The following is a 57,671-nucleotide window of genomic DNA, read 5'->3' as shown; positions in this document are numbered from 1 at the left end:
CAGTATCCCCTTGTATTTGGGAGTGTCCGAAAGCAATGCCGTGGCAGCCAAAATAGCATCATCATGACCCAGGTAATAGTCATAAAGACCTTCCCTATAGAAATAACGCTTGATAATTTCGTCCTCCAAGTTTTTCTCAAGCTCGTTTTTATAGGTGTCCAATGCTGCAATCTTACTTTTGTTGATCTGTACCAAGAGGTTTTTATACCCTTCTTCTACCTCCACCCCGTAGATAGCCTTTTCTTCTGCCGTCATGGCTTCTTTCAGGGCTTTTTCCGTCTTTGTTTCAAAATTGAACGAACTCTGGTTCACAAAGTTTTTAAAGGCTTCAAAATTGGTGTCGGTGAATGTAAATTCGGCAGGCGAGTTCAATGTATTCTGATAGTAATATTGGGTTGCAAAATCAAAGATCACATTGCTGTCCATTAGGCCCTGAGTCAGGGCATTGGTTCTAAGGGCACTGATCTCTATATCCGGCAGTACGCCTCCCCCATCCTGTACCTTTCGCCCGTTACGGGTTTTAAAGTCGGTAAAATTGGTGTTTTTCACCGCATTGCCGTCTCCATCCCGGTTCCAATAATCCAAGGACTGGATACACCTGCCAGAGGCGGTATAATAACGGGAAATGGTCACTTTTAATTGCGTACCATAGGTCAGCTTCAACGGTCTTTGAACAAGCCCTTTTCCAAAGCTTCTGGCCCCCATGATCACTGCACGATCCAGATCCTGTAGACTTCCAGAAACAATCTCACTGGCAGAGGCGCTCCTGCCGTTGACAAGGACCACCAGTGGAATATTCTCATCTATGGGCTGATTTTTCGTGTAGTATTCCCTGTTGAATTTTTTGACCTTGGATTTTGTGGTTACCACCAGTTCTCCCTTGGGAATAAATAAGTTGGTCACATTGATGGCTTCCGATAGTAGACCGCCAGGATTGCCCCTAAGGTCCAAAATAATCTTTTCGGCCCCTTCGTTTTTCAGATTGATCAGGGCCTCCTTGGTCTGTTCCGATGCCTTTTGATTGAACTTGGCCAAAACGATATAACCTGTTTTGGCATCCACCATTTTATAATAGGGCACCGCATCTACTTCTATGGCCTCCCTGACAATGGTTGTGGTACGGATTTGTCCCTGTCTTTTGTAGGTGACCGCTACCGAGGTATTGTTGGCTCCTTTGAGAAGCTCACTCCCGTCATCCTTAAATTCTGCAATGCCAATATCCCCAATTTTGATGATCTCGTCACCAGCTTTTAATCCTGCCTTGTCTGCCGGATAGTTCTTGTAAGGCTCTATGACCACCAATTTATCCTTATAGGAGCGCACCACGGCACCAATACCCGAATACTCCCCCGCATTATTGATCTTATAAGCTTCAACATCCTGTTCATTTAAAAACTTGGTGTAGGGATCCAGGCCTTCCAACATGTTTTTGATGGCATTATCCATGAGTTCTGCTGGATTTGTCTCATCCACATAGTTCATGTTCAGCTCCTTGAACAGGGTGGTAAATATTTCTATCTGCTTCGCAATTTCAAAGAAATCGCTTTTAAAACTAGACCCTACTACAAGAAATACGAGGGCAAAGATGGGAATAAGAACCTTTTTCTTAATTGAGATTTTCATGACTCTCTTTGGTTAACAGTTTTTTAAAAATTTGCTTGAAGCATATATCCAGATGCTCATAAGTGGGCATATCCTTACCAAGATATAAAAACATAAACGCATAGTCTCCCTCTATGTTGTTAAAAATTAAGGGCTTGTTCAAACGGTAGCATTCGCGCATCAGCCTTTTAATGCGATTGCGTTTTACAGCGCTCTTGAAATTCCTTTTGGATGCGGTGACCCCTATTTTCAATTTGGACCCGTCTTCGTGTACGCATTTGAGATAGACAAGTTTTACCGGATAATTGGAAACACTTTTCCCCTCATTGAACAACTGTTCAATGAGCTTTTTACTCTTTAATTTTTCTTTCTTAGGGAGTGTAAATGACATGGTGGCGTAAAAGTAAAAATAAAAACCACAGTTTCTAATTTATGACATTCATCATAGGTCAAATATTCAAAGGAGGTTAATTTGGAACACCTTATTGTATGAGGTAATGAACCGTAATAAAATATAGAAAAGATGGGAGAATTACATGTAGAGGCCCTATTGAAAAGCCCCAATAATTCCAATTACATAAAACAGTTGTTAACGGATATCGAGGCCCTGGATCATATGTTGAAGAACGACATGTTCGAGAAAAGTCCCATTCGCATTGGGGCCGAACAGGAATTTTGTTTGGTAGACCAAGGGTGGCAACCTTCAAACAAGGCCCTGAAAATTTTGGAAGAGATCAACGATTCCCACTTTACAACGGAGATTGCACTGTACAACTTGGAAATTAATCTAGATCCCCTGCCCTTGACAGGGTTCGGTTTCTCGAAGATGCACAAACAATTGGACGACTTGTTGGAAAAGGCCGGAGATATAGCCACAAAACATGGCGATAAAATTATTCTCACGGGGATACTCCCGACCATCACCCAAAAACATTTGGAACTTCCCTATATGACCCCGATAAAACGTTATATAATATTGAACGAGGCTGTAAAGGAAATGCGCAAGAATGATTTTGAACTCCATATCAAAGGGGTGGATGAACTCAATGTGCACCACGATTCCGTACTTTACGAAGGGTGCAATACCAGTTATCAGGCCCACTTGCAAATAGACCCGGATGATTTTAGGGATACCTACAATTGGTCACAGGCCATAGCAGGACCCTTATTGTCCATATGTACTAATGCCCCTATGCTCATGGGAAGGGAACTATGGCAAGAAACGAGAATTGCGCTGTTTACCCAAAGTGTGGATACAAGGGCCAGTACCTTTTTGTTGAACGAAAGGGAAGCTAGGGTAAATTTTGGCAACGATTGGGCCCATGGTGATATCGTAGATTTTTACAAGGAATCCATTGTGGGCTTTAGAAGTATGCTGACCACAAATTTTGAGACCGATAGCCTAACAGAGCTAAAGGCAGGGACCATTCCCAAGCTCAGGGCACTCAACCTGCACAATGGCACGGTATATAAATGGAACCGACTCTGCTATGGTGCCTCCAAGGGCAAACCACATGTACGGATAGAAAATAGATATATTCCCTCAGGACCTACAACCGCTGATGAAATAGCCAATATGATGTTTTGGGTGGGCATCATGCAGGGAAGGCCCAAAAAGTATAATGAAATCCACACCAAAATGGATTTCAAGGATGTCAAAACAAATTTTTACAACGCGGCAAGATATGGGATGGCCACACAATTCTATTGGGAAGGAAAATTGGTTTCAAGTCAGGATCTACTCCTAGATCTCCTTTTGCCCATGGCATTCCGGGGTCTGTACGCTATGGATGTGGCCCCAGAAGATGTGGAACGATATTTATCCATTATTGAAAATAGGATAAAATCCTACAATGGATCCAGATGGACAGTGGAGGCATACCGAAAATTGACAAAAGAGCATAAGCAGGTGGATGCTTTGGCCATTCTAACGGCATCCATGTACCAGCAAAATAAAAAGGGTTACACCATTGATGCGTGGCAATTGCCAAGGGGAGATGAACATATTATCCAAAAGGAACACGCCAAGGTGAAACAGGCCATGAACACCAAGACCATAACCGCACAGGAAAATGACAGTGCGGAACTGGTATTAAAGATGATGCAGTGGAAAAACATTCACCATGTTCCCATTCTTGATGATGATCTGAACCTGGTAGGGCTTTTGACCTGGACCGATGTGGAGCAATATTTAGGAGAAACCGGAGCCTTGGAGCAGAGCATCCGCGATATTATGAAAACACAACTGGTGACCATTACGGAAGAAGAGAAATTGAGTTCGGCCAAAAGTATAATGCAGTCCAGGGCCATTAACTGTCTTCCAGTGGTCAATGGAAAAAAACTAGTTGGAATCATTACCTCCAAAGATTTATAAGCTCTGGGAATGAACAACAAGGAAGAAAGGATAATTGGGCATTTGGCCGGGAGTGAAATGGGCCCTACAGTAGTCTTCTTTGGTGGTATTCACGGAAATGAGCCTTCGGGATGCACGGCAATCCAAGAGGTATTCCAGCAAATACAATCCGAATCCATACCAATAACCGGCAACGTCTACGGGATAAGAGGCAACATTTCAGCACAACTTCAGGGAATGCGATTTGTGGTCCAAGATCTCAATCGGATGTGGACGGAGGAACAGATCAGTACCATCCTGAAAAAAGAGGAAGGGGATCTAGGTGCGGAGGAAAGGGAATTAAGTGAAATATATAAGCTTCTCGCTCAAATTCTTAAAACAGGTACGCCCCCCTTTTATTTTGTAGATTTCCATACCACCTCCAGTAAGACGCTTCCTTTTATTACCATAAACGATGCCCTCATCAACAGGCGGTTTTCTTCTTTGTTCCCCGTTCCCACCATTTTGGGGATGGAGGAATATTTGCAAGGACCTTTGCTCAGTTATATAAATACCTTGGGGTACCTTTCACTTGGTTTCGAATCAGGACAGCATATAGAGAAAGAAGCAGTATTGAACAGTATTGCGTTTTTGTGGCTGACCTTGGTTTTTAGTGGGGCATTGACCAAAGATGCCGTTCCCAACTTTTCAGATTACTATCGGCAGTTACAGCAATCAGCTGAAAACAACCGGACATTTTACGATATTGTACATCGTCACAACATAGCGCCCAAGGACAAATTTGAAATGCTTCCTGGGTTTGAAAGCTTTGAGAAGATTTCCAAAGGAATGGTGGTGGCCAAAGTAGGTCATCAAGAGATCAGGGCACCGAGGTCTGCCAGAATTTTTATGCCCTTGTACCAAAAGCAGGGAGAGGATGGTTTTTTCCTGATCAAGAGTATCCCTCCAATGGCCTTAAAGCTATCTGCCTTGATGAGAGGTTTCCGGATGGATTCTCTCCTGACCATTTTACCGGGGATAACCTGGGAAAGCAAGAAAGACGGTATGCTTATAGTGAACGTGTCCACCGCCAGGTTTTTGGCAAAACCTATTTTCCACCTTTTGGGCTATAGGAACAGGGTCCTGGACAAACAAAGGATATTAATGACCAATAGAGAGCGTACGGCCAAGACATTTATGTACAAAGATACTCCCTGGTTCAAAAAGCAACCCCATTTAAAATCCCTTGGGTAAGGGTTTAAATGGGGTTGATGAAATTTTCCCGGATCAAGCACTTTATCGTACCTCTACAGGGTTCATGATACTATTCCGCCTCTTTCTGGAAAACATTGTTCTCCCTATTGATATCGGCCATCAATTGCGATGGATCCAAGACAATGGCCCTTACCTCACCAACAGGCTTGTCCAAGGTAAAATCATAGGTAGGATACGCCCATGGCCAATCTGGCAATACCGTCCTGTTCAAAGAAGGATATGGGTTTTCTTTTTCGCCCCTCATCATTCTCAATGGCGTATAGAAAGTTTCCTGGGTTCCATCCTCATAAACCACTAGGATATCCTGTGGCATGGGCATAAGCCCAATTCTTTCCAAGGTTACCTTCGTCTTTCCATCCATCTCAGAAACGGCTTTTACACCATAATCGATGGTATTGGTGGTCTGTGTCCAATCGGTCAGGTACCAATCCAATTCTATGCCCGATACCTTCTCGGCACTTCTTTTGATATCGTTGGGCGTTGGGTGTTTAAATTTAAAATCCTCATAATATTTGCGAAGGGCTTCCATTAATTTCTCCTGTCCAATGACATATCCCAATTGTGCCAAAAAGATTTCCCCCTTGCTATAGGCCGTAACCCCATAGGCAAAATTTAGGGCGTAACGATCAGAATGTGTTGTCTGTGGCTGCTCCTTACCGGAGGTGGCCAATCTGTAATACCCTTTGTAAGCCCCTTCGAACGGATTGTCTTTTTTCTCTCCCATGTACTCGTTCATATAAAGTGCCGAGATGAAAGAGGTAAACCCTTCATCCATCCATTCGTGCTTGGACTCATTGGAGGCCAAGATGTGCTGAAACCATGAATGTGCCATTTCGTGGGCGGTTACACCTACCAAACTACCGAAGGAGCGCTCTCCTGTAATCAGGGTGCTCATGGCATATTCCATACCGCCGTCTCCACCTTGGATTACGGAATACTGATCATAGGGATATTTACCGATATTCTTGCTGAAAAACTCCATCATCTCAGCGGTCTTGGGCTGTAATTTTTTCCAGTTTTCAAGAATGTCCGTATTGTTTTTGTAAAGGAAATGGAGCATGGGCCCATCTTTTACCTGCAAGGTGTCATGCAGATATTCAGGATCGGCCGCCCACATAAAATCGTGGACCATTGGAGCTTTAAAATGCCAGGTCAAGGTCTTCCCTTTTTGCTTTTTTACCTTGGTTCCCGGAGCCTCGTAACCATGACCAATTTCTTGAGGATTTTGTAAGTATCCAGTTCCACCAACCACATAATTTTTATCAATGGTCAAGGATACGTCAAAGTCTCCCCATACGCCGTGGAATTCCCTGGCGATATAAGGATCTGCATGCCAACCTTCAAAGTCGTATTCCGCTAGTTTTGGATACCACTGGCTCATAGAGAGTGCAACCCCCTCCGAGCTGTTTCTCCCAGAACGTCTTATTTGTACAGGCACCTGCCCGTTGAATGCCATTTCAAACGTGGTCTTGGCCCCTGGCTGGATAGGATTGGCCAATTTTACGACAAGTACGGTCCCTTCCTCTACATAAGACGTAGGTGCTCCATCTTGTGTCAAGGAAGTAACCCTTAAATATCCTATTTCTTCCGGTGATAGGGATGCAATCCTACTTTTGCCATCCACGAACATCCTGCCGTCTGGATCTTCTATGTTCTGGAGCCTGATGTCCATTTCACTACCGGGTTGAAAAGCATTGAAGAATAGATGGTAATAGACCCTATCCAAAACATCGGGCGAATTGTTGGTATACACCAGGGTTTGTGTTCCCTTATACTGGTAGTTTTTCACATCCATATCTACCTTCATGGTATAATCTACATGCTGTTGCCAGTAATTGGTATTGTTTTGGGCCCATAAGGTGGTGGACATTGAAATTATGGCCATAAACAGCCCTAATACTAAACCTTTGTTGTTTTTCATCTCTTATAGTTTGATTTTTCCTTTTGATACTTGTTCGGCCAATATCAGGGCATTGTATGCATTGGCCATTTTCCCTGATTTGGATATGGTGTTGAATGGTGCCGCTTTTGAAGGATCTCCGTCCAATACCACTTGGGTATTGGTGGCGATACCGGATTGCATGATTATTTTTTTAACCTGAGGAGCACTTAGGTCGGGGTATTGGGAGCGGATAAGGGCCGCAATTCCCGCTACTCCAGGTGCCGCCATGGAGGTACCTCCCAAAAACTCGTATTCATTGTTTGGAACCGTGGAGTAGATGGCTGCTCCCGGAGCAAACACATCTACATTGATAGCCCCGTAATTGGAAAAAGAGGCAACCATTTCGCCCCCATATTTATTGGTCAGGGCACCAACGGTAATCACATTGTCGGCAATTTCCGGACCGTTGTTCACCTGGTCGTTGGGAAAGTTGGAGTTTTTTAAATCATCCAAATTGAGTCCGTCGTTTCCTGCGGCATGTACAAAAAGCACATCTTTGGAGGCAGCATATTTTATGGCGTTGTACACCCATTCTGCATTTGGCGAAAATGACTTTCCAAAACTACCGTTGATGATCTTGGCCCCGTTATCAACCGCATATCGGATCCCTAGAGCTATATCCTTATCGTATTCATCACCATTGGGAACAGCACGAATGCTCATGATGGCCACGTTATTTGCTACCCCGTTGGCACCTTTGCCGTTATAGCGCTCGGCAGCTATAATTCCAGCTACATGTGTTCCATGGCTTTCGTCTTCGATCATGTTTTTTGGATTGCCATTACCATAATTGGTATCCATAAGGTCATAAGGGTCATCGCCTACTACGGCCCTACCATCAAAACCAACGTTGAGGTTGTAGTTTAGGCTTTCGGTAAAGTGTTTTATTCCGCCTTCCAACTCTTTCATCACTTCCGGAATGCTTTCGCCAAAGTTGTACATTTGAAGCAATATCGCCACATTTTGTTGCATAGTGGTATCATCGGACTTGATGGATGATACATCTTCCTCGGTATATTCCTCTTTGCCCAAAGCTGCTTTTACGGCCATATCGGCATTTTTTACCGCTTGTAGTATCTGCTCATACCGCTCTTTGTTTTGCAAGGCCTCTTCATAGGCAGTATCCAATTTGGTCTTTGCCCTTGCCTGCAAAGTGGCGTCCCCGATTTTCTTTGCTACTATTCGGGTATGCTCCAATTGTTCATTGTAGGACTCCCCCAAGAAGTTGTAACCGTGGATATCATCAACATAACCGTTATTGTCGTCGTCCAACCCGTTGCCTGCAATTTCGTCCGTATTGGACCAAACAACCGCTTTCAGATCTTCATGATCAAGGTCTATTCCGGAGTCTAACACGGCGACTATTACTTTTTCTCCTTTTTTGGAACCGATAATTTCTTTATAGGCTCTATCAACGCTCATACCGGGAATGGTATCCGTCAACAGGTCGGTATGTCCCCAATTCTTTTTTTGCTCCTCGGTAAGTTCGGCAACCTTTAAGGGAACGGCGTCTATGTTTTCGATGGGAGTGGAAATAAGTCCGGTTGAACTACCACAGCCAATCAAAAAAATTGAGGCAGAACACAGCCCCAAAAAAGATCTAGAAAATGTAATTGTCATATGTTAAAGTGATTTGTTAGGATTAGTTGAATATTGAATCAAAGGAATGGATATCTTTTAGGCGCACCCCTTTTTCTGTATGTTGTAGCGTACATATTTCATGGTGTGCATCGTGCTCCAAAAATAGGTATAAATCATCATGGGCCACCTTGTCCAAAAAGAGGGCCTTTTCTCCCATGGTCAATAAAGGCCTTGTGTCGTAGCCCATAACATAAGGCAGGGGAATATGTCCTATCGTAGGCAAAAGATCAGCAGCAAAGACCAAAGTTTTTCCTTTGTAGGCTATATGCGGGATCATTTGTTTTTCGGTATGTCCATCTACAAAGAGTATACCGAAACCAAGCTCTGATTTTTCCATAAATGGGGTATTGTTCCTTGCAATGAATTTGAGCTGTCCACTTTCCTGCATGGGCATCAGGTTCTCCTTAAGAAAGGATGCTTTCTCTCTTGGGTTGGGATTGGTGGCCCATTCCCAATGATTTTCATTGGTCCAAAAAGAGGCGTTTTTAAAAGCGGGCTCATAGCCAGTCCTGTCCTTGTTCCATTGAACACTTCCCCCGCAATGGTCGAAATGTAAATGGGTCATAAACACATCGGTAATGTCGTCCCTATGGAAACCCAATTTTTTAAGGGAGCTGTCCAAAGAGTGGTCTCCCCATTGGTAATAGTAGCTGAAAAATTTGTCGGATTGTTTGTTACCCATCCCAGTATCTATGAGGATCAACCGATTGCCGTCTTCAATCAATAGGCACCTTGCAGCTATATCGATCATGTTATTGGAATCTGCCGGATTGGTGGTGTTCCATATGGTTTTGGGAACAACCCCGAACATGGCTCCCCCGTCCAATTTAAAATTACCGGCTTCAATAGGATATAATTTCATAAGTGATCAAAACAATTGATGCAAATTAAGGAAAGCAAATAGGATATTATTCATATACCACAGATTATTAGTGGTTTTTTAACATTTTTCTACTAATTTTCGACTGGTTTTACAATCACCAGTAACCCTAGTAAAATGGGGGTTTTTATAGAGGCCGGGAAAGATGCTGAGGTCGTTTCTCTCCAAAAATATAGGGTTGCGACCAAGGACAATGTTATAAAGTACCATTTAATTGAACTGTTAAAGGATGGATGAAGTATTAGAGCAGATAATGCACCATTTTAAATTGCCACTCGAAAAACCTGTGCTAATTTTTTCGTTGATTCTTTTTGTCATTTTGATGGTCCCTATTCTCATGAACAAATTGAGGATACCGGGCATCATTGGGCTAATCATTTCTGGTGCGATCATAGGTCCCAATGGATTTAATTTATTGGAAAAAAGTTTGTTTGTGGATCTGTTCTCTACGATAGGGCTACTTTATATCATGTTCATTGCGGGGCTGGATCTGGACCTGAACGATTTTAAGACGAATAGGAACAAAAGTATATGGTTTGGGCTGTTCACTTTTAGCATCCCCTTGGGCATAGGATTTCCGGTCTGTTATTACTTATTGGATTACGATTTTAACGCCAGTCTGTTGACCGCCAGCATGTTCGCAACTCATACCCTGGTCACCTACCCTATTGTTAGCAAGCTAGGGATTACCAAAAACCAGGAAGTGGCCATCACGGTGGGCGGGACCATCCTGACCGATACCGCAGTACTAATTATTTTGGCGGTGCTGGTAGGTTCCCATGAGGGTAACCTTACCTATGTTTTTTGGCTTCGACTTATTATTTCCCTATTTGTTTTTATGGGGATTATGTTTGGCGTGGTGCCCAGGGTATCCAAATGGTTTTTTAAAAAACTGGAAAGTGAAAAACACTCCCATTATATCTTTGTTCTGGCCGTTGTATTTTTTGCGGCGTTCTTGGCCGAATTGGCTGGAGTGGAAGCGATAATAGGGGCTTTTGTGGCCGGTTTGGCCCTGAACAGGCTCATCCCGCACTCTTCTGTTCTGATGAACCGAATAGAATTTATAGGAAATGCCCTGTTCATCCCCTTCTTCTTGATCAGTGTGGGCATGTTGGTAGATTATAGGGTTATTCTTAGTGGGCCCATGGCCCTTATTGTAGCGGCGACGTTAACGGTAGTTGCCATTTTTGGCAAGTGGATGGCGGCTCTTTTTACACAATTGGTATTTAAATACTCCAAACTTCAAAGAAGACTGATTTTTGGACTCAGCAGTTCCCATGCCGCTGCTACACTTGCGGTCATTTTGGTTGGCTACAAGGCCAAAATATTGGATGAGAATATTTTAAATGGTACGGTCATCCTAATCTTGGGGACTTGTATTGTGGCCTCGTTCGTAACGGAACGCGCTGCTAAAAGCTTGGTGGTTGCCATGGAGGACGATAATACGATGCACACCAAAAACCACGTGATAAACGAACATATCCTATTGCCAATAGCCAACAATATAAATTTGGAAAAGGCCCTAGATTTTGCCTTGCTCATCAAGGATAAAAAATCTAGCTACCCCTTGTCCATTCTCACCGTAGTGCCCAATAACAGGGAAGCAGAGCGGAATATTGCCCGGGCAAGATTAAAATTAAAACAATTGATAGACCATGCCACGGCATCGGAAACCAGGGCTGAGGTAATCGCTGCCATTGATTTCAATATTTTTGGTGGGATAGCCAGAACGGCACGAGAAATCATGGCCAATATCATTATTATAGGTTGGCCCCAACGTACGGGTATTATCGATCAGTTTTTTGGCAAGAAATTGGAAGGTTTCCTGGCCAATACAGATAAGACAGTGTTCGTCTGTCATTTTGAACAGCCCCTTTCAAACCACAAAAAGCTTGTGGTGGTTGCCCCCCCATTGGCAGAATTGGAACTGGGGTTCGACAATTGGATGGGCAAACTAACCAGACTTGCCTCAGAGCTTGGAATAGGCGTTCTGTTTTATTGCAATGCCGAGACCGGGAATGCCATCAGGAAACACATGAAAAGGCACAAGATCACCCAGCAAAATAGGTTTCAGAACCTGGAAATAACGGAATCCTTTTTGGAAGGAAAGCAGGTGATAGAGAAGAATGATCTTTTGTTGTTTATTTCCTCAAGAAGGAGCGGTATTTCCCACCAGCCCTTTATGGAAGACCTACCTGCAAAATTGGAGGAAAAATATATGGATGTCAGTAGAACCATTATTTACCCATAGATCCTATGGGCTTGCAGTTGCCAAATGATTTTTAAATATAAGGTTGTATTTAGGGCTGTCCCAAAAACAAAAATCAAATAGAATTTTATTAAAATTTACACCTCTCATTCCTTATTCACCTTTAGACGCTATTATTGCAAATATGAAACTACAGGAATGTCATACTGTCTTACAGCATACTTTTTTAAAATAAAAACATTAAATTTCACAAAAAAAATTGAATGGTTGAATTAGCGGGAATTATTATACTTGGAATTATAGCACAATGGGTGGCGTGGAGATTAAAACTGCCTGCTATTTTACCGCTGATTTTAATAGGTCTAATAGTTGGGCCTGTATCTACCCTATTTACAGATAATGGGGAAAAATGGATAGAACCCATTTGGAATGGGGAAAAAGGACTCTTCCCTGGGGAAGGTCTTTATTATTTTGTTTCTCTGGCCATTAGTATTATTCTATTTGAAGGGGGACTAACCTTGAAGCGTTCCGAAATAGCCAATGTAGGCCCGGTGATTACCAAATTGATTACCCTGGGCTCAGTGGTGACGTTTTTTGGTGCAGGTGTCGCTGCCCATTTCGTATTTGGATTAACCTGGCAAGTTTCTTTCTTAATTTCGGGACTTATTATAGTAACCGGGCCAACGGTGATCACGCCCATTCTAAGGAACATTCCCCTAAAAAAAGATGTCTCCGCGGTATTGAAATGGGAAGGGATACTAATAGATCCCATTGGAGCATTGGTGGCGGTATTGGTATTTGAATTTATCAGCGTTGGTGAAGGAGAGGCCTATACGCAAACAGCCTTGATCGAGTTTGGGAAAATTCTCCTTTTCGGAACTACCTTCGGATTTACCTTTGCCCATGCCCTGGCCTTTGCCATTAAAAAGAATTTTATCCCACACTACCTTCTCAATGTGGTTTCCCTTTCCGTAGTCTTACTGGTCTTTGTAGAATCGGATATATTTGCACATGAATCCGGGCTATTGGCCGTAGTGGTTATGGGTTTGGTGATGGGAAATATCAATCTTCCCAACCTAAAGGAATTATTGTATTTTAAGGAATCCCTGAGCGTACTGTTGATTTCCATATTGTTCATACTATTGGCAGCCAATATCAACATACAAGAATTGGAGCTGATTTTTAATTGGCAAATGGTTGTATTGTTGGCCATTATTGTTTTTTTGATCAGGCCCTTGGGCGTATTTCTCAGTACTGCAGGGTCCGACCTAAAATTTAAGGAAAAATTATTCATCAGTTGGGTGGGACCGCGAGGGATTGTAGCGGCGGGAATTGCCTCGCTCTTTGGGTCCAAGTTACTGGCCAATGGGGAACCGGGAGCCGAATATATAACACCTATCGTATTTATGGTGGTATTGGGGACCGTACTTTTAAATGCCACTACGGCCCGGTTGTTTGCCAAACTGGTCGGGGTGTTTTTGGACAAGTCCGAAGGGATTTTGATCATCGGTGCCTCAAAGGCCCCTAGATTGATTGCAAATTACCTTCAGAAAAACAAACGTCATGTGGTGCTGATAGACAATAACCAGTCCAACATCGACAAGGCCAAGAAAATGGGACTGGACGCCATGACCGCCAATATCTATTCCGATTCCCTTACCGATAATATTGAATTGAACGATATGGGGTATTTGATGGCCCTAACGGGAAATTCCGACATTAATATGTTTGCCATCAAAAAGTTTAAGGATCAGTTTGGGGAGAACGGTTCCTTCCGTTTGGTCACGGGGGATGAAATGAACGACCCCGAAAACAACCCTAAGGAAGGTCTTTTTTCCCATACAGACGATTTTATAAAACTGATGGAGGCTTCCAGACTGTATCCCGCTATCCATGAAATAGAACTCAAGGACAAGGAACACTATGAGGGGTTGATAGAGATTATAAAAGCCGACCACAATATTGTGCCGATATTCTTGAAGGCCAAGGATGGGGATCTAAAGATTATTCCTTCCTTCAGTAAAGAGTTTGAGGATATAGAGTCCGGCTCAAAGTTGGTATATCTGGGAAAAATATTGGAGCAGGACAAGGATAATTTGAGTCCGCAGGAGGACAGGTAACCAAATCAAAAAAAAGCCCCGAGAAACTTCTTGGGGCTTTTTAATTAATCGTTCAGCTTTAATACGGCCATAAACGCCTGCTGTGGTATTTCTACGTTACCTACTTGACGCATACGTTTTTTACCTTTTTTCTGTTTTTCCAAAAGCTTGCGTTTACGGGATATATCACCACCGTAACATTTTGCAGTCACATCCTTACGGAGAGCCTTAATGGTTTCACGGGATATGATCTTCGCCCCAATGGCTGCTTGGATAGGAATATCGAACTGCTGTCTCGGAATCAATTCCTTTAATTTTTCACACATTTTCTTTCCAATATTGGCGGCATTGTCTGCATGTATCAGGGCAGAAAGGGCATCCACCGGCTGAGCATTCAAAAGAATGTCCACACGAACCAATTTTGAGGTCCGCATACCAATCGGGGAATAATCGAAGGAAGCATAGCCTTTGGATACGGTCTTCAATCGATCATAAAAATCAAATACGATTTCCGCCAATGGCATATCAAAAGAAAGTTCCACACGCTCAGGTGTTAAATAGGTCTGGTGTGTAATGACCCCTCTTTTGTCAATACAAAGGGACATGACATTGCCTACGAAGTCCGACTTTGTAATAATCGTAGCTTTGATATACGGTTCTTCCACGTGGTCCAATGTTGAAGGATCGGGAAGGTCTGTTGGGTTGTTCACGATTACTGGTACTGTGGGTTCCTTTCGGGTAAAAGCGTGGTAACTTACGTTGGGTACCGTAGTGATCACCGTCATGTCAAACTCACGCTCCAATCGTTCCTGGATAATTTCCATGTGCAACATCCCCAAGAAGCCACAACGAAATCCAAATCCTAAGGCCGCACTACTTTCTGGGGTAAATACCAGGGAAGCATCGTTCAATTGTAATTTTTCCATGGAAGAACGCAATTCCTCGAAGTCTTCCGTATCCACAGGGTAAATTCCGGCGAATACCATGGGTTTTACATCTTCAAACCCACCGATAGGGTTTTTTGTCGGGTTGGCAGAATCCGTTATGGTATCCCCTACTTTTACCTCTCTTGCATCTTTTATTCCTGTAATCAGGTAGCCAACATCTCCGGCCTTAATGACCTGTTTCGGATGTTGTGTAAGTTTTAACGTACCCACTTCGTCCGCGAAATAACTTTTGCCCGTGGCTACAAATTTTATCTTTTGTCCTTTTTTTATTTCCCCGTTGATCACCCTAAAATAGGTTTCTACACCTCTGAAGGGGTTATATACAGAATCGAAGACCAACGCCTGCAAAGATTCGTCCACCACGCCTTTTGGAGCAGGTATACGTTCTATGATAGCGGTAAGGATCTCCTGTATTCCCAAGCCTGTCTTGGCACTTGCGGGAATAACATCCTCATGTTTACAGCCCAATAGTTCTACAATATCATCGGTCACTTCTTCCGGGTTGGCACTGGGAAGATCTACCTTGTTCAGAACGGGGATAATTTCCAAATCGTTCTCCAAGGCCAAATAAAGATTGGAAATGGTCTGTGCCTGAATACTCTGGGCGGCATCAACGATCAGCAAGGCCCCTTCACAGGCAGCAATGGACCTCGAGACCTCGTAAGAGAAATCTACGTGGCCTGGGGTGTCGATCAGGTTAAGGATATATTGTTCCCCATTGTGCGTATAATCCATTTGTATGGCATGGCTCTTAATGGTAATACCACGTTCCCTTTCCAAGTCCATACTATCCAGTAGCTGGTCCTGTTTCTCCCTATCGGTCACAGAGCCCGTAAAATCCAATAATCTATCTGCCAAGGTACTTTTGCCATGGTCTATATGCGCAATAATGCAGAAGTTTCTAATGTTCTTCATAAATGATGTAACTGTAAGAGCTTATTCAACACGTTCTAAGCAATTGCAAATATACTTTATTTGACCTGCATAAAATATCGGTTCCTAAGAAATTAGCAGGAAACGAACAGAATAGAGTTAATATTCGACTAGATTACATAATTTGTAGTAGGACACTTCAAAATTTTTATTAGTTTTGAAGACCAACCCGAATAACTTGAAGTTTAGATTATTAGTTTTGATCATGCCCCTGATCATGCCATTTTTCCTATCTGCCCAAACCTATGAGGTTTCTGGTGCAGTAAAAGATAGAAATAATGAAGCTGTGGGCTATGCCAATGTACTATTGCTTCAGGTAACTGACTCCGTTGTGGTACACGGGGCCTCTACAGATGACCAAGGGAGGTTTGTTATCTCAAACGTCCAACCCAAGACTTATTTTTTAAAGGCTAGTTACATCGGTTCAACCTCTAATTTAATAGCTGTAGATGTAAAGGAGAATGTGGCCATAGGCACCATTGTCATTGAGGACAGTTCCTTTGATCTGGACGGGGTGGAGGTTACAGCCAAAAACCCTACGGTTGTCCGCAAATCGGATCGTTTGGTCTTTAATGTGGAAAATACGATCGCCTCCTTGGGGAATTCGTGGGATGTGCTGCGAAAAACACCTGGGGTCATCATGGTGAACGACCAGTTGAAGATAAGAAACCAGACCCCGACAATCTATTTGAACAACCGCAAAGTACAGCTCACCAATGCAGAAATCAAGAACTTACTGGAAGGGGTTTCAGGGTCCAATATAAAATCCGTTGAGGTAATCATGAACCCACCGGCAAGTTACGATGCTGAGGGTGGCCCTATTTTAAATATCACAACCAGCAAGAATCTCTCCCCAGGGTACAAGGGAAGTGTCAACGGGGATTATATACAGGCCATTTTTCCAAAATACAGTTTTGGGACCAGTCATTATTTTAAGACCGAGAAAGTAAGTGTTTTTGCCAACTATACCATAAGTCCAAGAAAGGAATACAAGGATAATAACGGCTATATCAATTTTATAGAGAACGATGCGGTATTTTCAAAATGGCAATCTACCTTTAACAGGACCACCAGATCTGCCGCCCAAAATGCAAATCTTATCCTGGATTACGATATTGATGACAGAAATTCTTTGAATATCACCACCAATTTGGCAGTTTCTCCCAACAAGACCTATGATAACATTTCAGAGAACTTGATTAGTAATGCCCAGAATATGCTGGATTCTACCTTTATTTCCAGCGGTAAGCTAAATATTGATCAGGCCAATTTGGGAATAGACCTGAACTATGTCCATCAATTTAAAAAAGATGGGACGTCCTTATCCTTAAACGCACATCATACGGCTTATGAATTGGACCAAAATCAATTTGTATCCTCTGATTACTTTGATAGCTCCAACAATTTTATGAGGAATTTTAGTTTCTTGACGAATTCCAACCAAAATATAAAAATCTATACAGGTCAGGCAGACTATGTGGATGCTTTTGGCGATTTGTCCTTGGAAGGTGGCGGTAAGTTTTCCAACATCAATTCAAGAAGTGGACTGGATTATTTCAATGTGATGGGCAATAGTCAAACCAAAAACCAAGCCTTGTCGGACATCTATGATTATGATGAAACAGTATTTGCCGGATATGTCAGCATGACACAGGATTGGGACAAATTTTCCCTAAAATTGGGTTTAAGGGGAGAACAGACCCATGTGGAAGGCAATTCCTTAAGTGTGGTCGAAATTAATGTACAGGATTATTTTGAGCTATTCCCTTCCTTGTACTTGCTATACTCTCCATCCGATAATCATTCTTACTCCTTGAATTATGGTCGTAAGCTTTCCAGACCCAAATACCAGGACCTGAACCCCTTTTTATACTTCTTAAACGAAAATGTTTTTAATCAGGGAAATCCCAATTTAAGACCCAATTTCAGTCATAACTTCAATTTTAACTACACTTTAAAAGGGACGTATTTTTTGGATCTTTATTACAGGGACAATGGTAACTTAATAAGCACGCTCAATTTTCAGGATAACCAGTCCCAAACTGTTAGGGAGGTACGCCAAAACGTTTTGGGGAGTATCTCTTATGGAATGGACCTGACCTATATTAAATCCATCACCAACAACTGGTTTTTGATGGCCATTACCTCCCTATTTCATGAGGAAGAAACCTTTTTGGCCATTGAGAGTGGAAATATTCCTGTCACCAATGAGGTGGAAGGGGTATTTTTATTGCTGCAGAACAATTTTACCCTATCCAAGGACGGTACTTTTACCGGAGAATTGGGGCTTAATTATCTGTCCAAGTTCCTCTTGGGCTCCTATGTAATTTCGGAAACAACCAATCTCACATTCGGACTTCGTAAAACTCTTTGGAACAACAGGGCAGCTATTTCCCTCTCCTCAGAGGATATTTTAGGCAGGGCCAACGGAACGGTCGCCTCTAAATATTTGAATCAGGACAATGCCTATTTGCCTAGGCCCGAGACCCAATTCATCCGTTTTGGTTTTACGTATAACTTTGGGAATTTTGGGCTCAAAGAAAGGAAAAGAACCATCGATAAAATTGAGCGGGATCGCTTGGAAACCAATTAAACGTCTTATGTAAGAGATATTTACTATTTTTGCATTCTCAAAAAAGAAAAAGTTTTGCCAAAAATAGGAGATATTCAACTGCCAGATTTCCCATTGCTTTTAGCGCCAATGGAAGATGTTAGTGACCCGCCATTCCGTGCCCTTTGCAAGGAACAAGGTGCAGACGTGGTATATACGGAATTCATCTCATCCGAAGGACTGATTCGCGATGCCGCAAAAAGTGTCATGAAATTGGATATTTATGAAAAGGAACGCCCTGTAGGGATTCAGATTTTTGGGGCAGAATTGGATTCCATGTTGCAATCCATTGACATAGTTGAAAAATCGAATCCGGATATCATCGACATCAATTTTGGGTGTCCTGTTAAAAAAGTGGTCTCTAAAAACGCCGGGGCCGGCATCCTCAAGGATATTCCTTTGATGATAAAGCTGACGGAGGAAATGGTGAAACGCACTAACCTGCCCATAACGGTAAAGACCAGATTGGGGTGGGACAGTGATTCCATAAAAATTGTGGAGGTAGCAGAGCGCCTGCAGGACGTTGGTATCAAGGCTATATCCATTCACGGTCGTACAAGGGTGCAAATGTACAAGGGCAGCGCTGATTGGGGGCCTATTGCTGAGGTAAAGAACAATCCTAGAATGCATATCCCTGTTTTTGGGAACGGTGATGTGGATAGCCCCGAAATGGCCATGAAAATGCGTGATGAGTACGGATTGGACGGTGCCATGATAGGGCGTGCCAGTATTGGTTACCCATGGTTCTTCAACGAAGTGAAGCACTATTTTAGGACAGGGACACACAAGGCTCCGCCAACCATGGAGGAAAGGGTGGATGCGGCCCGTAGGCACCTGCAGATGGCCATTGACTGGAAAGGCGAAAAATTAGGTGTCTTTGAAACTAGAAGACATTATACCAATTATTTCAAAGGCATCCCGAATTTTAAGGAGTACCGTATGAAAATGGTGACCAGTGACGATGCCGTTGATGTTTTTGATGCCTTTGATGAGGTCATGGAAAAGTTTGGCGATTACCAGTTTTCGGCTGTTTAAACTAGCCAGGGATCACCATTGATTTAATTCACGATATGGGATACGATCTGCCAGTAAAAAGGTTTAGCGTGTGATCAATTTTTTATTGATCCTACTACTGGCTATCTTGGACGCTATGATTCCCAAAACTACAATGGTGGATAGTACGATCCCTACATTGAGCATTTTGTATTCCACCGGATAGGCCAGGGAAGGGGTTATTTTTAACCAACCAAAAGCAATTTGAGACCAAATCAACAAGGAGGCCAAAAGCACACCGATACATCCACCAACGCTGGTCACCAATACACCCTGAACGAAGTAGATTCGTCTCAGTTCTTTGATGGTGGTTCCCAAACTGTACAGGGTTTTGGAGTTTTGTTGCTTATCCAGGATCATCATAATGATAGCTCCCACTACATTGAACAGGGCTATAATGAGTACCAAGGTAAAAATAAGGTAGGTGGCCAAATTTTCAGTATTCAACATCTTATAAAGGGTACTGTTGAGCTCCCTCCTGTCTTTTAGTTGGATGGAATTGGGAAAAACCTTTGCTATCGCTTCCCTTGTTTGAAGAACATCCACGGTTTCATCGAGCTTGAAATTGATGCCGGAGATTTGGGTACTGTCCTTTTCCAGAAGTGCCTGGACCATAGAAAGTTCTGAAAAGACATACTTCTTGTCCAGATTTTCCTCAATGTAATAGATACCGCTGACCACCAGTTCCAATTGGTTGTATGGTTTGCTTCTAAGAGATTGCTGTGATATGGATCCCTTGCCCGGTTTGGGTGCTAGGACAACTAATGGGTTCCTGTAATTATTGGTGCTTAGCCCCAAAAGATTGGCAATACCGATTCCAATGACCCCATGGTTTTGGTCCAATTCCCAGTTCCCAAAATAGATGGTACTGTCCATGGACGTTACTGTGCCATAGTCACTATCCACGCCCTTGATATAGGCGACATGGCTTTTTTGGCTATGGGTCAGATATACACGTTCCTCCAACTCTTTGGAGTAGGAAGCGATTCCTTTGATGTTTTTCAGTTGGGATTCCTGTTCCGGGGTGATGTCGAAAAATTTCCCAGTGACCGGTTGGGCCTTAAGATCAGGGTCTACCGTATTGCTAAAGGAAAGGCTAAAGGTTTTTAGTCCCGCGAAGCCAGAGAGCACCACGAAAAGCGCTGCAGAACCAATGACGATGACCAAAAAAGTAATAAAATTGATGATATTCACCGCATTTTGGCTGCTTTTGGATCTAACATACCGCTGTGCGATGTAAAAAGGAAAATTCAATCTTATGATTTTTTTCTTTTTTCCAACAAATCTGGATTTTCAATCGGGTTTTCCTCCCCTTTCAAGGATTTTTCTATATTGTCTATGTATTCCAAAGAGTCATCCAAGTAAAACGAAAGTTCTGGGATACGTCTCAATTGGTGTCTTGTGCGCTGTGCCAATTCGTGCCTGATCAGGGCCTGATTGCTTTTCATCCCTTCCAATAGTTCTTTGGCATCTTTGGTTGGGAATATGCTCACATATATTTTTGCCAAGGACAGGTCTGTAGGGACGCTTACTTTTGATACTGAAATCAACGTTCCCCTTAACCCACCATCAATCGCTGCGCGCTGTAGAATATCTACAATATCCTTTTGGATAACGCCTGCTATCTTTTTTTGTCGTTGTGTTTCCATGGGACAAAAATACGCACAATATGTGTATTTTAGCGCTATACTTACCAGATACTGATATAAATTAGTGATAGATGAACAAAATTGAGCATTTGGGAATAGCCGTTAAAGATTTGGAAGCATCCAATCTCCTGTTTGAAAAACTACTGGGCGCCCCTCATTACAAGATAGAGGAGGTGTTTTCTGAAGGGGTAAAAACCTCTTTTTTTAAGGTAGGACCCAATAAGATTGAATTATTGGAAGCCACCCATGAGAACAGTCCCATCGCCAAATATTTAGATAAGAAGGGAGAGGGAATACACCATATTGCCTTTGAAGTGGATGATATTGTCTTGGAGATAGAACGACTTAAGGCCGAGGGGTTTACGGTCCTCAACGAGATTCCCAAAAAAGGGGCCGACAATAAGCTGGTTGCTTTTGTGCACCCTAAAACCTCCAATGGTGTTTTGGTGGAGCTTTGCCAAGAAATACGGGAATAAATTCCTTTATGCGTTTAGGGTGCGATTTTGCTTGGAGCGTATCAAAATAAATAGTAATATTGCATCCGCAATTTGCGGGTCCTATAGCTCAGTTGGTTAGAGCACCTGACTCATAATCAGGTGGTCCCTGGTTCGAGCCCAGGTGGGACCACATCAATCAGAAAACCCACACCATCAGGTGTGGGTTTTTTCATTTTCGGAAACATAGCTTGGTATACCCTGGCTTTTGTTCGGAAATGAAAGAAAAGATTCGCGCGTGCGAATCGAAGTTTTCTATTTCCGGGAGTGATCTTTCTCTGGTCCATGAGCATGGCGAACTAACGCAGATGGGACCACAGAAATAGAATCCAATCTAGTCTTCTAGGTCGGACTTTTTTGTTTGGGAAGGTTCAAAAATGGACCTTGGCCATAGTTTATGTTTTTGAAAGAAACTAAATTCCATTTTTAATGTAGCCTCCATCCTTGATCCCATCTTTTTCATCCATACAAAAAGGAGCTCTATCTGTCCATTTCCCATCTTCGTGATAGAAGGTAAAAAATACAAATTTGCCATGGCCCTCGTCCACACAGATGCTAATTTCCAAAAGGTCTCCCTCTTGAGGCTCATACTCAAAATCGAATAAATTTTTACTGTTCAGCTTGTCCAATAAAATCCTGTGGTTCAGGATTTCCTGTTTACTATGTTGAGGTAGTGATGGGTAATATTCCCCAAAAACTATTTGTGGTTTGGTATAGGATTTCAACCTCCACATATTATTGATACTATCCATATGCGTAGCGCAAGAGCACAACTTAATTTCCTCAGATATTTTACACATGACCTCTTCTAGTTTTAGACCATTGAAATTAGTGAAGTTTATGGGCGCTTTGTGTTTTAGAGTAGAAACTTGTCAAAAAGTTTTGAGAATATTCTTCACGCACCGGGATTTTGGGGAGTGTACAATAAATTCGTCATTCAAATTGTTCAGGGACATATTTGGAGTGTGACCTTAATTGGAAGCGAGCCCGTTATTGAAGTTATTAAGGGAATTGGCAAAAGAATGACCCACCTCATGGAAAAAGTCATTGGGAAATACGTTAAAGAAGGAAGTGATAAGGAAAGCAATGGCTAGCAACATTATACCGATACAGATTTTATCTAGTATTATTTTTTTATAGGCATCCATAGAAGTTAATTTAACTCCTGTAAGTTAAGGAAAATCTGAGTTTTTAACAAATTATTAAGAAAAGTGGTCCTTATGTAATTTTTACGGATTTAGGGGCAGTCCGATATTCTTTTAACGGAATAATATGATGACGGCCCCTATGGCTGTGAGTGCCAGGATCATTTTTCGGTAAAAATCGTCCTTAATAATCTTTACCAGGCGTATACCTATAAATAGGCCTATAAGAATACCGGGCAAAAGCTTTAGGTTTACCATCAGTGTATCTGGAGTAATGGTTTCCCATACAAAGTAGTGAAAGGGCAATTTTAAGAGATTGACAATAAAGAACAGCCAGGCCGCAGTGCCAATGAATTCATTTTTGGGAAGACGCATGGCCAAAAAGAAGATATTGGAAAATGCACCCGCCAAATTTCCGATCATCGTGGTAATGCCTGCCAATATGCCAATAAATCCTGCAAATGCCCAATGGGTAGGCACCTTCTTGGATTTCTTTTGATCCCACCAATACATCATAAGAACGCTGCCCAAAATGATAACGGACATTCCAATTTTAAAAGTTTTTGCGGGTAAGTCTTTACCTATATAGACCCCAAAAACAACCCCAAGAACCACCCAAGGCAAAAGTCTTATAATATAGCGCCATTGGGTATGCCTGTGGTAATAGATCACAGCGAAAATATCTCCCACGACCAACAAGGGAACCAGTAGTCCCGTAGATTCCTTTGCGCCAAAAGCGAGTGCCATAAGGGTAACATTGATGATGGCAATCCCTTTAATGCCCGCTTTGGAAATCCCGATCACACAGGCAGCAGTTCCTGCCAATGCCCAAGAAGTAGCTGTAATATCCAAGGATAATGGGAGGATCATGATCGTGGTTGGTTAGGTATGAACAAAAATAGCCGAAAAAAGGCAAACAGATCACCTCCTTGTAAATTCAAGGTTACAATACAAAATGATATGGGTACAGAACGATTGATTAATTGGTGCCAAAAGCCCAATGGGTGAATTTGGGGAATACCTTGGCCCAAGTCTTCAAATTGTGCTTTCCACCGTCCAGTTCAACATAGGTAATATCGCCTGGGAAGGTATAGCCTTTTTCTTGCAGTTCTTTGATCACATCTGTGGTATCATCTATAGAATCTATGATGCCATTGTTGTTCCGGTCTGCAGTTTCGTCCTCAGTGCCACACTGGAACCAAAATTTGAGATGTGGGTTGAAGTTACCTTTTTTGACCACGTCCAGCACGATTCGGCTACGGTCCTCTACATCATTGGCTGCATACGCTTTGTTGCGCCACCAAAAGGAGCCACTAAAAACGCCTACTTTTCCAAAATACTGTGCATTGTTGTACACGATATCAAAAGCCGATAACCCTCCCAAAGACATGCCGCAGTACACCCAGTCTTGGGCATCCGGGGAAACCTTGAACTCCGATCTTAAAAATGGAATAAATTCCTCGATCAGGAATTTGGAGTAGTTTTTGGCCCTGGCGCCGCGACCCTTAAAATCTGGTGAGGAGGCCGTGCCGTATTCTTGGATGCGATTGTTGTTGGCCTCAATGCCCACATAAATAAAAGGCTTTCCCGTTTTGGATGAAAATGCAGTAGGTAGGGTTTTCTCCAATTCCAAATGCACAAAATCCTGCCCATCGTTCATCAATAAAACCGGGAAGGGCGTTTCGGAATCCTTGTAGTGAGGGGGTGCGACCAGTCTAAACGTCACCTTTCGCCCTAAAAACTTGGAATAGAGGTTTCCTTTTAATCCTATAAATTCACTTTCAAACTGCATTTTTTCTTCTAAAGGTCTGCAAGTATAACAATTACCTTAAAAACCATTGCAATACATGCTCAATTGTAAGGGATTTTTAACATTTTTAAAGTATATTTAACTCTATGGCTGAAATTCAACACATTCAATATTATTCTAACACATTGGATAGGAATATCAATGTAGAAATAACAGGGCATTGGGGATATCCTATTTTATTGTTCCCATCATCCGGTGGTCAGTATACCCAAAACAATGATTTTGGGCTCAACCAGTCGGTGATGCACTTCATAGAACAAGGGCGGATCAAGCTCTATAATGTGGAGACCTTGGACATGCTTACGTTTTACGACGATCATTTGCAGTCTGAAATTAAAATTCAACGCTATGAGCTTTATATGAGGTTTCTTCAGACCGAACTGATTCCCTACATCCAAAATCAGTGTAATACGGAGCGTATCGCTGTTGGGGGCTGTAGTTTTGGCGGCTATCATGCCGGAAACACCGCTTTTAGGTTTCCCAGTCTGGTTTCCCACCTGTTCTCCATGTCGGGCGTCTTTAACATTAGAAATTTTACGCCACTTTCAGATGATATGGCCATTTATTTCAATTGTCCGGATGAGTTTATGCGCAATGAGGAACCTTGGAAATACAATCATATGGAGATTGTTCTCAGCACCTCTGATTGGGATAGTTGTAGGCCCAAAAATTTACATATGTCCCATGTTTTGAACGAAAAGGGAATTCACCATTGGTATGATGAAAAGAAATGGATAGAGCACGATTGGCCCCTTTGGAAAATGGCATTTCCGGAATATGTAGGGCGTTATTTTTAAACTAAATACAAACTTAAATACAAAATATTATGGTTAAGAAAGTAGGAATACTGTTTGGGATGGAAGATACCTTTCCCTGGGCATTTATCAATAAGGTGAACGAATTGGGAAATGGCAAGGTGGTTGCCGAACCCGTGAAGATAGATAAGGTGCAACAGGGTATCGATTATGGTTATCATGTCATTTTTGATAGGATCTCCCAAGAAGTTCCTTTTTACAGGGCATATCTGAAAAATGCCTCCCTTATGGGCACTACCATCGTCAACAATCCCTTCTGGTGGAGTGCGGACGAGAAATTTTTCAATAATTGCCTGTCCATCCAATTGGGGGTACCCGTGCCAAAGACCATTCTGTTGCCCTCAAAGGAAAGACCGGACGATACTACCGAAACGTCGTTCCGAAACCTGGAAGCACCATTGGATTGGGATTATATTTTCAATTATATCGGTTTTCCCGCCTACATGAAGCCACATGCCGGGGGAGGATGGAAGAATGTGTACAGGGTGGACAATCCGGATGATTTTTTCAACAAATATGGAGAGACAGGACAGTTGGTGATGATGCTTCAGGAAGAAATTGTCTTCGAAGATTATTACAGGGTGTATTGCTTGGGTCAAAAATATGTACATATTATGCCCTACGAGCCAAGGAATGAGCCCCATTTGCGCTATGACACCACTCCTAAAACAACGGGAGAAGAGCACAAAAAGCTCATGAAAACTATTCACGATTATACGTTGAAGCTCAACAAGGCTTTGGGGTACGACTTCAACACGGTTGAATTTGCCGTACGCAATGGAGTGCCCATAGCCATAGATTTTTGTAATCCTGCCCCAGATGCAGATATCAACTCTGTGGGCCATGCCAATTTTGAGTGGATCGTGGAACACGCCGCCAAATTGGCCGTAGAAATGGCCGCTGCCCACAAGCCACAGCAAAATAACAGCAGTTGGGGATCCTTTGTCAGGAATTCTGTGGCACCACCCAAGAAAACTGCTGCTAAGAGTCCGCTTAAGACCGCTGCGGAAGCTAAAAAGACAGTGGTAAAAAAGGCACCGGCAAAAGCCAAGGGAGCCTTGGAGAAACCGGTAAAAGCAGCAGCCAAAAAGGCGGCACCAAAAAAGACAACTAAAAAATAAGTTGGGGTCCATATCCGCAAAACAGATTGGGCGCTAAAATCTAATCATAAGGCAACGTTCTATGAAAAAGTTCACATTGGGAATTGAAGAGGAATTTCAAATTTTGGATAGCGATACCCTTACGCTAAGGTCGCACATGTCCAAAATATACGAAGGGGGAAAGGTGCTCCTGAAGGAACGAATCAAGGAAGAAATGCACCAGGCTGTTGTGGAAATGGGCACCAATATTTGTGAGAACATTCAACAGGCACGGGATGAGGTTTCTTATCTAAGGCAGCAGGTCATAGAATTGGCCGGAGCGGAAGGACTAAAGGTTGCCGCTGCAGGAACCCATCCTTTTTCCCATTGGTGTGACCAATTGATCACACCCGATCCCAGGTATGATGCCCTAATTGAAGAGATGAAGGATGTGGCCAGGTCCAACCTTATTTTTGGATTACATGTCCATGTTGGGATTCCTAGCAGGGAGGAAGGTCTGCAGATCATGAATGTGGCACGCTATTTCTTGCCGCATCTCTATGCCCTATCTACCAATTCACCCTTTTGGGAGGCACGGGAAACCGGATTTAAGTCGTACCGATCCAAAATTTTTGACAAGTTTCCACGTACCGGGATACCTCCATATTTTGCGAGTGTTGCCGAGTATGACAAGTTTGTTGAGATCCTTGTTAAGACAAATTGTATTGATAACGGCAAGAAAATCTGGTGGGATATACGTTTACACCCTTTCTACCCAACTGTGGAATTCAGGATCTGTGATATGGTCCAGACCGTAGATGAGGTAATCTGTATTGCCGCCATTATGCAATGTATTATTGCCAAATTGCACAGGCTGCACCAAAAGAACCAGAGTTTTAGATCGTACCGCAGGGTATTGATCAACGAGAACAAATGGCGAGCAGCCCGTTGGGGCATGGAGGCCAAATTGATCGATTTCGGCAAGGAGGAAGAGGTGCCATTTGAGGTGTTGATACGGGAGTTATTGGAGTTTATAGATGATGTTGTGGATGAACTCGGGTGCCGCAAAGAGGTGAATTTTGTCTATCAGATGTTGGAGCAAGGTTCTGGAGCGGATAGGCAGTTGAAAGTTTTTAAAGAGACCAATGATTTAAAGGAGGTTATCAAATATGTGGTCGGTCAAACATCCCTAGGTCTATAATTTAACCTGGTTTTCAGAAAGATAAGAAGTAAAATGAGTAATTTTGCCCTCTTGAAAAAGAATGATCTTATGAAGATGAGCTATAATATCGCCGTCCTGGACATGAATGCAGGCCGTGTGAACGAGGGTATGCGCTGCATAAAAAAATTGGTGGAACAATTTTTGTCCCAGGATGATGTTGTTGGACAGTATACTGTTTTTGAGGTGCGCAATTCCAACGAGATACCGGATACTGCCGATTATGATATTTTTATATCCTCAGGGGGTCCAGGAGCACCATTTATTGCCAATGAAAATTGGGAGGAACCCTATTTTGCGTTTTTGGACTCTATCTTGAACCATAATAAGGATCACCAGAACAAAAAGCATCTGTTCTTGATATGCCACTCATTTCAATTGGCCTGCCTGCATTGGGATTTGGCGAAAGTGAACAAACGCAAGTCAACGTCCTTTGGGGTTATGCCGGTACACAAGACAAAAGCCGGACTGACAGAGCCTTTGTTTGAAGGCTTGATGAATCCATTTTTTGCGGTAGATTCTAGGGATTACCAAGTAGTTAAGCCCAAAGACAGGAAAATGGAGCAGTTTGGTGCAGAAATTTTATGTAAAGAAAAGATAAGGCCGCATATTCCCTTGGAGAGGGCGGTAATGGGCATACGTTTTTCCAAAGAGATCTTTGGGGTGCAATTTCATCCTGAGGCCGATTCTGAAGGGATGTTGAAATACTTCAACCGGGATGATAAAAGGGCTTTGGTCATCAAACATCACGGAAAGAAGAAGTACCTTAATATGTTGGAGCACCTGGAGGATGAGGACAAAATTGTAAGGACACACAATACCATGATCCCTGGTTTTCTAAATCAGGCCGCTTTGTCCATAAAAGAATCAAAATTACTTCCCATATGATAGAAAAGGTTCGCGAGGCGTTTAATGAGCATTTTAAACAGGAGAATTATGAAAATCTTAAAAATGATCTTGCGCAGATTGTGGGCGAACCTTGTGCATTCCGAATATCGGAGACTCCCTTTTTTATCAGTAAAAAATTAAAAAAAGAAGTTTTTGATGCATGTGATGCCATTGTAGAGCAATTGTGGGAAATTGACTTTAATGAGATCCGGGAAAGGTTTATTCCCAAAAAGCTACAATCGCCATTGGCCTTGGGGAATCCGCATTTTTTAGCCATAGACTTTGGCATTTGTGAGGACGGGAATGGCGGTATAGCCCCGAAACTGATTGAGCTACAATCATTTCCCTCACTCTTTTTGTACCAGGCCTTACTGGGGAAGACTTTTTTGAAAAATTATCCTCAAATTCCACAAGAAGGGTTCCATTATTTCTTTAATGGTTTGGACGAAGCTGGCTATCTTGAGGAACTAAGAAGGGTCATCGTGGGCGATGAAAATCCGGAGCAGGTGGTGCTTTTGGAAATTTTCCCGGAGAAACAGAAAACAAGAATAGATTTTTGGGTCACAAAGCAGGCTCTGGGTATTGAGGTCCTTTGTTTGACCAAGGTAATCAAGGAGGGCAAAAACCTATTCTATGAAAAGGAGGGAAGAAAAATCAAGATCAAGCGCATTTACAATCGGGTTATTTTGGATGAGCTTTTGCAGATGCCGGACCTTAAAACAGATTTCAACCTTACGGATGATGTGGAAGTGGATTGGGTAACGCACCCCGATTGGTTTTTTATGATCTCCAAATGCATTATGCCCATGCTAAAGCACAAAAACATCCCGCAATCCTACTACCTGAATGATTTTCCAAAAGAATTGGATTTGAGCACTTATGTGTTAAAGCCCTTGTTTTCTTTCGCAGGGAAAGGCATCAATCTAAATCCAACACTAGAATTTATTGAGGGTATAGTGGACAAGCACAATTACATTCTTCAATCCAAGGTAAGGTACGTCCCTATCGTAAAGACCCCAAGTGGTGCAAATTCCAAGGTGGAACTGCGCATCCTGTATACGTGGAGTGAAAAGGAAGGCCGACTCATGCCGGTGATCAACCTTACCCGTATGAACAAGGGGGATTTGATCAATGTGTCCTACCTGTCCAACGATGATTGGGTAGGTTCGTCCATTTCCTTTTTTGAAAAGTAGTCCTTGCTCCAGCCAACATTCCAACGACCTTGGCTTCCGTCTTAAGAAGTAATGGACAGGAAAAATCTATTCCTGCAGTCCCATCAACCTGGAAACATATTTTCCGATGACGTCAAACTCCAAGTTCACCACTGTGCCTACGGTATAGTTTTTAAACCTGGTATGTTCAAAGGTGTAGGGAATAATAGCTACACTAAAAAGATTCTTTTTGGAAGCTACTACGGTTAAACTGGTGCCGTCAATAGTAATGGATCCTTTTTCGATGGTGACATTGTTTGTGGAGGGTTCGTATTCAAAGGTAAACATCCAACTCCCATCTTTTTGGTCAATGGCAATACAGGTGCCGGTTTGGTCCACATGCCCTTGGACAAGGTGTCCGTCCAAACGCGAACCCAGGATCATGGCGCGTTCCAGATTTATGAGCTCCCCCTCCTTTAGAAGGTCCAAATTTGTTTTTTCTAAGGTTTCTTCAATTGCTGTTACGGTGTAATTGTCGCCGTTTAGTGCAACCACCGTTAGACAAACACCGTTATGGGCAACACTTTGGTCTATTTTAAGCTCATGGGTGATGGATGAGTTTACGGTAATATGCAAATTTCCCCCATCTTTTTTCAATTGTTTTACTTCCCCTAAAGTTTCAATAATCCCTGTAAACATGTGTCGTTTTAATTAAGTAGTTTTGTAGTGTAAAATTAGACATAAAGGTAACGATACCATGCAGGAAAGCGAAAAAATAAAACTGGGCATATCCATTGGGGATTTAAATGGCATCGGATGCGAGGTTGTGCTCAAAACTTTTGAGGATGCTAGAATGCTAGATTTTTGTACCCCTATCATTTTTGCCTCCAATAAGGTTATTTCTTTTCAAAAGACCGAGCTGGGCATAGAGATCAACTACAATGGCATACAGGAAGTTTCCAAGGCCCTGGATGGCAAGATCAACGTCATGAATGTTTGGAAGGACACGCCCGAGATCACCTTCGGCGAGGCCACGCCCCAGGGAGGGGAATTTGCCCTGAAGTCGCTCGTAGCTGCCGTAGATGCCCTTAAAAAGGATGAGATAGATGTGTTGGTCACAGCTCCGATCAATAAGAACAATATACAGTCCAAGGACTTCAATTTTCCAGGACATACCGATTATTTGGCCAAGGAACTACAGGGAGAAAGCCTGATGTTTATGGTGACTGACGATCTAAAAGTAGGGTTGTTGACGGATCACGTGGCGGTCAAGGACGCCCCTGCAGCCATCAATTCCAAATTGGTGAAGAGCAAGATAAAGACCATTGAAAATTCATTGAAAATGGATTTTGGGATCCGAAAGCCGCGTATCGCACTTTTGGGAATCAACCCGCACAGTGGGGACAACGGAGTAATTGGCAAGGAGGATGATGAGGTTTTAAAACCCGTTATCAAGGAACTTATGGATGCCGGACATTTGGTTTACGGCCCCTATTCGGCCGACAGCTTTTTTGGTTCTGACGGGTATAAAAATTTTGACGCTATCCTAGCGGCCTACCACGATCAGGGCCTCATTCCCTTTAAGACCCTATCGTTCGGAAAAGGAGTCAACTATACGGCGGGCCTCAGAAAGGTGAGAACATCCCCCGATCACGGCACAGCTTATGAGATAGCGGGGAAGGGAAAGGCAGACCACAGTTCGTTCAAGGAGGCGGTGTTCACGGCAATCCACATTTTCAGGAACAGGGAAGAGTACCGGGAATTGACCAGTAACCCATTGAAAAAGCAAAAATTGAAACCCACGAGATAAACGTATCTTTGGATTTTAAGGGAACCCTTGGGGATTGCGAAAGAGGTAAAAAGTTGTGCCCTTTGGGATTAGGGTCAAAAAATAGGTATATTTAAGGTTTAAAAAGTTTGGAATTATTAAAATAATAGTATCTTTGCACCCGCCTTTTAGGTGGGCGGATACTCTAAACCAGTGTTAAACATGACGAAGCATAAGGAATTTGCTATTCCTTTTTCAGGATTGAAGCAGGGGAAGCATGAGTTTGAGTATAAAATAAAAAATGAGTTCTTTGAATCTTTTGAGTACGACGATGTCAATGGGGCAAATATAAATTTGCACGTAACATTGAATAAGATGAGTACTATGTTGGAGTTGGAGATGCACGCAAAAGGAACGGTTAACGTGAATTGCGATGTCACCAATGAACCATTCGACCAAAAAATCACTTCCTCTTTGGAGTTGGTGGTAAAATTTGGAGACGAGTACAATGATGAGAATGATGAAATATTAATTATTCCCCATGGGGAGCATCAGATCAACATTGCACAATATGTTTACGAGATGTTGGTCTTGGCCATACCGCAGAAAAGAGTACATCCGGGCGTTCTGGATGGCACCTTGGAATCGGAAGCCATAGCCAAATTGGAAGAATTGCAACCAAAAGAGATAAAGGAAAACAAAGGAAACAACACAGATCCCCGGTGGGATGCTTTAAAAAAGTTATTAAAAGATAAATAAGGTTTACAATGGCACATCCAAAAAGAAAAATTTCAAAAACCAGAAGAGATAAGAGGAGAACTCATTACAAAGCAGTAGCTCCAACAATTGCTAAAGACCCAACAACTGGCGAAATGCATTTGTACCACAGAGCTCACTGGCACGAAGGTAAATTATACTACAGAGGTCAAATTTTGATCGATAAAACTGAGGAAGCTGCAGCTTAATTAGGTTTTCATATAATATTGAACTCCCACTTTAAAAGAGTGGGAGTTTTTTTATGGCACAGGTTCAAATTCAAAAACTGAAACTTTTAACCGTATAAGTCGTAAAAAATCACTAATTTTCACCACTTTTGAAGCATTTTTTAATGTTTTTGATTCAAAAATCACATTTAGGATGAGCAAACTATCAGCAGCCATAACCGCTGTGGGGGCATATGTTCCTGACTTCATTTTGACCAATAAGCTATTGGAAGAGATGGTAGATACCAATGATGAATGGATAACCAGTAGGACTGGAATCAAGGAAAGAAGAATACTGAAAAAGGAAGGTGCAGGAACTTCTTATATGGCCATAAAGGCCGCTGAGCAACTTATTGAAAAGAGAAATCTTGACCCTACCGAAATAGACCTGATCATTGTGGCCACGGCAACTCCGGACTTACAAGTTTCTTGTACCGCTGCCTATGTGGCCTCGGAGATTGGTGCCACCAATGCCTTTGGTTACGACCTTCAGGCAGCCTGTTCCAGTTTTTTATACGGGATGTCCACGGCAGCCAGCTATATTGAATCCGGCCGATACAAAAAAGTATTGCTTATCGGGGCCGATAAAATGTCTTCCATTATAGACTATACGGATAGGACCACCTGTATCATTTTTGGAGATGGTGCCGGAGCCGCTTTGTTCGAACCGAACGAAGAAGGACTCGGACTTCAGGACGAATACCTAAGATCGGATGGTGTGGGAAGAAACTTCTTGAAAATTGATGCCGGGGGATCACAGTTGCCCGCCTCTTTGGAAACGGTTAAAAACCGTCAGCACTATGTGTTCCAGGATGGCAAATCGGTATTTAAATTTGCGGTCTCCAATATGGCAGATGCAGCCGCAAAAATAATGGAACGCAATAACCTGACCGATAGCGATGTGTCCTGGTTGTTGCCCCACCAAGCGAATATGAGGATCATCAATGCCACGGCCAGCCGCATGGGCTTGGATGATGCCAAGGTTTTGGTGAACATTCAAAAATATGGGAATACCACTTCTGCGACCTTACCACTTTTATTGGCCGATTTTGAGCAAAGGTTCAAAAAAGGTGATAATTTGGTATTTGCCGCTTTTGGTGGTGGCTTCACATGGGGGTCCATTTATCTGAAATGGGCGTACAATTCATAATAAACTGACTAACTTATAATAGAATTAAAATTAAATCGAATTCCATGGATATTAAAGAAATTCAAAACTTAATTAAATTTGTGGCTAAATCGGGTGCCAGCGAAGTAAAACTGGAAATGGATGATATCAAGATCACCATCCGAACTGGAGCAGCAGGTTCCGGAATGGAGACCACCTATGTTCAACAGATCCCAATGGCTCAGAACCAAATGGCACCAATGCAAGCTGCACCTGTTGCAGAAGCTCCTGCCAAAGAGGCTGCGCCTGCCAAGGCTGATGAAAATTCAAAATATATCACTATAAAATCCCCTATCATTGGAACTTTTTATAGAAAACCATCCCCTGACAAGCCTGTTTTTGTTGAAGTTGGAAGCACAATCAACAAAGGAGATGTCCTTTGTGTGATTGAAGCCATGAAACTTTTCAATGATATTGAATCTGAAGTTTCAGGAAAGATTGTAAAAGTATTGGTGGATGATTCTTCTCCTGTAGAATTTGATCAACCCCTTTTCTTAGTAGATCCGTCATAAGAATTTTTAAATGCTGAATTTTGAATGACAAATTTTTTTGGTCATTTAAAATCATTTAAAATTTAGAATTCAAAATTTAAAACTTCAAAAGATGTTTAAAAAAATACTTATTGCCAATAGGGGTGAAATAGCACTGCGTATTATCAGGACCTGTAAGGAAATGGGCATAAAAACGGTTGCGGTTTATTCTAAGGCCGATGAGGAGAGCTTACACGTGAGGTTCGCCGATGAAGCAGTTTGTATAGGTCCAGCCCCAAGTAGCGAGTCTTATTTAAAGATACCCAATATCATCGCTGCAGCCGAAATTACCAATGCAGATGCCATCCATCCAGGATATGGTTTTCTTTCCGAAAATTCCAAATTCTCAAGAATCTGTGCCGAGCACGATATAAAATTTATTGGAGCTTCTGGAGATCAGATCGATAAGATGGGAGATAAGGCGACGGCCAAAGAAACCATGAAAAAGGCAGGTGTTCCCATTGTACCAGGATCTGATGGATTACTGAAATCCGTGGAGGATGCCAAAAAAACAGCCAAAGTAGTGGGTTATCCTGTTATGATCAAAGCCACCGCAGGTGGTGGAGGTAAAGGTATGCGTGCAGTTTGGAAAGAGGAGGAAATGGAAAAATTGTACAATAGTGCTGTTCAGGAAGCTTCGGCTGCTTTTGGTAACGGGGCCATGTACATGGAAAAATTGATCGAGGAGCCAAGGCATATCGAAATACAAGTTGTAGGTGACCAGTATGGGAAGGCATGTCACCTTTCCGAAAGGGATTGTTCCATCCAAAGACGTCACCAAAAACTGACAGAGGAAACTCCTTCTCCATTTATGACAGATAAGTTAAGGGAGGACATGGGTAAGGCCGCCGTTAAAGCTGCCGAGTTTATAAAATATGAAGGTGCAGGAACCATCGAATTTTTGGTGGACAAGCACAGGAACTTCTATTTTATGGAAATGAACACCAGAATCCAGGTTGAGCATCCCATAACGGAGCAGGTAATAGATTACGATTTGATCAGAGAGCAAATATTAGTGGCCGCGGGAGTTCCCATTTCAGGAAAGAACTACACGCCTAAATTGCACTCCATAGAATGCCGAATCAATGCAGAGGATCCCTACAACGGGTTTAGACCGTCCCCAGGGAAAATTACAACTTTGCACACTCCTGGAGGACATGGTATCCGTTTGGACACCCATGTGTACAGTGGATATACCATTCCACCAAACTATGATTCCATGATCGCCAAGCTTATTACAACGGCCCAGACAAGAGAGGAAGCCATCAATAAGATGAAGCGTGCCTTGGACGAGTTCGTGATTGAAGGGATAAAGACAACCATACCTTTCCACAGACAGTTAATGGACCATCCGGATTATTTGGCCGGTAACTATACCACCAAATTCATGGAAAGTTGGGCCATGGCTCCGCAAGAAGAAGAATAAAACAAGAACTCCGGTATTTGCCGGAGTTTTTTTTTTGAGTAGTTCGGAGTTGAGAAAATGGAATTGTGAAGGGCTTTTAAGTCAATCGATAGTTCTTGCTAAAAGGATATCCCTTATTTTTATGACCGTTAAAAATAGCTGTACGTGAATTTAAGTTACTGGGAATACAAAACTTGGTTGTCCAATATTGATTATACCATTGTGGGCAGTGGTATTGTTGGATTAAACTGTGCATTACAACTGAGGAAACGCTTTCCATCCGCCAAGATATTGGTGCTGGAAAAAGGAATCCTACCACAGGGTGCCAGCACCAAAAATGCTGGATTTGCCTGCTTTGGGAGTATATCCGAGATATTGGCCGATTTAAAACAGCATTCCGAAGATCAAGTCATGCAACTGGTAAAAAAACGTTGGGACGGGGTAGCGCTCCTGCGCCATAATATTGGGGATGCGAACATGGATTTCCAGAACCATGGCGGGCATGAGGTCTTTATGGAAGCCCATGAGGAACTATATCAGAATTGTTTGGAAAATATAGGTATGGTCAACGAATTGCTGGAACCCGTATTTGGGAACGACGGATTTAAGGCCCATCCGAATAGCTTTGATTTTAAGGGAATACAGCAGCAGTATGTTACCAATACCTTCGAATCCCAAATAGATACTGGCAGGATGATGTCCACCTTATTGCAAAAGGTTCAAAACACCGGGGTGGTGATACTAAATGCCATTCGGGTGGAATCCATCGAAGATGCCCATGGGCATGTATCCGTAAAGACAGATCAATTTGAGTTCTCGTCCCGTAAGTTGCTGGTGGCGACCAATGGGTTTGCCGCCCAATTGATCCAGGAAGATGTGCAGCCTGCTAGGGCACAAGTACTTATTACCAAACCCATACATAATTTAAGGATCAAGGGGACCTTTCATCTGGATGAAGGCTACTATTATTTCAGAAACATAGAGGACAGGATTCTTTTTGGGGGCGGGCGTAACCTCGATTTTAAAGCTGAGGAGACCTATGCCTTTGGACAGACCCCGCTGATACAACATAAGCTGGAAGAAATTTTGAAACACATCATATTACCGGAGACCCCATTTGAAGTGGATCAACGGTGGAGCGGTATCATGGGAATGGGGGCCCAAAAGCGTCCTATCATAAAACCTATCTCGGAAAATGTATTTTGTGGAGTACGTTTAGGGGGAATGGGGATCGCCATCGGTAGCCTTATAGGCAAAGAATTGGCAGAAATGGTCTAAGAAAAGGAATTCCAATGGAAATCGATCCCGTAAAACAACAGCTCTATCACCACTGTGAGGCCTTCATCCAAAAAAGGCTGCAACGTGTGCATAGCAATATACAGGGAATACAAGAGGCCCTGGGTTCCGAGACCAAGAGCAGTGCAGGGGACAAACATGAGACCGGGCGGGCCATGATGCAATTGGAACGGGAAAAGCTTGGGGTGCAGTTATCGGAAATCCAAAAGGTGCAGGAACTTTTCAAGCGGGTGCCTCTTTTGGGGACCTCTAACACGGTTTCTCTGGGCAGTCTGGTGCATACCAACACTCATCGGTACTACGTTGCTATAAGCGCTGGAGAAGTGCGTATTGATGGTGTTATTTACTATGCCATTGCCCCCAACACCCCAATTGGTAAATTATTGTTGGGCAAAACGGAGCATGATCAGGTAATATTCAATGGCAAGGTAATTGTCATCGAAGCTATTGGTTAAGTCGGTTGTTGCGAAATTCATTCCAATTTGGGTTTGCCCCTCAAACTTTTCTTCTGCGCGTTCTTTAATTTCAATTTCAAGCGCTTTTCCACGGCCGATCTCTTGGGTTTGGTGGGTCTTCTTTTTTTGGCTACGGTCAGGGCAGAGCGCATAAGCTCCAAAAACTTCTTGACTACCAACGCTTTGTTTTTGTGTTGGCTTCGGCTCACACCGCCATACAATAGCAACACCTTTTCATTGGTAAGTCGGTTTTTGAGTTTGGTATAAACCCTTTCTTTTTCATTTTCCGAAAGGGCAGAGGATGCCGCCACATCAAAATACAGTTCCACCTTGGTGGAAACCTTGTTCACATGCTGTCCACCGGCACCACTGCTTCGTACCGCCTTAAATTCCAGTTCCTTGATTATAGCGTCTTTATCCAAAATACTTAGGCTATTCTTGCATTGATCGTGTCCAGGCCAACATTTAAATATACTTTGGTTTCCGCTTTTAAGTTGTCCTTGTAAGTAAACAAAAGGGTCTCTCCGTCATCGGTAAGACCTTCATGTAAGTAATGGCTCCCTTTGAAGAAGGATTTTTTTACCCGAACCCTCAACCCAGATTTTTCCGACACCTGAAATTCATGAGGATAGATCAATATGGATTTGTTGATCTTGGCATATTGTTTCAGCAGCTGTATAGGCACCACGTTGACTTCCCCAAAAAGAGATGCGGTATATATATATTTTGGCTGACGGTACAGATTTTTTGGGGTATCATGGGCAAGGATCTCTTGGTCCTTCAATACAATCAATTGATCAGCATAGGGCAATACATCATCCATATCGTGGGTGGCCACCAGACATGTAATCCCTTTTCGCTTTAAATAGGTAAACAGGTTTTTTCTAAAACTGTTGGTTCTAAAATTGTCTATGTGGCTAAAGGGTTCATCCAATAAGAGTACTTCCGGCTCTTGGGCCAGTACCCGGGCCAGGGCTACGCGCTGTTGTTGTCCTCCGCTCAGATTCTTGACCTTGGTCTTGGCAAAATCTTCCATCTCTATCATCTCTAATAGCTGGTCTGTCCTCTCTTTCAGTTCCTCCGGATAAAATACGGAAAGATATTTGCTCACATTTTCCTCGACTGTGGTAAAGGGCATGAGGTCAAAATCTTGGGATAGGTATTTCATGTATTTTTCACCGGGTACCAGATTAAAATCGGGTCCAAGCACCTGTTTGTCGTTCCAGGAAACGGTACCCTCATCGGGCTGAAGTAGTCCGTAAATAATCTTCAATAAGGTGCTTTTACCGCAGCCACTCTCTCCAATAATGGAAAGGTGCTCTCCTTTCTCGGCAGTGAAGTTTAGGTCTTTCAGCACCATTTTTGCGGTGTATCCAAAAGAAATGGAATTGACTTTTAACATGGTATAAAATTACGCTAAAAAAGGGTTATGAGGGTGTGGTATTAAAAAATCCGCTCCCAATGGGAACGGATTTATATGATTTGGACAAATTGTTTAGTCCTTAAATTCTTTCAAAACGGCTTGGTTGGGCAATTTTTCAAAGCCCATATTGTAAAGAGTAAAGCCGTAAATATCTGCGTATTGTTCAATGGTCTTGCTTACAGGGGTACCTGCACCATGGCCCGCATTGGTCTCAATACGGATTAGGGTGGGGTTGTCACCACTTTGGTTTTCCTGTAACGCTGCCGCAAATTTAAAACTGTGGGCGGGAACTACCCGATCATCGTGATCCCCCGTGGTGACCAAGGTAGCGGGATAGGAAGTTCCTTTTTTTACATTGTGCACTGGGGAATATGCTTTGAGGTATTCAAACATTTCCTTGCTCTCCTCTGCTGTACCGTAATCATAGGCCCAGCCTGCACCAGCAGTAAAGGTGTGATAGCGCAACATATCCAATACCCCCACAGCGGGTAAGGCCACCTTCATAAGATCGGGGCGCTGTGTCATGGTAGCACCCACCAGCAAACCTCCATTGGAACCACCTCTGATAGCCAAGAATTCTGAGGAAGTATACTTGTTCTCAATAAGATATTCGGCAGCGGCAATAAAATCGTCGAATACGTTTTGTTTTTTGGTCTTGATCCCGGCATCATGCCATTTTTTTCCATATTCCCCCCCACCTCTAAGATTGGGAACGGCATAGACGCCTCCCTGTTCCATCCAAACGGCATTGACAATACTGAAAGAAGGAGTAAGGCTTACATTAAATCCTCCATAGCCATAAAGGATTGTCGGATTTTTACCATTGAGCTCCAAGCCCTTTTTGTAGGTGATGATCATGGGTACTTTGGTGCCGTCCTTCGAGCTATAAAATACCTGCTTGGATTCATAGTCGTTTGGATTGAAGTCAATTTCCGGTTTCCAATAGAGACTATAATTTCCCGTTTCCACATTGTACTTGTAAGAAGAACCAGGAGTGTTGTAATTGGTAAAGGAAAAATAAAAATCCTTGTCTTCTTTTTTGCCCCCAAAGCCGGAGGCACTTCCAATGCCCGGAAGTTTCACTTCCCGAACCATTTTACCATTATAGTCGTACTGGTACACCTTGGAAATGGCATCTACCATATATTCCGCAAAGAAATAGCCACCTCCTTTACCCGGACTGAGCACATTTTCGGTCTCAGGGATAAAATCTTTCCAATTTTTGGGCATGGGGTTGTTGGCATCCACGGTGACTACCTTTTGGTTCGGTGCATCCATATTGGTCCTGATGTACAGTTTGGAACCAACATTCTCTATGACGTAGGTATCCGTATCGGCATGGTCGAGGACCGTAATGATGTTGCTGTTGGGCTTGGTCAGGTCCTTCATCAACAATTTATTGCCAGAAGTAGAGATCCTTGGATAAATGAAGAGGTAGCGCTCATCTTCCGTGACCGTACCGTTGATATAGCGATGTTTCTCTTCAGGGGTGCCTCCATATATGAGTTGATCACTTTTTTGGGGGGTGCCCAATTTGTGGTAATAAAGTTTGTGTTGATCTGTCTTTGCCGAGAGTTCACTTCCTTTGGGTTTGTCATAACTGGAATAGTAGAACCCTTCATTTCCCTTCCAGGAAACACCGCTGAACTTAATGTCCACCAGGGTGTCCTCAACTATTTCTTTGGTTACGGCATTCATGACGATAACCTTGCGCCAATCGCTACCGCCTTCGGAAATTGAATAGGCTGCCATGGAACCGTCTTTGGTAAAATTAAGACCAGCCAAGGAGGTGGTGCCATCTTCTGAAAAAGTGTTGGGATCCAGGAATATTTCTGCCTCCCCGTCACCTTTTTTACGATATACCACATATTGGTTCTGTAGTCCGTCGTTTTTATAGAAATATGTATAGTCTCCCTCATTGAACGGAGATCCCAGTTTTTCATAGTTCCATAATTTTTCCAGTCGATTTTTTAGATCTTGTCGGAATGGTATCTTTTCCAGGTAACCAAACGTTGTTGTGTTTTGGGCTTTGACCCAAGCTTCGGTCTCGGCACTTCTATCGTCCTCTAGCCATCGGTAGGGGTCTTTTACTTCGGTTCCAAAATAGGTATTGGTGGTATCTACTTTCTTGGTGGGAGGGTAATTCACAGAGATCAATTCTTTTTTAGGAGTGTTTTTGCATGCGACGAAGAGTGTTGCCGATGCAAGGAGTACAAATGTTTTTTTCATAGTTTTTTTTAGCCTTATCAGCTAAAAATACCAATAAAAAATCTTGATAATAAATATTGTACTTAGGTTTTAACATAATTTAAGATACACGGGAATAAAGCACAATAAGGATAAACGTGGTTTCTGACAGCTTTGAAATTTCAAAATTTGAACAATTTTTGTATTCACACTGTAATTGTGAAAGAGAATTGTTAAAAATTTTAACTTTTTTGGTGTAAAAAGTTTAAAAAACAAATATTATTTCTAGTTTTAGAAAAACCAAAAACCAAAAACCAACCAATAATGAAAAAAAGTATTTTTAAGGGTACTGCCATTGGTGTCACCATGGCATTGTTAATTGCTTCTTGTTCCGATCAAGAAGATCAGATTATTGACATTGACAACACATCTTTTGAAACAGAGGAATCTATAGTGTCCCAATCTAGCCAAATTATAGAAGGGAGTTATATCATTGTTTTTAATCAAAAGGTCACCGGAGATATCGGTGCAAAGTTTGGCAATGATCATAAGGCCGCCCGCCTTGCGGTACAATCAGCGGCAGAAAAAATGTTTGTTGAAAACAAAGTAGGAGCTTATGAAATAAGCAATAGCTATAGCAAAGTATTCAATGGAATATCCTCCAAATTGACCAAAGAAGACGTGACAAAGTTAAAAACGGATAAGCGAGTTGCATATATAGAAAAAGACCAAATGATCACCCTGGCTCCGCCTCCAGGAAAAGGTCCCGGCAATGGGGGTGGTGGATCCGACCCTCAAGAAACGCCGTGGGGAATTGCTCGGGTTAATGGAGGTGTCCCATATACCGGAACTAATGTAGCATGGATCTTGGACACAGGAATTGATTTGGACCATCCCGATTTAAATGTAGATGCTTCAATAGGTTTTAACGCCTTTTCTTCAGGTAAGGACGGTAGGTCTTTGGATGATGGGAATGGACATGGCTCTCATGTAGCAGGAACCATTGCAGCCATCAATAATGATATTGGTGTTATTGGGGTGGCCCCAGGTGCCAAGGTTATTCCGGTAAAAGTTTTGGATAGTAGGGGTAGTGGCTCGTATTCCGGTGTAATTGCAGGAATAGATTATGTTGCTGCCAATGGAAGTAATGGCGATGTGGCCAATATGAGTTTGGGCGGGCCGGTTTCCCAAGCTGTGGATGATGCGGTATCTGCAGCAGCTCAAAATGGGATTAAATTTGTTTTGGCGGCAGGAAACGATAGCGATGATGCAAACAACCATTCGCCTGCTAGGGTAAATGGGAACAATATTTATACCATTTCTGCTATGAATAGCAACGATGGCTGGGCAAGCTTTTCAAATTTTGGAAACCCACCCGTAGATTACTGTGCACCTGGAGTGGCCATTAAGTCTACTTGGAAAGACGGGGGTTACAATACCATAAACGGTACTTCTATGGCTGCGCCACATGCAGCAGGGGTATTACTTTTGGGTAATGCAAGTGCCTCTGGAACCGTAAACGGTGATCCTGATGGTAGTCCGGATACTATTATTTCACATTAAAATAATAGTATATAAATAACGAAAAAGGGGGGCATTTGCCCCCCTTTTTATAATATCATCGTTTTGAGTTTAAACCAAATCGTTCGCTATTAGGTACTCCCCAATTTGGATGGCATTGGTGGCGGCACCTTTTCTGAGGTTATCGGCAACGATCCACATGTTCAGGGAATTGCGTTGGGTCTCGTCCCTACGGATACGGCCAACGAAAACATCGTCTTTTCCATGGGCGTATATTGGCATGGGATAGGTGTTGGTGTCGGTATTGTCCTGTACTACCACTCCCGGAGTTTCACTTAATATTTTGCGTACCTCGGCAAGCTCAAAATCATTTTCGAATTCCACGTTCACGGACTCGGAATGTCCACCAGATGTTGGGATTCTCACCGCCGTGGCGGTCACGGAAAAAGACCTGTCGTTGAATATTTTTTGCGGTTCTCTGGCCAATTTCATTTCTTCCTTGGTGTATCCATTTTCCAAGAATACATCGCAATGGGGAAGGGCATTTCTACCAATGGGATAAGGATAGGCCATTTCGCCCTGAATGCCAGCAATTTCATTTTCCAATTGTTGTACCGCTTTTACACCGGTACCTGAAACAGATTGGTAGGTAGAAACTACCACTCTTTTCATTTTATATTTTTTGTGCAATGGCGCCAAAACCATGACCATTTGTATGGTAGAACAGTTGGGATTTGCAATAATCTTGTCATGTTTGGTCAATTCTTGGGCATTGATCTCAGGAACAACCAATTTCTTGGTTGGGTCCATACGCCAAGCAGAGGAATTGTCTATGACCGTGGTACCTACCTCGGCAAATTTAGGGGCCCATTCCAAGGAGGTTTCCCCACCGGCCGAAAAAATGGCAATTTCCGGTTTTGCGGCAACGGCATCGTTCAAACCTATTATGGTATAATCCTGTCCGTTATAGGCCATTTTTTTGCCTACAGATCTTTCAGAGGCTACCAATAACAATTCTGTTATAGGGAAGTTGCGTTCTTTTAGAACATTCAGCATTACCTCTCCTACCATGCCTGTGGCACCAACAACAGCTACTTTCATTGTCTATGAATTTTATGCGACAAATGTACTTAAACTATAAGACTGCACAAGTCTTATAGCAAAGAATAATCAAAATATAACAAAAAGTTATATTTATAACAAACATAAAAACATTCGATGCATCCCTTTCCATGCATCGATGATATTGGGTACCTCCAGATTGAAACTGCCGGAAACTTGAAAGTTGTTCTTGCGATAAAACTGAAGGGATTGCTTTTGGGTATCCATGGCCTCCAGCCATAGTAGGGAACTTTGATGGGCCTTACTCTGGTCAATGGTCCAATCCATCAAAAGTTGGCCTATACCCAATCCATGGGTCTCAGGATCCAAATAGATCCTGTGCAGCTTGGTTGCTGGTTGACCGGGAAAGTCAATACATTCCCTGCCATAAACGATACGAAGAATCCCAATAATTTCTGTTTTGTAGCATATAAAATAATAGACCGCACCAGCCTCTTCCAGTTCTTGTTTTAGATTGGAAATGCTATAATTCTTCTCAAAATAGAATTCTCCATTGTCTGTCCAAAGATGGCGATACACGGGAAGGTATATCCTTCTGGAGACTTCCATCAACAGCCCTTGATCTGCCAGTAGAATGGGCTTAAGGGCAACTTCTTTAGAGACTTGGATCATGGTGCACAGCGAAAGCCGTAAAAATAGAATATAAAAAAATAACCACCTAAAACGCCAGCGAAACGCATTAGGTGGTTTTGGTTATACTACAATAGTGTAGCGGCACATCACAATCCTAAAAGGTTGTGGATGGTATATTGTTATTTTTTTGCCAGAATATCCCTTATTTCCATCAGTAGTTGCTCCTGACTTGGTCCTGCAGGCTTCGCTGGTTTGGCAGCTTCTTCCTTCTTTTTGGTGTTTTCATAGGCTTTTAGGAAAAGGAATATGAACAAACCAACGATCACGAAATTGATCAGGGCCTGAACTAAATTTCCATAAGTCATTACCGCTGCACCAGCTTCCTGTGCCGCAGCCAAATTCTCATAATTTTTACCGTCCAAGGCGATAAATTTTTGGGTAAAATCGGTTCCGCCGGTAATGATACCAATAACTGGCATCAGGATGTCATTCACGGCCGAGTTTACAATTTTGCTGAATGCACCGCCAATTACTACAGCAGTGGCCAAACTGACGATGTCACCTTTCATCAGAAAGGATTTGAAATCTTTAAAGAAGCCCATGTAATTTTAGTTTAATGGTTATGTATTGGCAATGTAACCAAAATAGAGGGGCCTGCAAAATTTTTGGAGGTCTCAGGAATCCAAGAAAACACGCTTTACCCGTTGGGAGATTCCGGTCAGCAATTCATAGGAAATGGTATTGGCCCTGTTGGCCATTTTTTCAGCTGAGGATTGTGGGCCAAAAATAATAACCTCATCCCCTTCCTTGCAATCGATTCCTGTGGCATCTACCATGATCATATCCATACACACATTTCCGATGATGGGAGCCATTTTTCCATGGATCATGACCTGCCCCTTCCCTTTTCCATAAGGTCTTCCAATACCGTCCGCATGTCCAAGGGGCAAGGTAGCGGTAACTTTTTTGGAACCTACCTTAAATGCCCTATTGTAACCAACACTTTCATTGGCCTCCAAAATATGAAGTTGCGAAATTATGGTTTTTAGTGTGGCAATAGGACGGAGTTTTGCATCCACCTCTGCTTCATTACCATAACCGTACAGTCCAATCCCGCTGCGCACCATATCAAACTGGGCTTCCGGATAATTGATAATGCCGGAGGTATTCAAAATATGGCATTTGGGTCGGTATCCCAATCGTTCTTCAACTTCCAGGATAATTTCCTTGAACGTACCGATCTGTCCCAAGGTAAATTCACGCTCATCCTTATCCTCTGTAGCCGCCAAATGGGAGAACATAGAGACTACCTTGACCTCATTTCTTGAGGTCAATATGTCCGTAATTTTTGGCACTTGATCTTTTTTAAATCCCAAACGGTTAAGTCCGGTATTGAATTTTAGGTGCACAGGATAATCTTTTTGGCCATGGTTTTTGGCGGTTTCCAAAAAGGTATCCAATATATGTTCTGAATAGATACTGGGTTCCAAGCACCTTTCAATGATGGTGTCAAAACCGGAAGGTAGTGGGTGTAAAACCAGAATGGGCGATTTAATCCCTGCATCCCGCAAAACCACTCCTTCTTTGGCGTAGGCCACAGCAAAATAATCAACACCCAAACTTTCGAGCTTCTGGGCTATCCTGACCGAGTCATTCCCATAGGCAAAGGCTTTTACAACGCCTAAAAACTTAGTCGTGGGATTTATTCTGGATCTTAGGTAATTGTAATTGTGTTCTAGGGCACCGAGATCTATTTCAAGAACAGTTTCTGTGGTTTTAGGCATCCGACTTTTTTTTATCCTGCTTAATTTCCTGTTCTTCCTTGACCTCCATATTCCGGACCCTTTCCTTGAGCATCGCCTTGTAATACGCTGCCCTGCTCAAAGGCTCATACTCGTCCGTCTCTCCCAGGAGCACCAATTTATCATTTGTAGATTTCCTAAAACTGTAATTGGCCAAATTTCCCGTTCGGGTGCAAATGGCGTGTACTTTGGTGACATATTCCGCTGTCGCCATCAAAGCTGGCATGGGTCCAAAAGGGTTTCCCTTAAAATCCATATCCAGGCCTGCAACCAAGACGCGTATGCCCTTGTTGGCCAAGTCATTGCACACCGATACAATTTCATCATCAAAAAATTGAGCTTCATCAATCCCAACAACATCACAACCATCGGCCAAAAGTCGAATGTTTGCCGCTGCCGGTACCGGAGTGGATCTTATTTCATTTGCATCATGGGAGACTACCATTTCCTCGTGGTACCTTGTATCTACAATAGGTTTGAAGATTTCCACCTTTTGTTTGGCGAATTGTGCCCGCTTGAGCCTCCTGATCAGTTCCTCGGTCTTGCCTGAGAACATGGAGCCGCAGATAACTTCTATCCAGCCGAATTGTTCTTTGTGGTTAACAGTATTTTCGAGAAACATTTTGTAATTTTAGACGAAAGTAATGCGTTTTTCGTTCCTATGTTAAAGGACCATAAAATTATTAAAAATTTACACCTTTGGGCTTAGATGTCAAAAAAAGTTGTAAATAAGGATAAAACGGCTTATTATAGGGTTGATAGACAGGGATTTATTCAGGTGATTACGGATATTAAAATATAGAAAGATGAAAAGAAAACTTAAAGAAGAATTGGTTCGCATATCCACAGATATCATTACCTCTAGGGACCTGCACAATATTTCCGATATGTATGAGGCGGCAAGGGCACTATATGAAAAATTGGCGGTCCTTAAATTTATAGACGAACGATTGAACGATCTGGAAGTGGATGTTTCCAAAAATGCCATTGCGGCAAAGTTTGAGAAAATGGCCACTGCGGTCATGGAAGGGAATTCTACCGTCCCAGAAAGCAACCCACATCAGGAAGATATCATTACCCCGGGCATAGATACCATAAAGGATATGGTTTCCGAAATGCCCAATGGAAAAGGCATAGATGAGGTTTTGGCTGAATTTATGGCACAGCCCAATTACGCCAAGAACGACAAAGAATTGTTCGAGCCACAGAAAAAGGAACAGCCAATACCGGAATTTACGGCTCCTGTACAGGCTACGGCCAAGGATAAAACCGCAAGGGAGATCAAGGTGGACCTCAATGACCGGTTGGCATTTGTAAAACATTTGTTCAATAACAGCACGGAAGACTACAATCGGGTGATTTCCCAATTGAATACCATAGCCTCCGAAGAAAGGTCTATCGCATTTATCGTCAATATGGTGAAACCAGATTACAACAACTGGGAGGGCAAAGAGGAATATGCAGCCCGATTTATGTCACTCATTGAACGTAGGTTTGCTTAAATAATACTGAATATCATTAAATACAACAGCCGAAAATTGGGTAATCAGTTTTCGGCTGCCTATTTTTGGACCTTTACACAAGAACATGGGAAAATTATTTATTGTTCCTACACCAATAGGCAATCTCGAGGATATTACCCTTAGGGCATTGAGAATCCTAAAGGAGGTGGATTTGATACTTGCCGAAGACACCAGAACAAGTGGTAAATTGCTCCACCACTATTCCATTGGCACGTCCATGCAGAGCCATCATATGCACAACGAGCACAAAACGGTAGATGCACTAGTGAAGAGGATGCAGGCAGGGGATACTATGGCGCTAATTTCCGACGCCGGGACACCTGCCATTTCCGATCCGGGATTTTTATTGACCAGGGCTTGTGTGGAAAATGGGATTGAGGTAGATTGTCTTCCTGGTGCCACGGCCTTTGTTCCTGCCCTTGTAAATAGTGGCCTTCCCAATGACAAATTTGTTTTCGAGGGCTTTCTGCCCGTCAAAAAAGGAAGACAGACCCGCTTAAAATTGTTGGCGGAAGAAACAAGGACCATGATCTTTTATGAATCTCCCCATAAACTGATCAAGACCCTGACCAACTTTGTGGAATATTTTGGTGAAGAAAGGCCGGTTTCCGTATCTAGGGAACTTACAAAGATGTACGAAGAAACCATTAGAGGTACTGCAACCGAAGTATTGGGACACTACACCAACAAACCGCCTAAAGGTGAGATTGTCATTGTAGTAGGCGGAAAAAATTAGTTCTCCACAATTGAGAGGAATATGCTACATTGTAGGCAATGATAATACCCTGGCTCATTTCCTTGTTTACCGTTATAGCGGTTTATTTTCTTGATCGATGGGAAAATAAGCATATTAAATCTCTTTTTGATTGGGTCCCGGCCATCTTGCTTGCCTATGTAATTCCCGCCCTGATTTCGGTGATCTTGAATGCCGATTTCTCTCAGAGAACTATTCACAATTACAGCAAAGATTTTTTTATACCCCTTGCCATTGTAGCTGTCATGAGCAGTCTGTCCCTTGGGCAATTGAAGTCCATCGGGTGGAAACCTATTGTGCTGTTCGTTGCCGGATCTTTGGTCATAGCCACACTCCCAGTGCTTTTGGTAGTGGGATTTTCAGAGACTAACTTAATTACCTACACCTTGGTTCAAGAAGGATACTGGAAAGGTATTCCGCCTATAGTAGGTAGTTGGATCGGAGGCAGTACCAGTCAGTTGGTATTAAAGGAATTGGTTGAATGTCCCGAAAATATTTTCCTTTCCGTATTGGTCATGGATACCGTTTTGGTGAATATTTGGACCATTCTGATGTTCCAGTGCATTAAAAAAAGCAGGTATTTAAATAATTTGTTCAAAATTTCTGATGTCGCCCTTCCTGAAACTATCAGGACCGAAGAAAGGAAGGTTTTGTCGCCCTTTTGGTGTGGGTGTTTGATGCTCATATTTGTGGTTCTCTGCAATTGGCTGTTTTCCCTTTTTGTGGTTAAGATAGTGGCGCTCTCTATTTTGGGGTTGCTATTGGGTAATGTATTGCCGTCTTGGAATTTTAGATTTGCACTAAGGGCTGGTGGGGTTCTTATTTTAGTGGTTATGGCCATTCTTGGCCTTAAATTGCAAATAAAGACCCTTGGTTTTGACACCCAGTTCCTCGGATTTTTGGTGGTTTGGTTATTGGGTCATTTTGTGTTCATGATGGGCTTGGCAAAGGTATTGAACCTAAACTTGGCATGGGTTCCTATTGCCAGTATGGCCAATGTAGGCGGCATTGCCACGGCCCCGGCAGTCACTGCAGCCTATAATAAAAATTGGATGCCCCACGCTATAGTCCTGGCCATACTCAGCATGGCAACCGGTACTTTTTGGGGGATGCTGACCATTTTTTTACTGGAATTCTCAGTTCAATAAGCTTTCTTGGCGAGGCTGTTGCTATCATTTCATCCTATCTGCAGATCAACAAATTCAAATTTGCTGCCACTGAAAAGTCCCTTGTCCGATAGTTTAAGATCCGGAATAACAAGTAGGGCCATGAAGGATAAGGTCATAAATGGTGCCTTTAAACTACATCCCAAAGATTTGGCCACGCTATCTATTTCTTGGTAGAGCCTTCCGGTTTGCCATCCGTCCCTATCGCTCATGATCCCCGCTACGGGCAAGGGCAGACTCTGCTGCCCATCGGGTCCAATGGCACATATCCCTCCTTTGTTCTCAATGATAAGGTTTACCGCCCTACACAGCTCTTCGTCACTACTTCCTACCACGATGATGTTATGGGAATCATGGGCCACTGAGCTGGCTATGGCTCCTTCCTTCAATCCAAAATTTTTGATGAAACCGATTGCTGGCGGTTGGTCGCCGTATCTATTGACCACGGCCATTTTTAATACATCCGTAGCAGTATTGGAAACCAGATTGCCGTTTTCTACTAGATTTTTTGCCTTGAATTCCCCCGTGATCAACGCGCCATCCAATGCCTCGATGACCCTAATTGAATCCTTGGTGGCCCTGAGGTAAAAGTCGGTTACCGTTTTTGGTTGTACCATAAAATTGTTAGGAGTCCCAAAGGGAACGGCCGCTATCTGAGAGGTACCATTATCCGACACCAATTCTCCATTGATATAAGATTGCAATACCTTGAAATCCAATAAATCCTCCACGACGATAAAATCGGCTGCATCGCCTTCCCTGAGGAGTCCGACCTCCATATTGTAGTGCTCAACAGGGTTGATACATGCTGCCTGCAGTACCTTAAAGACGTCGATTCCCTTGGCCACTGCCCTAGCGCATAGCTGGTTTATATGTCCCAGGATCAGGTCGTCGGGGTGTTTGTCATCCGAACAGAACATCATCCTGTCAAAATGCTCGGACAGCAGGGGTATTAATGCCTCAAAGTTTTTGGCGGCACTACCTTCCCTGATGATCACCTTCATACCCAGATCCAACTTTTCTTTGGCCTCCTCTAGGGTAAAACATTCGTGGTCCGTAGTAATACCGGCGGCACAATATTTTTTCGCTTCTTCACCCCGGAGGCCTGGGGCATGGCCATCTACAGGCTTGTTGTAGTGTTTGGCCCAGGCAATTTTCCTTAAGACTTCCGGATCATTGTACAGGACTCCTGGATAGTTCATCATTTCTGCCAAATAATAAATGTCCGGTGATGCCAATAACGCCTTGATCCCATCCGAATCAATGGTGGCTCCTGCCGTTTCAAAAGAAGTGGCGGGGACACAAGAAGGGGCCCCAAAATGAAATTTAAACGGTACTTTTTTGCCGTTGTCTATCATAAATTGCACTCCCTCCGCTCCCAAGACATTGGCAATTTCATGGGGGTCGGAAACCGTGGCCACAGTTCCGTGCAGGACCGCCAATCTTGCAAATTCTGACGGTACCAACATAGAGCTTTCTATATGGATATGGGCGTCTACAAAGCCGGGAAGAATATAATTGCTACAGTTGTGCTCCTTTTTTTGAATGGAAATGACTTTTCCATGCGCAACGGTTACCTCCGCAGAAAATATGTTCCTATCCTTTATGGAAACGAATTGCCCTAGAATTTTTTTCATTTATACGTGTTTCCCTTTTTCCCATCCATGTTTGCTTAGGTATTGGTTGCCGCTTTCCACGGCTCCGTCCTCAATGGTGGTGCCCATGGAATCGTTCCACCTGTTAAGGTATCCGAAAAGGGAGATAACCCCTAACATTTCCACAATTTCGCCTTCATTCCAATAGGTATACAACCGTTCTTTTATTTCCTGATCCACGGCATTGGGCACTTGGGAGGCCAACAGTGAAAAATCCAATGCGGCCCTTTCTGCCTCCGAGAATGAGGGATGTGTGCGATACTCCCAAATATGGTCCAACTGCTCCTGTTCCGCCCCATAGCGTTCCGCGGCCCTGATGGCATGGGCCTGGCAATACCTACACCCCGTGGCATTGCTGCTCACCCACGCAATCATTCTTTTTAGGGCCGACGTTACCCTACCTTCGTTGGCCATAACTGCTTTGTTCAAATTGATAAAGGCTTTGGAAATGGCAGGCCTGTGCTGCATGGTCAAAACGGAATTTGGACAGAAGCCCAAAGTTTCGTTGAAGAACTTGGCCAATTCCTCGGTTTCTTTATCGTGGGTGGGGTCTAGGGGTTGGACTAGTGGCATATTTGTATATTTATGTTGTATTTTTGAATCCTACAAGAAACAAAAAATTAAGATCATGACAAATCATATTTCTACCAAATGGCTCGGTAATATGGCCTTTGAAAGCACCAACCCTTCTGGATTGCACCTCCGTATAGATGCTGGACCTGAAAACGGGGGCGAAGGAAGCGGATATAGGCCCAAGGCCCTAATGTTATCGGCATTGGCAGGGTGTTCGGGGTTGGATGTGGCCTCCATGATCAAGAAAATGAAATTGGAGGTAGATGAATTCCATATGGAAACCATGGCCAATTTGACCGATGAGGATCCTAAATTTTATGATAAGGTCACCTTGGAATACCATTTTCATGGGAGTAATCTTTCGGAACACAAATTACAGAGGGCTATTGACCTGTCCATAGAGAAGTATTGTGGGGTCATGGAAATGTTCCGAAAATTTGCGGAGTTGGAGATCAAGACCATTTTTCACCATAAATAGCCATTGGAATGACCGAGCCCATCTTTTTAAAGGGGCATACCTCATTCCCCTGAACCAATTCCCTTGATCTTTAGGGCAAAACCAATATAAACGAAACAAACTATATGCGCTGGACGCTTAAACCTAGGCCTGAGGAAACAAAAGTAGTTGCACTTGCCAATGAACTCCATGTAGATCCTCTGGTTGCTTATTTACTGCTACAGCGTGGTATTGATTCCTTTGAAGCCGCTCGGGTTTTCTTCAGACCGGAACTTTCCCATTTGCACGATCCTTTTTTAATGAAGGATATGGATTTGGCGGTGGAACGGATCGAAAGAGCCATGGCCGAAGGTGAGAATATATTGGTCTATGGGGATTATGACGTAGATGGGACAACCGCAGTTTCATTGATGTCCTCTTATCTCTTGCAGTATTACCCCAATGTGGCCACCTATATACCCGATAGGTACGGGGAGGGATATGGGGTCTCTTTTACGGGAATCGATTTTGCGGAGGACAATGGTTTTACATTGATCATCGCACTGGATTGTGGTATTAAAGCGATAGACAAGGTAGCCTATGCCCAAGAAAAGGGCATAGATTTTATCATATGCGACCATCACCGACCGGGAGATGTGCTGCCCAACGCTATTGCCGTTCTTGATCCCAAACGGAATGATTGCAATTACCCTTATGATGAGCTTTGTGGTTGTGGAGTTGGATTCAAATTAATACAGGCTCTTGGATCAAGAAGGGGGGAGACCATTGAAGATCTGGTTCCTTATTTAGATCTTGTGGCCACGGCCATAGGGGCCGATATAGTTCCCATTACGGGAGAGAACAGGGTCTTGGCCTACTTTGGGTTGCAGGTGATCAACCGCATGCCCAGGGCTGGTTTTAAGGCCATTATACAACAAGCCAAGAAACGGGAATTCACCATTACGGACGTAGTCTTTATCATCGCACCCCGTATTAATGCGGCGGGGAGGATGGAGCACGGGCAACATGCCGTAAATCTGTTGAAGGAGACGGACTTGGCGAAAGCAGAAATATTGGCGGCCGGTATTGAAAAATTCAATGCGGATAGGCGGGAATTGGATCAGGAGATTACCCAAGAGGCCTTGCTGCAAATACAGCAAAACAAGGAAGAAGAACGCTTTACCTCGGTTGTTTATAAGGACACATGGCACAAGGGAGTCATCGGGATCGTGGCATCAAGACTAACAGAGACCTATTATAGGCCCACATTGGTCTTTACGAAAAGTGGTAATAAGTTGGCCGCTTCTGCACGATCGGTAAAGGGGTTCGATGTGTACAACGCCCTTGAAGATTGTGCCGAGTGTATAGAACAGTTTGGAGGCCATAAATACGCAGCCGGACTTACACTTTTGGAAGAACAGTATGCGGCCTTTAAGGCAAAATTTGAAAAAGTTGTATCCGAGACCATAGACGTAAACCTGTTGACGCCAGAAATTTTGATAGATGCACAGATTGAACTTGCGGATATTTCGCCAAAACTGATGCGAATACTGAAGCAATTTGCTCCCTTTGGCCCTGGAAACCTATCGCCCATATTTATGACAGATCAGTTAAAGGATACTGGATACGCAAAAGGGGTGGGGCAGGAAGAAAAACATTTAAAACTGGCAGTGACACAATATGGCAATGGTCCCATAGGTGGCATTGGATTTAATTTAGGGGACAAATTGCCCGTTGTGGCCAATCAACAATCATTCAGCGCGGTGTATTCATTGGATGAAAATGAATGGCAGGGCAATGTGAGCCTACAATTGAAGCTCCGTGACCTACGCTAGAGGAAAACACCTGTAGTTATCAAAAAGAATATTTTGATTACTGTTGGGTATTAAAAAAATCTAGAAATTTTCCAAAAAAATCGGACCTGGACACTCCTGCCCAGGTCCTGAAATTAAACTAACTCAAACTTAAACGAACACATTTTTTAATTATTCCAACGTTGAAGATTACGTTTCATGGAATCTTGACTTCTCAAGGATAAAATCCTCTAAAAGTGCTTATTTATGCTGTTTAAATAAACTTAAACAAATATAAGCTATTTTTAATAAATCTAAATAAGCTTTAATATAAATATAACATTTACAGGGAGATATACGGCTGGTATGATTTTGGCCTAATCTTCCTGAATCGACCTTATAAGTGTTTGTTTAAATGTTGTTGTTTATTGGGGCTTATAGGTCTCCAAGGAAAGGGTTTGCCCATCAAAGACAGCATAGGTGAAATAATGGATCCAATCCCCTAAATTTACATAGGTCGATCTATCGTTAAGGGCAATGTTCAATGGGAGGTGCCTGTGGCCAAAAACAAAATAATCGTAATGGTCCTCTTCCAATTTTCGTTTGGCATATTGAACGAGCCATTCCTTGTCTTCCCCCAAAAATTTGGCATCATCGTCACCAGAGATCAATTTGTTCTTTACAGAGAGATATTTTCCCAATTTCACTCCTAGGTCTGGGTGGAGCCAATTGAAAATCCATTTGGAAAGGGGATTGGTAAATACCTTTTTCATCCTTTTGAACCCTTTATCGTTTGGACCAAGTCCATCGCCATGACCAATAAAAAATGAGGTATTGTTCAATGTAAACTGCTGTGGCTTATGAAAAACGGGGATGTTCAGTTCTTCCTCAAAATAACCGCGCATCCAAAGATCGTGGTTGCCCACAAAAAAGTAGACAGGGATTCCGGCATCGGTAATTTCGGCCAATTTTCCCAATGTTCGGGTATATCCTTTGGGAACTACCGTCTTATACTCAAACCAAAAGTCGAAAAGATCTCCCAATAGAAAAATCGCTGCGGCATCTTGTTTCACAAGGTCCAACCATGCAACGAACTTTTTTTCCCTTGGCAGGCTTTCCTCCGAGGTAGGGGCCCCCAAGTGATTGTCACTTGCAAAATATACCTTTTTCCCCTCAGCTACGTTTATCGTTTCCATAGGCCGTATTAATGGTTGTCACTGGCATACCATTCCGCAAAGGAAGTATCGGTTTCCTGTAACTTTAAGGAATGTAGCTGAATATTTTCAGGAAGCCGCATCATTATTTTGTCGGCGAAATCAAGTACCATATTCTCACTGGTCGGCTGATAATCTGCCAAAATAACACTATGTCCGCGCTCCATCAGCTCTTTGGCCAATTCGGTATGGGGCGTATTTTTATTGAACACGGTGGCATGGTCAAATTTATCAACTATCTCCTCCTTAACGATTTTCTTTAGGTCACTAAAATCGATGACCATGCCCAATTTTACATGGGCGGTATCCGTAATGGGCCTGCCTATCACGGTAACGGATAGTTTATAACTGTGACCATGTACATTTCTGCATTTGCCATCATAGCCAAAAAGTGCATGGCCGGTTTCGAAACTAAATTGCTTGGTAATCCTAATATTGCCCATAGTGTTCATTTGCACTGCAAAAGTATGGATTCTAGTACAATCAAACCATTTTTTGTGGGCCATCAAAACGCGTTACGTCTTAATTCTTTAATTCCATGAGGCTCTATCCACTTTTTTTAATAGGACAGGGCTATGGTACTTGGCTCCTACGGAGCTTTCAAAAAATTGTTTGTCAGCATTGGATAAATACCATAGCCTCAATCCATATTTGATTACATTTGCGGACATTTTCAAGCGAAAGTTATGGAGCTTTTTGAACAATTGGAATTTAAGGAAATCCCGCTATATGAAGGGGTTATTGATGATCTGTTGACTCAAAAGTATAGTGTAGTGGACGATTTCTTTTCTCCGGAGGAAATACTGACCCTTAGGAACAGTTTATTGTCCAAGTATGAGGAGGACCAGTTTAAGAAGGCCGCTATTGGAAGCAAAACCAATGAGCTGATTGTGAAATCCATTCGGGGCGATTTTATCCTTTGGATGGATGAAAAAGCGCAGGAAGAGGCAGAAAAACTCTTTTTTTCGAAAATAAACGAATTTGCCCATTATCTGAACAAAACCTGTTTTCTGGGAATACTTAACAAGGAGTTCCATTATGCACTCTACCCAGAGGGCACCTTCTATAAACGTCATTTGGATACCTTTCAGAACGACGATAGGCGTAAACTGTCCATTGCGCTATATTTGAACGAACCAAATTGGCAGCCGGAGGATGGCGGGGCATTGGCGATTTATCTACAGGAGGGCGAGCAAGAAAAAACCATAGAAATATCACCCATACAGGGGCGTATGGTCATTTTTGAAAGCCAGGAATTGGAACACGAGGTAAAAACGGCCAATCAAAACCGGTTGAGCATTACCGGATGGCTGAAGACGAGATAGGCCCTACCTTTTATATTTTCTATTGTTCTTTACTCGGTTCACAAAATAGACCACTACTAAAACGAGTGCCAAGATCGGGAAAATAAAGTTTCCGTTGAGGAATGATAAAATATCCATGCTAATAAATACTTGATAATATTGTTATTGTTTTTTTAGAAAGAGGGCCACAATGGCCGAAGTAACCACACCCATGGTCAAGGCACCAAAAGTACCCTGCACCATATAACTTTTTAGATTGAAATAATTTCGTGCCACTTCCTGTGTCATTTGACCAGTTTCTACTTTGTAGTTGATGAGATTCGTAAATAGGTTTGGGGCTATCCACAAGCTGCCAATATATTGTGTCAGGGGCGTTAAAACCGCTACAACGATACTGATGATGATGCCACTGATAAAACCCTGCTTCCAGGACATTCTGCCGCCAAAATCTTTTTTTCTCTTTTCTTTTAAGGCCAGCACATAAATGACAATGGCTACAATGGCAAATAAGTTGGTATAGATGAGTTGTTGGGCGATCAATTCATCGTGCCAGCCCATGGTTTTTTCAAAATATAACCAAATTAAGGTGGCCATGGAAAAAATGATTCCCCACTTTATTTCTGTTCCGTACTTTCTCATAGTTAAGATCTAATATAAATGTAGCATTTTATTTCTTGAACTTTTCCAATGCTTTTTTGGTGAAATCCGAGAGTACCAATTTCCCTGAAAGCTCTGCCCTTTCCGCCAACAAGGAATCCCAATGGGAGGTCCCTTCCCAAAGGATTGTTTTCATGTCCGTTAAAGCTTGGGGGTTGTAGGAAGCCAAATTGGAGGTAAATACTTGTAATTCCTGGTCCATTTCCCGGCCATTTTCAAGGACTTTGGCAAAAAGGCCCCTTTCTTTACCCCAGTAGGCGTTCTTCCATTCTGTGGGCGCAAGGGACAACTCTGCCAGGCCAGCAATACCTATTTTACGTTCCACCGCAGGAGCGATCACAAAGGGACCGATACCAATGGTAAGTTCAGAAAGTCTAATAGCGGCACTTTCAACTGCAAAGGCATAGTCACATGCGGCTATGAGTCCAACACCTCCCCCTACTGCCTTGCCCTGGACACGTCCGACAATCAATTTTTTACAGGTACGCATGGCATTGATCACGTTGGCAAATCCGCTGAAAAAGGCTTTTCCTTCTTCCAAGTTGGAAACTGCCACCAATTCATCGAAGGAAGCCCCTGCACAAAAGGC

The 57,671-nt window shown here is 42.8% G+C and carries 54 protein-coding genes and 1 tRNA gene (2 of these 55 only partly in view); 29 read left to right on the top strand and 26 right to left on the bottom strand.

Features of this window, described 5'->3' with window-relative positions:
* On the bottom strand, positions 1-1,623 hold the 5' portion of the coding sequence (locus tag WAA86_RS01590) for a S41 family peptidase (protein WP_337299214.1). The gene continues 6 nt to the left of window position 1, outside the view; 1,623 of the gene's 1,629 nt are visible here — the first part of the coding sequence; it begins with the start codon at positions 1,621-1,623; the stop codon falls past the left edge of the window.
* The gene (gene rnpA / locus WAA86_RS01585; protein ID WP_337299213.1) at positions 1,607-1,993 is read right to left on the bottom strand and encodes a ribonuclease P protein component; all 387 of its coding nucleotides are present in this window, start codon (positions 1,991-1,993) and stop codon (positions 1,607-1,609) included. The genes WAA86_RS01590 and rnpA overlap by 17 nt, the downstream gene beginning before the upstream one ends.
* A 132-nt stretch (positions 1,994-2,125) precedes the next feature.
* On the opposite strand from rnpA, the gene WAA86_RS01580 reads away from it, so the two are divergent.
* The gene (locus WAA86_RS01580) at positions 2,126-3,976 is read left to right on the top strand and encodes a CBS domain-containing protein (protein WP_337299212.1); all 1,851 of its coding nucleotides are present in this window, start codon (positions 2,126-2,128) and stop codon (positions 3,974-3,976) included.
* Between the two features lie 9 nt (positions 3,977-3,985).
* Entirely contained in the window at positions 3,986-5,188 is a 1,203-nt protein-coding gene (locus WAA86_RS01575) for a succinylglutamate desuccinylase/aspartoacylase family protein (protein WP_337299211.1), read from the top strand.
* A 70-nt stretch (positions 5,189-5,258) separates the two neighbouring features.
* Here the strand turns inward: WAA86_RS01575 and WAA86_RS01570 are convergent, their stop codons facing one another.
* From WAA86_RS01570 to WAA86_RS01560, 3 genes are read right to left on the bottom strand one after another with little or no spacing between them, the layout of a single operon-like run.
* The gene (locus WAA86_RS01570; RefSeq protein WP_337299487.1) at positions 5,259-7,094 is read right to left on the bottom strand and encodes a M1 family metallopeptidase; all 1,836 of its coding nucleotides are present in this window, start codon (positions 7,092-7,094) and stop codon (positions 5,259-5,261) included.
* Between the two features lie 39 nt (positions 7,095-7,133).
* Entirely contained in the window at positions 7,134-8,771 is a 1,638-nt protein-coding gene (locus tag WAA86_RS01565) for a S8 family peptidase (RefSeq protein WP_337299210.1), read from the bottom strand.
* Between the two features lie 22 nt (positions 8,772-8,793).
* Positions 8,794-9,654 carry an MBL fold metallo-hydrolase gene (locus WAA86_RS01560; protein ID WP_337299209.1) on the bottom strand — a complete coding sequence of 287 codons (861 nt, stop codon included), beginning with the start codon at positions 9,652-9,654 and terminating at the stop codon, positions 8,794-8,796.
* A 247-nt stretch (positions 9,655-9,901) separates the two neighbouring features.
* On the opposite strand from WAA86_RS01560, the gene WAA86_RS01555 reads away from it, so the two are divergent.
* Together WAA86_RS01555 and WAA86_RS01550 are read left to right on the top strand one after the other, a co-directional pair.
* Positions 9,902-11,923: a cation:proton antiporter gene (locus WAA86_RS01555; RefSeq protein WP_337299208.1), complete on the top strand. Its 2,022-nt coding sequence runs from the start codon at positions 9,902-9,904 to the stop codon at positions 11,921-11,923.
* Between the two features lie 221 nt (positions 11,924-12,144).
* The gene (locus WAA86_RS01550; protein ID WP_337299207.1) at positions 12,145-14,001 is read left to right on the top strand and encodes a cation:proton antiporter; all 1,857 of its coding nucleotides are present in this window, start codon (positions 12,145-12,147) and stop codon (positions 13,999-14,001) included.
* Positions 14,002-14,045: 44 nt separating this feature from the next.
* Here the strand turns inward: WAA86_RS01550 and lepA are convergent, their stop codons facing one another.
* Complete coding sequence (gene lepA / locus WAA86_RS01545) at positions 14,046-15,842, bottom strand: translation elongation factor 4 (protein WP_337299206.1); 1,797 nt, start codon at positions 15,840-15,842, stop codon at positions 14,046-14,048.
* A 196-nt stretch (positions 15,843-16,038) separates the two neighbouring features.
* Between lepA and WAA86_RS01540 the strand changes: the two genes are divergently transcribed.
* Both WAA86_RS01540 and dusB read left to right on the top strand, forming a co-directional pair.
* Positions 16,039-18,453, top strand: a complete 2,415-nt coding sequence (locus WAA86_RS01540; RefSeq protein ID WP_337299205.1) for an outer membrane beta-barrel family protein — start codon at positions 16,039-16,041, stop codon at positions 18,451-18,453.
* A gap of 54 nt (positions 18,454-18,507) precedes the next feature.
* Entirely contained in the window at positions 18,508-19,506 is a 999-nt protein-coding gene (gene dusB, locus WAA86_RS01535; protein WP_337299204.1) for a tRNA dihydrouridine synthase DusB, read from the top strand.
* A 63-nt stretch (positions 19,507-19,569) separates the two neighbouring features.
* Here dusB and WAA86_RS01530 read toward each other — a convergent pair whose 3' ends face one another.
* Together WAA86_RS01530 and rbfA are read right to left on the bottom strand one after the other, a co-directional pair.
* The gene (locus WAA86_RS01530) at positions 19,570-20,778 is read right to left on the bottom strand and encodes an ABC transporter permease (RefSeq protein WP_337299203.1); all 1,209 of its coding nucleotides are present in this window, start codon (positions 20,776-20,778) and stop codon (positions 19,570-19,572) included.
* A gap of 2 nt (positions 20,779-20,780) precedes the next feature.
* Complete coding sequence (gene rbfA, locus WAA86_RS01525; RefSeq protein WP_337299202.1) at positions 20,781-21,173, bottom strand: 30S ribosome-binding factor RbfA; 393 nt, start codon at positions 21,171-21,173, stop codon at positions 20,781-20,783.
* Between the two features lie 71 nt (positions 21,174-21,244).
* Between rbfA and mce the strand changes: the two genes are divergently transcribed.
* Both mce and WAA86_RS01515 read left to right on the top strand, forming a co-directional pair.
* Positions 21,245-21,649, top strand: coding sequence for a methylmalonyl-CoA epimerase (gene mce, locus WAA86_RS01520; RefSeq protein ID WP_337299201.1), 405 nt, complete (start codon positions 21,245-21,247; stop codon positions 21,647-21,649).
* Positions 21,650-21,726: 77 nt separating this feature from the next.
* Positions 21,727-21,800 (top strand) — tRNA-Ile (locus WAA86_RS01515).
* 280 nt (positions 21,801-22,080) lie between these two features.
* On the opposite strand, the gene WAA86_RS01510 is transcribed toward WAA86_RS01515, so the two are convergent.
* The gene (locus WAA86_RS01510) at positions 22,081-22,467 is read right to left on the bottom strand and encodes a hypothetical protein (protein WP_337299200.1); all 387 of its coding nucleotides are present in this window, start codon (positions 22,465-22,467) and stop codon (positions 22,081-22,083) included.
* Between the two features lie 69 nt (positions 22,468-22,536).
* Between WAA86_RS01510 and WAA86_RS01505 the strand changes: the two genes are divergently transcribed.
* Positions 22,537-22,761, top strand: a complete 225-nt coding sequence (locus WAA86_RS01505) for a hypothetical protein (protein WP_337299199.1) — start codon at positions 22,537-22,539, stop codon at positions 22,759-22,761.
* Between the two features lie 165 nt (positions 22,762-22,926).
* Here the strand turns inward: WAA86_RS01505 and WAA86_RS01500 are convergent, their stop codons facing one another.
* Both WAA86_RS01500 and WAA86_RS01495 read right to left on the bottom strand, forming a co-directional pair.
* Complete coding sequence (locus tag WAA86_RS01500; RefSeq protein ID WP_337299198.1) at positions 22,927-23,682, bottom strand: sulfite exporter TauE/SafE family protein; 756 nt, start codon at positions 23,680-23,682, stop codon at positions 22,927-22,929.
* Positions 23,683-23,791: 109 nt separating this feature from the next.
* Positions 23,792-24,604 carry an alpha/beta hydrolase gene (locus WAA86_RS01495; protein WP_337299197.1) on the bottom strand — a complete coding sequence of 271 codons (813 nt, stop codon included), beginning with the start codon at positions 24,602-24,604 and terminating at the stop codon, positions 23,792-23,794.
* A 104-nt stretch (positions 24,605-24,708) separates the two neighbouring features.
* Between WAA86_RS01495 and WAA86_RS01490 the strand changes: the two genes are divergently transcribed.
* The 5 genes from WAA86_RS01490 (at position 24,709) to WAA86_RS01470 (ending at position 29,816) form a co-directional block, all read left to right on the top strand.
* Positions 24,709-25,419: an alpha/beta hydrolase-fold protein gene (locus WAA86_RS01490; RefSeq protein WP_337299196.1), complete on the top strand. Its 711-nt coding sequence runs from the start codon at positions 24,709-24,711 to the stop codon at positions 25,417-25,419.
* Positions 25,420-25,448: 29 nt separating this feature from the next.
* Positions 25,449-26,558, top strand: a complete 1,110-nt coding sequence (locus tag WAA86_RS01485; protein ID WP_337299195.1) for an ATP-grasp domain-containing protein — start codon at positions 25,449-25,451, stop codon at positions 26,556-26,558.
* A gap of 61 nt (positions 26,559-26,619) precedes the next feature.
* Entirely contained in the window at positions 26,620-27,717 is a 1,098-nt protein-coding gene (locus WAA86_RS01480; protein WP_337299194.1) for a carboxylate-amine ligase, read from the top strand.
* A gap of 33 nt (positions 27,718-27,750) precedes the next feature.
* Positions 27,751-28,623, top strand: coding sequence for a type 1 glutamine amidotransferase (locus WAA86_RS01475; RefSeq protein ID WP_337299193.1), 873 nt, complete (start codon positions 27,751-27,753; stop codon positions 28,621-28,623).
* Positions 28,620-29,816, top strand: a complete 1,197-nt coding sequence (locus tag WAA86_RS01470; RefSeq protein ID WP_337299192.1) for a hypothetical protein — start codon at positions 28,620-28,622, stop codon at positions 29,814-29,816. Before WAA86_RS01475 ends, WAA86_RS01470 begins: the two co-directional genes overlap by 4 nt.
* 66 nt (positions 29,817-29,882) lie before the next feature.
* Here WAA86_RS01470 and WAA86_RS01465 read toward each other — a convergent pair whose 3' ends face one another.
* Complete coding sequence (locus tag WAA86_RS01465) at positions 29,883-30,473, bottom strand: riboflavin synthase (protein ID WP_337299191.1); 591 nt, start codon at positions 30,471-30,473, stop codon at positions 29,883-29,885.
* A gap of 58 nt (positions 30,474-30,531) precedes the next feature.
* Between WAA86_RS01465 and pdxA the strand changes: the two genes are divergently transcribed.
* The 8 genes from pdxA to WAA86_RS01425 all read left to right on the top strand — a co-directional run bounded on the left by pdxA (position 30,532) and on the right by WAA86_RS01425 (position 37,379).
* Positions 30,532-31,584, top strand: a complete 1,053-nt coding sequence (gene pdxA, locus WAA86_RS01460; RefSeq protein ID WP_337299190.1) for a 4-hydroxythreonine-4-phosphate dehydrogenase PdxA — start codon at positions 30,532-30,534, stop codon at positions 31,582-31,584.
* A gap of 180 nt (positions 31,585-31,764) precedes the next feature.
* Positions 31,765-32,301, top strand: coding sequence for a YceD family protein (locus WAA86_RS01455; protein WP_337299189.1), 537 nt, complete (start codon positions 31,765-31,767; stop codon positions 32,299-32,301).
* 8 nt (positions 32,302-32,309) lie between these two features.
* The gene (gene rpmF, locus WAA86_RS01450; RefSeq protein ID WP_062057070.1) at positions 32,310-32,507 is read left to right on the top strand and encodes a 50S ribosomal protein L32; all 198 of its coding nucleotides are present in this window, start codon (positions 32,310-32,312) and stop codon (positions 32,505-32,507) included.
* Between the two features lie 172 nt (positions 32,508-32,679).
* Positions 32,680-33,675, top strand: coding sequence for a beta-ketoacyl-ACP synthase III (locus WAA86_RS01445; RefSeq protein WP_337299188.1), 996 nt, complete (start codon positions 32,680-32,682; stop codon positions 33,673-33,675).
* Positions 33,676-33,719: 44 nt separating this feature from the next.
* Positions 33,720-34,205: an acetyl-CoA carboxylase biotin carboxyl carrier protein gene (accB, locus tag WAA86_RS01440; protein ID WP_337299187.1), complete on the top strand. Its 486-nt coding sequence runs from the start codon at positions 33,720-33,722 to the stop codon at positions 34,203-34,205.
* 91 nt (positions 34,206-34,296) lie between these two features.
* Positions 34,297-35,649 (top strand): acetyl-CoA carboxylase biotin carboxylase subunit, encoded by a 1,353-nt coding sequence (gene accC / locus WAA86_RS01435; protein WP_337299186.1) that lies wholly within the window; start codon positions 34,297-34,299, stop codon positions 35,647-35,649.
* Between the two features lie 144 nt (positions 35,650-35,793).
* Positions 35,794-36,906, top strand: a complete 1,113-nt coding sequence (locus tag WAA86_RS01430) for an NAD(P)/FAD-dependent oxidoreductase (RefSeq protein ID WP_337299185.1) — start codon at positions 35,794-35,796, stop codon at positions 36,904-36,906.
* Positions 36,907-36,920: 14 nt separating this feature from the next.
* Positions 36,921-37,379 carry a 3-oxoacyl-ACP synthase gene (locus WAA86_RS01425; RefSeq protein ID WP_337299184.1) on the top strand — a complete coding sequence of 153 codons (459 nt, stop codon included), beginning with the start codon at positions 36,921-36,923 and terminating at the stop codon, positions 37,377-37,379.
* Between the two features lie 17 nt (positions 37,380-37,396).
* Here the strand turns inward: WAA86_RS01425 and arfB are convergent, their stop codons facing one another.
* The 3 genes from arfB to WAA86_RS01410 all read right to left on the bottom strand — a co-directional run bounded on the left by arfB (position 37,397) and on the right by WAA86_RS01410 (position 41,031).
* A complete protein-coding gene (gene arfB, locus WAA86_RS01420) occupies positions 37,397-37,801 on the bottom strand; it encodes an alternative ribosome rescue aminoacyl-tRNA hydrolase ArfB (RefSeq protein WP_337299183.1) in 405 nt (134 codons plus the stop codon).
* Positions 37,802-37,806: 5 nt separating this feature from the next.
* Positions 37,807-38,781, bottom strand: a complete 975-nt coding sequence (locus WAA86_RS01415) for an ABC transporter ATP-binding protein (protein WP_337299182.1) — start codon at positions 38,779-38,781, stop codon at positions 37,807-37,809.
* 93 nt (positions 38,782-38,874) lie between these two features.
* Positions 38,875-41,031 carry a prolyl oligopeptidase family serine peptidase gene (locus WAA86_RS01410; protein WP_337299181.1) on the bottom strand — a complete coding sequence of 719 codons (2,157 nt, stop codon included), beginning with the start codon at positions 41,029-41,031 and terminating at the stop codon, positions 38,875-38,877.
* 282 nt (positions 41,032-41,313) lie between these two features.
* Between WAA86_RS01410 and WAA86_RS01405 the strand changes: the two genes are divergently transcribed.
* Complete coding sequence (locus WAA86_RS01405; RefSeq protein WP_337299180.1) at positions 41,314-42,552, top strand: S8 family serine peptidase; 1,239 nt, start codon at positions 41,314-41,316, stop codon at positions 42,550-42,552.
* Between the two features lie 69 nt (positions 42,553-42,621).
* Here WAA86_RS01405 and WAA86_RS01400 read toward each other — a convergent pair whose 3' ends face one another.
* From WAA86_RS01400 to WAA86_RS01380, 5 genes are all read right to left on the bottom strand, one after another.
* Positions 42,622-43,611 (bottom strand): aspartate-semialdehyde dehydrogenase, encoded by a 990-nt coding sequence (locus tag WAA86_RS01400; protein ID WP_337299179.1) that lies wholly within the window; start codon positions 43,609-43,611, stop codon positions 42,622-42,624.
* Positions 43,612-43,704: 93 nt separating this feature from the next.
* On the bottom strand, positions 43,705-44,244 hold the full coding sequence (locus tag WAA86_RS01395; RefSeq protein WP_337299178.1) for a GNAT family N-acetyltransferase: 540 nt from the start codon (positions 44,242-44,244) through the stop codon (positions 43,705-43,707).
* 140 nt (positions 44,245-44,384) lie between these two features.
* Positions 44,385-44,807 carry a large conductance mechanosensitive channel protein MscL gene (mscL, locus tag WAA86_RS01390; protein ID WP_337299177.1) on the bottom strand — a complete coding sequence of 141 codons (423 nt, stop codon included), beginning with the start codon at positions 44,805-44,807 and terminating at the stop codon, positions 44,385-44,387.
* A gap of 72 nt (positions 44,808-44,879) precedes the next feature.
* The gene (alr, locus tag WAA86_RS01385) at positions 44,880-45,989 is read right to left on the bottom strand and encodes an alanine racemase (protein WP_337299176.1); all 1,110 of its coding nucleotides are present in this window, start codon (positions 45,987-45,989) and stop codon (positions 44,880-44,882) included.
* Positions 45,982-46,629, bottom strand: coding sequence for a thymidine kinase (locus WAA86_RS01380; protein ID WP_337299175.1), 648 nt, complete (start codon positions 46,627-46,629; stop codon positions 45,982-45,984). The genes alr and WAA86_RS01380 overlap by 8 nt, the downstream gene beginning before the upstream one ends.
* 184 nt (positions 46,630-46,813) lie before the next feature.
* Here WAA86_RS01380 and WAA86_RS01375 point away from each other — a divergent pair, with 184 nt between their 5' ends.
* From WAA86_RS01375 to WAA86_RS01365, 3 genes are all read left to right on the top strand, one after another.
* Entirely contained in the window at positions 46,814-47,509 is a 696-nt protein-coding gene (locus tag WAA86_RS01375) for a hypothetical protein (RefSeq protein WP_337299174.1), read from the top strand.
* 85 nt (positions 47,510-47,594) lie between these two features.
* Positions 47,595-48,266, top strand: a complete 672-nt coding sequence (gene rsmI / locus WAA86_RS01370) for a 16S rRNA (cytidine(1402)-2'-O)-methyltransferase (RefSeq protein WP_337299173.1) — start codon at positions 47,595-47,597, stop codon at positions 48,264-48,266.
* Between the two features lie 38 nt (positions 48,267-48,304).
* Complete coding sequence (locus WAA86_RS01365) at positions 48,305-49,432, top strand: DUF819 family protein (protein WP_337299172.1); 1,128 nt, start codon at positions 48,305-48,307, stop codon at positions 49,430-49,432.
* A gap of 29 nt (positions 49,433-49,461) precedes the next feature.
* Here the strand turns inward: WAA86_RS01365 and ade are convergent, their stop codons facing one another.
* Positions 49,462-51,087, bottom strand: a complete 1,626-nt coding sequence (gene ade, locus WAA86_RS01360) for an adenine deaminase (protein WP_337299171.1) — start codon at positions 51,085-51,087, stop codon at positions 49,462-49,464.
* On the bottom strand, positions 51,088-51,678 hold the full coding sequence (locus tag WAA86_RS01355) for a carboxymuconolactone decarboxylase family protein (protein ID WP_337299170.1): 591 nt from the start codon (positions 51,676-51,678) through the stop codon (positions 51,088-51,090).
* Between the two features lie 55 nt (positions 51,679-51,733).
* Between WAA86_RS01355 and WAA86_RS01350 the strand changes: the two genes are divergently transcribed.
* Both WAA86_RS01350 and recJ read left to right on the top strand, forming a co-directional pair.
* Entirely contained in the window at positions 51,734-52,156 is a 423-nt protein-coding gene (locus tag WAA86_RS01350) for an OsmC family protein (RefSeq protein ID WP_337299169.1), read from the top strand.
* 104 nt (positions 52,157-52,260) lie between these two features.
* A complete protein-coding gene (gene recJ, locus WAA86_RS01345; protein WP_337299168.1) occupies positions 52,261-53,949 on the top strand; it encodes a single-stranded-DNA-specific exonuclease RecJ in 1,689 nt (562 codons plus the stop codon).
* Between the two features lie 383 nt (positions 53,950-54,332).
* Here recJ and WAA86_RS01340 read toward each other — a convergent pair whose 3' ends face one another.
* Together WAA86_RS01340 and WAA86_RS01335 are read right to left on the bottom strand one after the other, a co-directional pair.
* Positions 54,333-55,103: a UDP-2,3-diacylglucosamine diphosphatase gene (locus WAA86_RS01340; protein WP_337299167.1), complete on the bottom strand. Its 771-nt coding sequence runs from the start codon at positions 55,101-55,103 to the stop codon at positions 54,333-54,335.
* Positions 55,104-55,111: 8 nt separating this feature from the next.
* Positions 55,112-55,564: a 6-pyruvoyl trahydropterin synthase family protein gene (locus WAA86_RS01335; protein ID WP_337299166.1), complete on the bottom strand. Its 453-nt coding sequence runs from the start codon at positions 55,562-55,564 to the stop codon at positions 55,112-55,114.
* Positions 55,565-55,807: 243 nt separating this feature from the next.
* Here WAA86_RS01335 and WAA86_RS01330 point away from each other — a divergent pair, with 243 nt between their 5' ends.
* The gene (locus WAA86_RS01330) at positions 55,808-56,446 is read left to right on the top strand and encodes a 2OG-Fe(II) oxygenase (RefSeq protein ID WP_337299165.1); all 639 of its coding nucleotides are present in this window, start codon (positions 55,808-55,810) and stop codon (positions 56,444-56,446) included.
* A gap of 141 nt (positions 56,447-56,587) precedes the next feature.
* Here the strand turns inward: WAA86_RS01330 and WAA86_RS01325 are convergent, their stop codons facing one another.
* The gene (locus WAA86_RS01325; RefSeq protein WP_337299164.1) at positions 56,588-57,064 is read right to left on the bottom strand and encodes a DUF4199 domain-containing protein; all 477 of its coding nucleotides are present in this window, start codon (positions 57,062-57,064) and stop codon (positions 56,588-56,590) included.
* 28 nt (positions 57,065-57,092) lie between these two features.
* Positions 57,093-57,671 carry the 3' portion of an enoyl-CoA hydratase/isomerase family protein gene (locus WAA86_RS01320; protein ID WP_337299163.1) on the bottom strand. Its footprint extends 189 nt past the window's final position, so only the last 579 of its 768 coding nucleotides appear in the window; its start codon lies off the right edge, out of view; the stop codon is at positions 57,093-57,095.

Origin of the sequence: Sediminicola sp. 1XM1-17 (assembly GCF_037203765.1) — a bacterium.
Lineage (GTDB): Bacteria > Bacteroidota > Bacteroidia > Flavobacteriales > Flavobacteriaceae > Sediminicola.
The sequence above is the reverse complement of the archived record's forward strand: the minus strand, read 5'-3'. Positions and strand labels throughout refer to the sequence as shown.

Bases quoted from the DNA above. Each gene is read 5' to 3' on its own strand.
- rnpA (WP_337299213.1), bottom strand. From the start codon at position 1,993: ATGTCATTTACACTCCCTAAGAAAGAAAAATTAAAGAGTAAAAAGCTC.
- WAA86_RS01580 (WP_337299212.1), top strand. From the start codon at position 2,126: ATGGGAGAATTACATGTAGAGGCCCTATTGAAAAGCCCCAATAATTCC.
- WAA86_RS01575 (WP_337299211.1), top strand. From the start codon at position 3,986: ATGAACAACAAGGAAGAAAGGATAATTGGGCATTTGGCCGGGAGTGAA.
- WAA86_RS01570 (WP_337299487.1), bottom strand. From the start codon at position 7,094: ATGGCCATAATTTCAATGTCCACCACCTTATGGGCCCAAAACAATACC.
- WAA86_RS01565 (WP_337299210.1), bottom strand. From the start codon at position 8,771: ATGACAATTACATTTTCTAGATCTTTTTTGGGGCTGTGTTCTGCCTCA.
- WAA86_RS01560 (WP_337299209.1), bottom strand. From the start codon at position 9,654: ATGAAATTATATCCTATTGAAGCCGGTAATTTTAAATTGGACGGGGGA.
- WAA86_RS01555 (WP_337299208.1), top strand. From the start codon at position 9,902: ATGGATGAAGTATTAGAGCAGATAATGCACCATTTTAAATTGCCACTC.
- WAA86_RS01550 (WP_337299207.1), top strand. From the start codon at position 12,145: ATGGTTGAATTAGCGGGAATTATTATACTTGGAATTATAGCACAATGG.
- lepA (WP_337299206.1), bottom strand. From the start codon at position 15,842: ATGAAGAACATTAGAAACTTCTGCATTATTGCGCATATAGACCATGGC.
- rbfA (WP_337299202.1), bottom strand. From the start codon at position 21,173: ATGGAAACACAACGACAAAAAAAGATAGCAGGCGTTATCCAAAAGGAT.
- mce (WP_337299201.1), top strand. From the start codon at position 21,245: ATGAACAAAATTGAGCATTTGGGAATAGCCGTTAAAGATTTGGAAGCA.
- WAA86_RS01510 (WP_337299200.1), bottom strand. From the start codon at position 22,467: ATGTGTAAAATATCTGAGGAAATTAAGTTGTGCTCTTGCGCTACGCAT.
- WAA86_RS01500 (WP_337299198.1), bottom strand. From the start codon at position 23,682: ATGATCCTCCCATTATCCTTGGATATTACAGCTACTTCTTGGGCATTG.
- WAA86_RS01495 (WP_337299197.1), bottom strand. From the start codon at position 24,604: ATGCAGTTTGAAAGTGAATTTATAGGATTAAAAGGAAACCTCTATTCC.
- WAA86_RS01490 (WP_337299196.1), top strand. From the start codon at position 24,709: ATGGCTGAAATTCAACACATTCAATATTATTCTAACACATTGGATAGG.
- WAA86_RS01485 (WP_337299195.1), top strand. From the start codon at position 25,449: ATGGTTAAGAAAGTAGGAATACTGTTTGGGATGGAAGATACCTTTCCC.
- WAA86_RS01480 (WP_337299194.1), top strand. From the start codon at position 26,620: ATGAAAAAGTTCACATTGGGAATTGAAGAGGAATTTCAAATTTTGGAT.
- WAA86_RS01475 (WP_337299193.1), top strand. From the start codon at position 27,751: ATGAGTAATTTTGCCCTCTTGAAAAAGAATGATCTTATGAAGATGAGC.
- WAA86_RS01470 (WP_337299192.1), top strand. From the start codon at position 28,620: ATGATAGAAAAGGTTCGCGAGGCGTTTAATGAGCATTTTAAACAGGAG.
- WAA86_RS01465 (WP_337299191.1), bottom strand. From the start codon at position 30,473: ATGTTTACAGGGATTATTGAAACTTTAGGGGAAGTAAAACAATTGAAA.
- pdxA (WP_337299190.1), top strand. From the start codon at position 30,532: ATGCAGGAAAGCGAAAAAATAAAACTGGGCATATCCATTGGGGATTTA.
- WAA86_RS01455 (WP_337299189.1), top strand. From the start codon at position 31,765: ATGACGAAGCATAAGGAATTTGCTATTCCTTTTTCAGGATTGAAGCAG.
- rpmF (WP_062057070.1), top strand. From the start codon at position 32,310: ATGGCACATCCAAAAAGAAAAATTTCAAAAACCAGAAGAGATAAGAGG.
- WAA86_RS01445 (WP_337299188.1), top strand. From the start codon at position 32,680: ATGAGCAAACTATCAGCAGCCATAACCGCTGTGGGGGCATATGTTCCT.
- accB (WP_337299187.1), top strand. From the start codon at position 33,720: ATGGATATTAAAGAAATTCAAAACTTAATTAAATTTGTGGCTAAATCG.
- accC (WP_337299186.1), top strand. From the start codon at position 34,297: ATGTTTAAAAAAATACTTATTGCCAATAGGGGTGAAATAGCACTGCGT.
- WAA86_RS01425 (WP_337299184.1), top strand. From the start codon at position 36,921: ATGGAAATCGATCCCGTAAAACAACAGCTCTATCACCACTGTGAGGCC.
- WAA86_RS01415 (WP_337299182.1), bottom strand. From the start codon at position 38,781: ATGTTAAAAGTCAATTCCATTTCTTTTGGATACACCGCAAAAATGGTG.
- WAA86_RS01410 (WP_337299181.1), bottom strand. From the start codon at position 41,031: ATGAAAAAAACATTTGTACTCCTTGCATCGGCAACACTCTTCGTCGCA.
- WAA86_RS01405 (WP_337299180.1), top strand. From the start codon at position 41,314: ATGAAAAAAAGTATTTTTAAGGGTACTGCCATTGGTGTCACCATGGCA.
- WAA86_RS01400 (WP_337299179.1), bottom strand. From the start codon at position 43,611: ATGAAAGTAGCTGTTGTTGGTGCCACAGGCATGGTAGGAGAGGTAATG.
- WAA86_RS01395 (WP_337299178.1), bottom strand. From the start codon at position 44,244: ATGATCCAAGTCTCTAAAGAAGTTGCCCTTAAGCCCATTCTACTGGCA.
- mscL (WP_337299177.1), bottom strand. From the start codon at position 44,807: ATGGGCTTCTTTAAAGATTTCAAATCCTTTCTGATGAAAGGTGACATC.
- alr (WP_337299176.1), bottom strand. From the start codon at position 45,989: ATGCCTAAAACCACAGAAACTGTTCTTGAAATAGATCTCGGTGCCCTA.
- WAA86_RS01380 (WP_337299175.1), bottom strand. From the start codon at position 46,629: ATGTTTCTCGAAAATACTGTTAACCACAAAGAACAATTCGGCTGGATA.
- WAA86_RS01375 (WP_337299174.1), top strand. From the start codon at position 46,814: ATGAAAAGAAAACTTAAAGAAGAATTGGTTCGCATATCCACAGATATC.
- rsmI (WP_337299173.1), top strand. From the start codon at position 47,595: ATGGGAAAATTATTTATTGTTCCTACACCAATAGGCAATCTCGAGGAT.
- WAA86_RS01365 (WP_337299172.1), top strand. From the start codon at position 48,305: ATGATAATACCCTGGCTCATTTCCTTGTTTACCGTTATAGCGGTTTAT.
- ade (WP_337299171.1), bottom strand. From the start codon at position 51,087: ATGAAAAAAATTCTAGGGCAATTCGTTTCCATAAAGGATAGGAACATA.
- WAA86_RS01355 (WP_337299170.1), bottom strand. From the start codon at position 51,678: ATGCCACTAGTCCAACCCCTAGACCCCACCCACGATAAAGAAACCGAG.
- WAA86_RS01350 (WP_337299169.1), top strand. From the start codon at position 51,734: ATGACAAATCATATTTCTACCAAATGGCTCGGTAATATGGCCTTTGAA.
- recJ (WP_337299168.1), top strand. From the start codon at position 52,261: ATGCGCTGGACGCTTAAACCTAGGCCTGAGGAAACAAAAGTAGTTGCA.
- WAA86_RS01340 (WP_337299167.1), bottom strand. From the start codon at position 55,103: ATGGAAACGATAAACGTAGCTGAGGGGAAAAAGGTATATTTTGCAAGT.
- WAA86_RS01335 (WP_337299166.1), bottom strand. From the start codon at position 55,564: ATGGGCAATATTAGGATTACCAAGCAATTTAGTTTCGAAACCGGCCAT.
- WAA86_RS01330 (WP_337299165.1), top strand. From the start codon at position 55,808: ATGGAGCTTTTTGAACAATTGGAATTTAAGGAAATCCCGCTATATGAA.
- WAA86_RS01325 (WP_337299164.1), bottom strand. From the start codon at position 57,064: ATGAGAAAGTACGGAACAGAAATAAAGTGGGGAATCATTTTTTCCATG.